Raw genomic sequence first — 56,692 nt, forward strand, 5'->3', positions numbered from 1 at the left:
GCAGCGCGTAGTTGGTGTGCGACCCCATGCCCATCGGGCCCGGGCGGTAGAGCGCGGAGACCGCGGTGATGTCGCCGAACTGGTCGGGCTTCATCTGGCGGAGCAGGGTGCGCATGCCGGAGCCGTCCAGCTGGAACACGCCGAGGGTGTCGCCGCGCTGCAGCAGCTCGTAGGTCTTCGCATCGTCGAACGGCAGGGTCTCGAGGTCCGGCGGGGTCTTCCCATTGCGGGTCATGTTCTCGACCGCGTCGGAGAGCACGGTGAGGTTCCGCAGCCCCAGGAAGTCCATCTTCAGCAGGCCGAGGGTCTCGCAGGTCGGGTACTCGAACTGCGTGATGATCTGGCCGTCGGAGGGGCGGCGCATCATCGGGATGATGTCGGTCAGCGGGTGGCTGGACATGATCACCGCGCAGGCGTGGACGCCCCAGCCGCGGGTCAGGCCCTCGACGCCCTTGGCGATGCCGACGACCTTCTGGATGTCCGGGTTCTCGTCGTGCAGGCGGCGGAACTCGGTGGCCTCCGCATAGCGCTTGTGCTCGGGGTCGAAGATCCCGTTGATCGGGATGTCCTTGCCCATGACCGCCGGGGGCAGGGCCTTGGTGATCTGGTCGCCCATCGAGAAGGGGTAGTCGAGGACGCGCGCGGCGTCCTTGAGGGAGTTCTTCGTCTTCATGACACCGTAGGTGACGACCTGCGCGACCTTGTCGTCGCCGTACTTCTGCTCGACGTAGTCGATCACCTCGCCGCGGCGGCGATCATCGAAGTCGACGTCGAAGTCGGGCATGGAGACGCGGTCGGGGTTCAGGAAGCGCTCGAAGAGCAGACCGTGCTCGATCGGGTCGAGGTCGGTGATGCGCATGGCGTAGGCGACCATCGAGCCGGCGCCTGAGCCACGGCCCGGTCCCACGCGGATCCCCTGCTCCTTGGCCCACTTGATGTAGTCGGAGACGACGAGGAAGTAGCCGGGGAAGCCCATCTGAAGGATGATCCCGACCTCGTAGTCGGCGCGCCGCTGGACCTCGTCGGGGATGCCGGAGGGGTAGCGGTAGTTCAGTCCGTCCTGCACCTGCTTGACGAACCAGGACTCCTCGTCCTCCCCGCCGGGGGTGGGGAAGTGGGGCATGTAGTTCGCGCCTTCGTTCGTGGTGGTGAACGAGACGTCGCACATCTCGGCGATGCGCAGGGTGTTGTCGCAGGCCTCGGGGAATTCTCGGAAGAGCTCCCGCATCTGCTGCGCGGACTTGAGGAAGTAGCCGGAACCGTCGAATTTGAAGCGGTCGGGGTCGTTCAGCTTCGAACCGGAGTTGATGCAGAGCAGCACATCCTGGATGGTGGCGTCCTGCTCGGTGACGTAGTGGAGGTCGTTGGTGGCGACCAGCGGCGCGCCGATCGCCGAGGCGACCTCGAGCAGACCCTTGGTGACCCGCTTCTCGATGGACAGGCCGTGGTCCATCAGCTCGATGAAGTAGTTCTCCTTGCCGAACATGTCCTGGAACTCGCCGGCGGCCTTCACGGCCTCGTCGAACTGGCCCAGGCGGAGCCGGGTCTGGACCTCGCCGGAGGGGCAACCGGTGGTGGCGATGAGGCCCGGCGCGTACTTCGCGAGAATCTCGCGGTCCATGCGGGGCCACTTGCCCATTTGCCCGTCGAGAGAGGCGGCCGACCCCAGGCGGAAGAGGTTGTGCATGCCCTCCGTCGACTTCGACAGCAGGGTCATGTGGGTGTAGGCGCCGCGCGCGGAGACGTCGTCACCCGCGGCCTGCTGCTCCTTGGTGCCCCACTGGACGCGGGTGCGGTCGTGGCGGCTCGTCCCGGGGGTCACATAGGCCTCGATGCCGATGATCGGCTTCACGCCCGCCTTGGTCGCCGCGGCGTAGAACTCGTAGGCGCCGAAGAGATAGCCGTGGTCCGTGATCGCGACCGCGCTCTGCCCGAGGTTCGCCGCCTCCGCGACCAGTTTGTCGATCTTCGCGGCCCCGTCCAGGAGCGAGTAGTCGGTGTGGACGTGGAGGTGGACGAAGTCATCGGTGCCCGCAGAAGCCATGCGCTCCAGGGTAGTCCGGACCGCCCCGCGGAGGGGTCGCCGAGAGGGGTCGGAGAGGTCACCTCGGCGCGTCCGGCGTGTCGGGGATCCGGGAACGCGGCGGGACGTTCCCCGGGGCGGCTCAGCGGGGGTCGGCGACCTCGGCGTGGGTGCGCAGGATGCCCTCGGTGGTGCCCTCCGGGGCGCGGCCGATGCCGCACTCGGTCGCGACCCCGAACTCACGTGCCAGCACCGTCTGCGCGGCGGCGATGCGGGCGCGGGCTCCTTCCGCGCCGTCCTCGCGGTGAACCAGGCCGAGGTACAGCTCGGGGACGTCCGCCAGCCCCGCGAGCGGCGCGAAGTACGCCTCGTCGTCGCGGGAGATCGGCACCGGCAGGTGGAGCCAGGACAGGTCGCGCCGGGCGGCGCCGAGCACCGCGTTCGCCACGCGCACGAGGTTCCCGGTGTCGGTGGGCTCGATGAAGTGCTTCTCCCCCGCGTCGCCGTAGCAGAGGTGCAGGCCGACCTCGACGTCGGCGGGGACGGCGTCGACGAGTGCCGCGAGGCGTCCGACGATCCCCTCGAGCACTCCCCCGGTCCACCATCCCTGCATCACCGCGCCGTATCCGGAGGCGCCTTCGAGGATCCCCATCTCGCTGGCCACGTCCCACTGGACCGCGAGGTCCGCGTGCGGGATCTCCTCGAGGATCTGCTCCAGCTCGCCCCGCAGCGCCTCGGCGTAGACCGGCTCGATCGCGATCCGGTCGTCCCCGGAGAAGAAGGAGGAGATCACCGCGACGGGCGTGGGCAGGGAGACCTGGAAGCGCATCCCGGCCGGGATCACGCCCTCCCCGCGCAGGCGGGAGAAGATCGCGTAGGACTCGCGGGCAGCGGCCGCGTAGCCGAGCGGCGGCAGCACGATCTCGGCGGCCGAGGCGCCGGCGGCGATCCGCAGCGGGCGCGCATCCAGACCCGCCCCGAAGGGGATCGGGTCCTCGCCCACGCGGTCGATACCGTCGGCCTGACCGAGCACGTCAGGCTGGAACATGATCCAGTGGAACCGTGCCCCGACCTCGCCGTCGGGGATCCGCGCGACATGCGCCCCGAGGATCTCGGCGACCGTGCGCAGGGTCTTCTCGGCGTCGTCGTAGTTCACGCTGCCCGTGAGGAGGGCGCCCCGTGGAGTCGTCATGGGATCAGCGTACGGGCGGTACGGTGCGACCATGACGGAGCCGACCGCTGGAGACGAGGACCTGGATCCCACCGTCAGCGACGCCTGGCACGAGGTTCGCGGCGGCGAGTCAGGCGCTCGGGTCCTCGTGCGAGCCGACGGGCTCCAGTACACCAAGCTCGTGACTCCCGATCGCACCGCAGAGCTCCTCGCCGAGCGTGACCGCTGCACGTGGGCCCGGGCCCACGGCATTCCGGGGCCTGTCGTGCTCGCATGGCGCGCGGACGAGTCGGGGGCTCGTCTCGTGACCGCTGCCGTCCCCGGCGTCCCGGCCGACAGCATCGACGCCGAGCGGGCGCTCCTGCTCTGGCCGCGCCTCGTCGACGCCGTTCGTGCGCTGCACCAGGCGGACGTGACCGACTGCCCGTTCGACCGCGGGACGGAGCGGATGCTCGCACTGGCTCGCGATGTCGTCGCCCGTGACGCGGTCGATCCATCGTTCCTCCGTCCCGAGCAGAGCACGCGGACCCCCCGTGAGCTCCTCAGAGATCTGGAGCGCGAGCATCCCCTGCGACGCGCTCAGGAGCAGGAGGATCGAGTGGTCTGCCACGGGGACCTGTGCCTGCCGAACATCCTGGTCGACCCGGACACCCTGGAGGTCCTCGGGTTCGTCGACCTCGGGCGGCTCGGGGTCGCCGACCGGCACGCGGATCTCTCGCTGCTGCTCGCCAATACCGGCGACACCTGGCCCGATCACGCTCATGCGCTCCGGGAGATGCTCCTGGCGCGATACGGACGAAGGGTCGAAATCGATCGTCTCGAGTTCCACCTCCACCTCGATCCGCTGACCTGGGGCTGACCCACCGCTGCCGATCTCTTCGTGAGCACTCCGAGGACTCGTTCCCCGCCACCTCCGCGCGCAGGCCCGCGCTGCGGTCCTCGATCAGGGCAGCCTGGCGCCCGAGGGCTCGGGGCGGCTCAGCCTCGAGCCCGCTCGATCACTGCCTGCAAGCCTGCCGGATCAGGCGTGAACGCCGGCTCCGTCGCAGCCCGCCAGGCACCGTGGAGCTCGTAGACCGCGAGGGCCGTCTGCGGGCCGAGCGGCTCCCCGATCGCCTCCAGCACCGCCGCGGCGTCGGCATCGAATCCCGTCGATTCGCGATGGTGGGTCGTCCCCGTCGCGCGGTCAGCCGCAACCATGCGGTGCACGAGGGCGTCGCGGAGGACGCCCAGCAGGAGATGGAGACCGATCAGGTGGCTCCCGCGCCCCAGCCGCACCGCCGAGAGCGCCGCATCGAAGCGGATGCTGTTGTCGGGCGGGGGCGGGGGAAGCGCCGCGCGCGGGCCGCGGATCCGGAGATCGACGCGACGGCCGTCGACCAGCACCGCCCTCAGGACCTGTCCCTCGGCATCGGTCGTCGACTGGAAAGCCCAGAGCCGCCCCTGCAGGACCTCTTCCACGTCGAACGCGGAGCGGCAGGTGATGGCCACGTCGAGATCGCTCCACCCGTCCATGGAGGACGGATGCGTCACCGAGCCATAGGGCTCGAGGTCGGCTCCGGGCAGGGCGAGTGCCAGGTCCGCCAGGAGGTCGGTCTGCCAGGTGGTCCGATCCGGACCGACAACCGGACCGACTCCGGGACCGCTCACGCCCCGTCCTCCTCCGCCTCGCGCTCGCGACGCATGTCGGCGAGGAGGCGGCCCATGTAGTCGTGGACGTCCTCGTAGCTCAGGGAGCGCTCGTCGCGGCGCGGCGGGATGCCGCCCACAAAGGCACCGCCGTGCCAGGCCAGCGAGTCGTCCGGGAAGGTCGGGTCCTCGTCGCGCCACAGGTCCAGGGGGATCGCGTGGGCGGCGAGGTCGGCGGCGATCTCCGCGGCGCGTGCCGGCTCGCCCGAGCGCTGCAGCACGGCGACGAGCAGGGACTGGGCGGCCCAGGCGAGGGCGTCGTCGTCCCGGTCCTCCCCCGGTTCGACGGACTCGAGGACCAGCGCGACGTAGCTCGCGGCGAGCTCGTCCGCCCCGTCCTCGTAGTGGTCGGTCGCGACGCGCAGAGCGACCCGCGGCACCAGCTCCCGCGCCTCCCACAGCACCGCGGCGCCGACGAGGGCCATCCCGACCCCGGTCGGGAAGTCGGGATCCAGCGCCAGGGCGGAGGCGGGCGCGCGGCCGGCCCGGCGCTCGTCGTCGGCCGCGAGGAACTCCTCCACCGAGCGGGCGATCGCCGCCCGCATCGCGTCATCGTCCCGCAGCGCCACCTCGGCCCCCGCGGGGTCCAGGCCCAGGCGGCGCGCGACACGGGCGACGGGGAAATCGGGGCGCGACAGGGCCGCGGAGCGGGTGGGGGTGAGGGCGCCGGGGAGCTGCTCGTCGGTCATGGTCCGACGGTATCGCCTGGACGCCGCCGCTCAGTGCTCGCGGAGCCGGTCGAGGGCCTGCTGCAGATCCGCCGGGTACTGCGAGGAGAAGGTGACGTGCGCTCCCGTGGCGGGGTGGGTGAAGCCGAGTTCCATCGCGTGCAGCCACTGCCGGATCAGTCCGACGCGTTCCGCGAGGGTCGGGTCCGCGCCGTACAGCGGATCGCCGACGAGAGGGTGCTTCAGCGCCGCCATGTGGACGCGGATCTGGTGGGTGCGGCCCGTCTCGAGCTTGACCCGCAGCAGGGTCGCGCCGCGCAGCGCCTCGAGGGTCGAGTAGTGGGTGACGGAGTGCTTGCCGTCGCTGCGCACCGCGAACTTGTAGTCGTGGTTCGGGGAGCGGCCGATGGGCGCCTCGATCGTGCCCTCGGGCTGGTCCGGGGTCCCCTGGCAGACCGCGTGGTAAACCTTGTCCACCTCGCGGGCGCGGAAGGCGTCCTTGAGCGTGGTGTACGCGAGCTCGGTGCGGGCGACGACCATGAGCCCGCTCGTGCCGACGTCGAGGCGGGAGACGATGCCCTGCCGATCGGGGTCGCCGCTGGTGCGGATCGACACTCCCGCCGCCGCGAGATGGCCGAGGACCGTCGGCCCTGACCAGCCGGCGCTGGGATGCGCGGCGACGCCGACGGGCTTGTCGATGACCACGATGTGCTCGTCCTGGTGGACGAGGCTCATGCCCTCGGCGATCTGCGGCCGCACCTGGGTCGCGGGGCGCTCGTCGGGGATCTCGACGCTCAGCAGGGCGCCCGGCTCGAGTCGCTGCGAGCGGGCCGGGACGCGGCCGTCGATCTGCACGTGCCCGGCGTCCACGAGATCGGCGACGCGGGTACGGGAGAGGCCCAGCAGGCGCGAGAGGCCCGCGTCGACCCGCTCCCCCGCGAGGCCGTCGGGGACCATCAGGGTGCGGTGGCCGTTCACGCCTTCCGCTCCTCCGGTGCTTCGGTCTCGGCCGTCGCGGGCTTCTCCGCCTCGGCCGCGGAGGGATCGGTGTGCAGGCCGATCACGCTGAGCAGCACCACGAGGATCGCGCCGCCGACCACGCCCATGTCGGCGATGTTGAACACCGGCCAGTTGGGCAGTTCGAGGAAGTCGACGACCTCCCCGCGGAACGGCGCGGGCGGCCGCAGCAGCCGATCATGGATGTTGCCGAGCGCGCCGCCGAGGATCATCCCGAGGGCCAGGGCGTACCAGGGCGAGCGCACCGTGGTGACGGCGAAGACCAGCACACCCACGACGATGAGCATCTGCAGGCAGGTCACGACCGGCGTGATCCCGGAACCCATGCCCCAGGCCGCCCCCGAGTTGTACAGCAGCGTCAGCTGCAGGAACTCGCCCAGGAAGGGCCGCGGCACGAGCTCCTCGAGGTTCGCCTCCGCCCAGTTCTTGGTGATCTGGTCGAGGACGAGCAGGATCGCGCCGAGCACGACCATGATGCCGAGGACTCCGGAGAGGGGCAGACGGCGACGAGCGCCGGACCCCTGGGGCCCGGCGCTCGTCGACGTGGTGGCGTGGCGGCTCACAGGCCGAAGTTCGCCTGCTTGTCCTGCGTCTCGCTGGTGTCGAGATCGCGGAGCTGGTTCTCGAGGTAGTTGCGCAGACGGTTGCGGTAGTCGCGCTCGAAGGTGCGCAGACCCTCGATGGTCTTGTCGAGCTCGGCCTTCTTCGACTCGAGCTCCGCGAGGGTCGTGCGGGACTTCTCCTCGGCCTCGCCGACGATCCGCTTGTGCTCTTCGTTCGCCTCGGCGATGAGGCGATCACGCTCGTCCTCGCCGTTCTTGACGTACTCGTCGTGCAGACGGTTCGCGAGGGCGATGATGCCCGCGGCGTCGGTCGGAGCCGGCGCAGCAGCGGCGGCAGGGGCAGCGGGCTCCTCGGCCGGGGTCTCGGGCTCGACGACGGCCTGCGGAGCCGTGGCGTCCGTCTCCGCGGCGGGCGCCTCGGCGAAGGACGCGGGGGCCGCGTCGATCACCTCGGCCTCGTCCTCGTCGGCCGGAGCCTGCTCGGCAGCGGCCGCAGCCGGGGCGGACTCCAGCTCCGCGATGCGGTTCTGGGCCTCCTCCAGCTCCTTGGTGAGGCGGTTGTTCTCGTCGATCAGCTCTTGGAGGCGCGGCAGGATGTCGTTGTCGAGGTAGTTGTCCACCTCGTCCATGTCATAGCCCTCGGAGAACCGAACCGGTGTGAACCGCTTGTGCAGCAGGTCATCGGGCATCAGAGCCATGGGTCACCTTCTCGTCAGTCTGGGGTGGTCTCTGCGCCGGGCGCAGTGCGGACAGCCTAGCGGATCCGGCGCGCTCACCGGACGTCCCGGCCGATCAGCCGATCAGCCGGACACCGGGGAGCCCATGCGAGCTCACCGGAGCTCACGCGACCGCGGAGAGCACCGCCATGAGCACCCAGCAGGCCACGAGCAGCAGCATCAGGCTGATGTCGAAGGCCACCGGACCCAGGCGGAACGGCGGGATGAGGCGGCGCAGGAACATCACCGGGGGGTCGGTCAGCGTGAACACGACCTCGAAGAGCACCAGCACGAGCCCCGTCGGCCGGAAGTCGCGGGCGTACCCGCGGATCCAGTCGATCACCAGCCGCGCGAGCAGCAGGAGCATGTACAGGAACACTGCGAGATACAGCACCCCGGCGACGAGCTGCACGGAACCTCAGCTCTGGTTGTAGAAGTTGCCCTCGTCGGCGGTGGTGTCCCCGTCGACCTGGACGAACTCGGGCGAGAGCAGGAACACCTTGGAGGTGACGCGCTCGATGCTGCCGCGCAGACCGAAGACGAGGCCGGCCGAGAAGTCGACCATGCGCTTGGCGTCGCCGTCCTGCATGTCGGAGAGGTTCACGATGACGGGGATGCCGTCCCGGAAGGACTCGCCGATCGCCTTGGCGTCGTTGTAGGAACGGGGGTGGATCGTGGTGATGCGGTGCATCGAGTCCTCCACTGCCGGGGCCATCGCCACGACGTTGGACCGCTGGCGGATGGGGGTCACCTGAGCCTCCCGTTCGAGAGCGGGCTCGGCGCCGCGCTCGGTGCGTCGGGCCGGAGCGGCAGGCTCGTCCTGACGGACCCGCTCGTCCTCGTAGTACTCGTCGTCGACCTCGTTGGCGAGGCCGAGAGCGACCATGGCGTTGCGCCAGTTGCCCATCGTGGATCTCCCGTGTGTTGTTCGCGCTGACCTGGGCTCCGGGGAAGCACGGGGAGTGCGTGGGAGCCCGTGCACCGAAAGTACCGCAGGGTCGCAGGGCGCCCCGGGAGGCGCCCGGCGTGTCGGTCGGCGTGTCGGACGGTGTGTCGGGCCACGTCAGGCCCTCCGGATCACCCCGGCGAAGCGGCCGGTCCGGGCGCTGCGGCGGTAGGAGAAGAAGGACTCGTCCTCGAGGGTGCAGGGATGGTCGGCGTCGATCGCCCCGGAGGGGATGCCGAGCCGGGCGAGGATCGCCGCCGCCCCGGCCCGGAGGTCGAGGGCGGGGGTGCCCCAGCTCGTGGTCGCGGCCGTCTCCGGCAGCTGCGCCGCCGCTCCCTCGCGCATCGCCGCCGGCACCTCGTAGCAGGCGCCGCAGATCCCGGGGCCGATCGAGGCGGTGAGGTCGGCGGGCTGCGCTCCGAGCGCCGTCATCGCCTCGACGGTCGCCTCGAGCACCCCGTCGAGCAGTCCGCGACGGCCCGCGTGCGCCGCGCCGATGACCCCCGCCACGGGATCCGAGAGCAGCACGGGCAGGCAGTCGGCCACCATGATCGCGAGCGCCGCGTCCCGCCGGTCCGTCACCAGCGCGTCGGCGGTCACCACCGGGGAGTCCCCCGCCGCCGGCAGCACGTGCACGACCGTGGAGTGGACCTGGTCGACGAAGACGGCGCGCACCCCCACCTCGGCGGCGAGGAGGTCCCGGTTCCGTGCGACCGCGGCGGGATCGTCGTCGACGTGCAGGGCGAGGTTCAGGCTCGCGTGGTCCCCGCTGCTGACCCCGCCGGAGCGCCCCGTGAACAGGGCACGGGCCCCGCGAAGCCGCGGAGCCCGTGCCGAGAGGGAGGTCGTCACTTGAGGAAGGACGGGAGGTCGAGATCGTCGTCGTCCGCCGGGGGCTCCTCGATGTGCGGCGGCCGCGCCGGCTGCTGCTGCTCGGGCGTGCGGGGAGCGGGACGCGGCGGCACCTGCTGGCCGACGGGGCGGGGGTCCTCGGCCTCGGCGGCGTCGAGCACCTCCGTCTCGGGCTCGGCGGCGCTGGGCCGCGAGGGCGAGAAGGCGGTCTGCGGCTGGCCCCAGGCACCGTTGGCGGCGGGAGCGGCGTTCGCCGAGGCACCGGACGCGGCCGGACGGCTCGCCGCCGGGCGCTCGGCCGGACGGGCCGCCGGCTCCGGGCGCGGCGCGGGGCGCGCGGCGAGATCGGTGCGGGGGGCGGGACCGCCGGACTCGAAGCCCGCGGCGATGACCGTGACGCGCACCTCGTCGCCGAGGGCGTCGTCGATGACCGAGCCGAAGATGATGTTCGCGTCGGGGTGCGCGGCCTCCTGCACCAGGCGCGCCGCCTCCGAGACCTCGTACAGGCCGAGGTCGCTGCCGCCCTGGATGGAGAGCAGCACGCCGTAGGCGCCGTCGATCGAGGCCTCGAGCAGCGGGCTGGAGACCGCGAGCTCGGCGGCCTGCAGCGCACGGTCCTCGCCGCGCGCCGAGCCGATGCCCATGAGGGCGCTGCCCGCGCCCTGCATGACCGACTTGACGTCGGCGAAGTCCAGGTTGATCAGGCCCGGGGTGGTGATCAGGTCGGTGATGCCCTGGACCCCGGAGAGGAGGACCTGGTCCGCGCTCTTGAAGGCGTCGAGCATCGAGACCTGCTTGTCCGCGATGGAGAGCAGGCGATCGTTGGGGATCACGATGAGGGTGTCGACCTCGGCCTGCAGGGCCGCGATGCCGGACTCCGCTTGGGTGGAGCGACGGCGCCCCTCGAAGGTGAAGGGTCGGGTCACGACGCCGATGGTGAGGGCGCCGAGGCTGCGGGCGATCTTGGCGACCACGGGCGCGCCGCCGGTGCCGGTGCCGCCGCCCTCGCCGGCGGTCACGAAGACCATGTCGGCCCCGCGCAGGACCTCCTCGATCTCCTCGGCGTGGTCCTCAGCGGCCTTCTTGCCGACCTCGGGATCGGCGCCGGCCCCCCCGAGACCGCGGGTGATCTCCTTGCCGACGTCGAGCTTGACGTCGGCGTCGGACATCAGGAGGGCCTGGGCGTCGGTGTTGATCGCGATGAACTCGACCCCCTTGAGGCCCGACTCGATCATGCGGTTGACAGCATTGACACCGCCGCCGCCGACACCGACGACCTTGATGACTGCGAGGGAGATCTGGGTTCCGGCCACGTTTGGTCCTTGCTCTTGTCGTTCACCTGCGGAGAGGGGCCGCCTCGGGCTGGTCCCGACACCCGGTCGAACTCTCAACCTCGACTTCAGGTTGTGACTTCGGGGCGCCTCTCCTTCCCCTCGACGCTAGGGACGAGGGCGCGCCCGTGCAAACACCGTCGGCGCGTGTCGGCCGTGAACCCGGGCGGATCGAGGGTCCGGGCCCGCTGCTCAGCGCGTGACCGGTGCGACCGGCGAGGAGACGTCGATGACGGTGCCGGGCTGGGAGATGAGGGCCTGCACCACCTCGGCCTTGAGGGCGCTGTCGGCCGCGCCGCCCCAGATGACCGTCTTCACGGTGCCGTCCTCGAGGGCGATCTCGAGGGTGACATCGCTCGCGGTCGTCGCGGTCACGGACCGGACCGAGCTCCGCAGCGGCTCGGGGATCGCGCTGACCACCTCGCTCATGGCGGCGGCGGCACCCTCCGGGTCGGAAGCGCCCGCGCCGACGGAGAGCGGCACCAGGGTCGCGCCCTCCGCCGCGGCGGCCGGCAGCTCCTCCCCCGCCGCGTCGAGCACGGCGGTGCTGCCGTCGGCGCGGGTGAGCACCGCGACAGGAGCGGTCTCGGTGACCGTCACGGAGACGCCGTCGGGCCAGGACCGCTCGACCTCGGCGCTCGCGACACCGGGCAGAGCCAGCAGCTCCTGCTGGATCCGGCCGGTGCGCAGCAGCAGCACGCTGTCGCCGTCGTGCTCCTCGACGACCGCGCGCACCTGGTCCTCCGCGAGATAGCCCAGGCCCGAGATCTCCACCCGGTCGACCTGGAGGGCGGGGAGGTAGATCGCGGTGCCGGCGGCGACGAGCAGCAGGGCCAGCACCCCGGCGAGGGAGGCGAGGATCGCGCGACGGCGGCGACGCCAGGGCCGTCCGACGACCAGCGCGCGGAAGCGGTCCGCGGCCTGGACGACCCGCCCCTCCCCCGCGGCGGGGGCGGGATTTTCCGCCGGAGCGGGGCGGCCGACGGCGCGGCGGGATCGTCCCGCCGCCGTCGTCGCGCGCGCGGGGGCGGGGGACGCGGAGGCGGCCGAGCGCGTGGACACAGCGGACACAGCGGACGCAGCGGTCACCTTTGAGCCGGCGGACGGCGCCGACGGAGCTGCCGACGCCGCTGACGCTCCCGACACTGCGGACCCCGCGGATCCTGCCGCGTCCGGCCTCGCCGCGGAGGAGGAGGACGTGGAGGTGCCGGCGCTCCGGCGAGAGGGGGCCGGGGCCGCGGAGCGGCGGGTCGTGGGGGCGGCCGACGGGGCGGCGGTGCGACACGGCGACGGGCGCGCGGTCTGCCCCGCGGAACTGGCGGAACTGGCGGAACTCGCCGACTCGCCGGAGCGGGGCCGGGGGCGCGGGGCGGCGGGGCGGCGGGTGGCCATCAGGCCCCCTCCCCCGTCCCGCCGAGCGCCGCGAGGATGCTCGGGGTGAGCTCGACGATGTCGCCGGCCCCCAGCATGAGCACGACGTCGCCGGGGCGCGCGGTCGAGGCGACGGCCGCGGCGAGCTCGCCCTCCGGCGCGTCATCGGCCACGGGGAGCACGCCGAGCGGGGCGTGGTCGGTGATGGTCGCGGCGGTGATCTGCGGGTCCGGGTCCTCGCGGGCCCCGTAGACGGGCAGCACCCAGGCCTGGTCGGCGGCGGTGAGCGCTGTCGCGAAGTCCTCGGCGAACAGCCGCGTGCGCGAATAGAGGTGGGGCTGGAAGACCACCAGCACGCGACCGCCGCGGTCCTGGGCCTCGACGATGCCGCGAGCGGCGGAGAGGGTCGCGGCGACCTCCCGGGGATGGTGCGCGTAGTCGTCCACGACCGTGACCCCGCCGGCCTCCCCGGCGACGTCGAAGCGGCGCGAGGCGCCGGTGAAGCGGGCGAGCCCGGTGGCGAGGGCCGCAGGGTCGGCCTCCGGCACGGCGCCGCGGACGGCCACGAGGGCACCGACGGCGTTGAGCACGTTGTGGTGCCCGGCAACGGCGAGGGAGAGATCCAGAGGCCCCTCGGGCGTGGCGAGACGCACGCGGGCACCGGTCGCGCCGCCGCGCTCCTCGAGCACCCGCCAGTCGGCCCCGGCCCCGACGCCGTAGCGGATCACCGGGAGCCCGCGCTCCGCGGCCCTGTCGCCGAGGGCGGCCGCCCCGGCGTCGTCAGCGCAGACCACGAGGGTGCCGCCGGGCACGAGACGTGCGGTGAGGGCGTCGAAGGCGGCGGTCAGCGTCTCCGCATCGCCGTGGAAGTCGAGATGATCGGGCTCGAGGTTCGTGACCACGAGCGAGCGCGGGGCGAAGGCGAGGAAGGAGCCGTCGGACTCGTCGGCCTCGACCACGGCGAGTCCCTCAGCCTGCGGGAGTGCGGGGGCGATGCTCGCGTCGTCGGCGGCACCCTCCACGGCACGCTCGTCGGCGGGGGCAGCCGCGAGGGGGTTCGTCGGATTCGCCGCGGCGAAGCCTGCGTTGCGCCCGAGGTCCGGGACGGCGGCGCCGAGCGCCCAGGCCGGGTCCAGGCCCGCGCCGCGCAGGGCCATGACGGCGAGGCCGGTGGTGGAGGTCTTGCCGTGGGTGCCGGCGACGGCGATCAGCGCGCGCCCGCCGAGCAGGCCCGCGAGCGCGGCCGCCCGGTGGATCACGGGGATGCCCCGCTCGCGAGCGGCGATCACCTCGGGGTTGTCGGCGCGGACGGCGGTGGAGACGACGAGCAGGTCGACGTCCTCGGCCAGCAGGTCCGCGTCGAAGCCGATGCCGATGCGCGCACCGGCCGCGCGCAGCGGCGCGATGAACTGCCCGTCTTGCGAGTCGCTGCCGCTCACGGTGAGTCCGGCCTCGAGCGCGAGCCGGGCGACGGCGGACATCCCGGCCCCGCCGATGCGGACCACGTGGAGCGAGCGGATCTCCGCCTCCGCGGGCCAGTCCGGGCGGGTGATCACCGCGCCGGGGCGCAGGATCGTGCGCGGCTCCGGCGCGGCGGACGGGGCGGAGGCAGCGGGCTGGGAGGTCATGGGGCCACGGTAGCCTCGGCGCGGAGCGCGTCGGGTCAGGCTCGGCGTGCGACGCCGATCACGACCTCCGCCATCACCTCGGCGGCATCGGTCACGCCCGCTGCGCGGGACGCCTCGGCCATCCGGGCGAGCGCCGCCGGGTCGGTGATCAGGGGCAGCACGTGGGCGCGCAGCCAGTCCGCGTCGAGGCGGGAGTCCTCGACCATCAGGGCGCCGCCGGCCGCGACGAGCTGCTCCCCGTTGAGGGCCTGCTCGCCGTTGCCGATCGGCAGCGGGACCAGCACGGCGGGCAGGCCCACGGCGCTCAGCTCGCAGACCGTCCCGGCTCCGGAGCGGGTCAGGGCGAGATCCGCGGCGGCGTAGGCGTCTTCCATCGCGGAGACGTACTCGAGCACGACGTGGCCGGGACGGGGGGTCACGCCCTCGTTCTTGCCGCGCCCGGTGACCTGGAGGATCTGCACCCCGGCCGCGAGCAGGTCCTCGGAGGCCGCGGCGACGGCGGCGTTGAGGCGCTGCGCCCCGAGGGAGCCGCCGGTGGTCAGCAGCACGGGGCGGGCCGGGTCCAGGCCGAAGCCGGCGATCGCCGCGTCGCGGCGCGCCGCGCGGTCAAGCTCGGCGACGGCGCGGCGCATGGGCATGCCGATGCGGCGGGCGCCGGGCAAGGTCGACCCCTCGAAGGCGGTGAGCACGGCGGCGGCGCGGCGGGCTCCGAGGCGGTTGGCGAGGCCCGGCCGCCGATTCGCCTCGTGCACCACGAAGGGCACCTTCGCCGAGGCCGCGGCGAGATAGGCGGGCGGGCAGACGTACCCGCCGTAGCCCGCGACCACGTCGATGCGGCGCTCCCGCAGCAGGGCCCGCACCTCGCGCAGGGTACCGGTGAAGCGCGCGGGGAAGCGCAGGGAGGCCCCGTCGGGCCGACGCGGGAAGGGGACCTTGTCGATCGTGACCAGCTCGAAGCCGGCGGCGGGCACGAGATCGGTCTCGAGGCCCTCGGGGGTGCCGAGCACGACGATCTCGGCGCCGGGCGCGAGGGTGCGGAGCCGGTCCGCGGTGGCCAGCAGCGGCGAGACGTGGCCCGCGCTGCCGCCGCCCGCGAGGAGGATTCGCGGCGGGGTGGTGGAGGTCATGTCATCCCTTCCGGGTGGTGCGGGAGGTGCGACCGGTGCGGCTGCGTGACCGACCCGAGCCCCGCGTCGGGGACGAGGACCGGCCGCGCTTCGGGGCGCCGGTCCTGCCCGCGGAGGCGTCACGAGGAGCGGGCAGCACGGTGATCGAGCGGCGGACAGCACCCATCCGGGCGCTGATCGCCTCGGCGGCCCCGGGCTCGCGCCGGGCGAAGGAGATGAGCACGCCGAGCGCCGTCATCGAGGCGAGCAGCGCGGAGCCTCCAGCGGAGATGAACGGCAGCGGGACGCCGATCACGGGCATCAGGCCGGTCACCACCATCATGTTCACGAAGGCCTGGCCGAGCAACCAGGCGCTCAGCCCCGCGATGGTGATCTGCATGAAGTGGTCGTCGATGCGGGTGATCATCCGGAACATCACCAGCGCGAGGCACGCGAACAGGGCGAGCACGCCGAGGGTGCCGATGAGCCCGAGCTCCTCGCCGATGATCGCGAAGATGTAGTCGTCCTCGGCCGCGGGGAGCCGGCCCCACTTCTGCCGGGACTCGCCGAGGCCGACGCCCCACCAGCCGCCCTCGGCGAGACCCATCAGGCCCTGGTCGGACTGGTAGCAGGAGTCGCCCACGCACGTGCCGTGGAGCCAGTTCTCGATGCGGGCCATGCGGTTCGAGCTCGTGACGGTCAGGGCGACGACGCCGGCGAGGCCCGCGGCGGCCGCGGCGGCGAACCAGCGGCGCGGCGCGCCGGAGACCCATACAGCGCCCGCGACGAGCATGCACATGACCAGTGTGGTGCCGAGGTCGTGGCCGAGGACCACGAGGCCCAGCGCGAGCCCGACCCCGGGGACGAGCGGGATGAACAGATGGAACGGGCGGTGAAGCAGCGGCCGCTTCGTGGCCAGCACCGCGCCGAGCCACACGGCGAGCGCGAGCTTGAGGAACTCGGAGGGCTGCAGCCGCTGCCTGCCGATCTCGATCCAGTTGCGGTTGCCCGCCACGTCCACACCGAGCGGCGTGTGGACGAGCAGCTGCAGCGCGATGCCCAATCCGAAGAGTGGCCACGCTGCTTTCCGGTAGAAGCCGGGAGGGAGGATCGCGGCGACCACCAGCAGGACGAGGCCCATCACGGCGAAGGTGCCCTGGCGGAAGAGACCGGCGAAGCCCGAATCGCCGCGGGCGATGTTCAGCACCGAGGACGAGGAGAGCACCATGACCAGTCCGACGCCGATCAGCAGGGTGCCCAGGACGATGAGGGCGTAGAAGTCCAGAGCTGGAGAGCGCAGCCAGGAGCCGACCCCGTCGCGGACGCGGCCGGAGATGTTGCCGAGCGGCTGCTCCTCGTCGGGGCGCACGACGTCGGTGGACCGACGGCGGGTCTCCTCCATGGTCATGCGCTCTCCCTGGTCATGCATTCGCTCCCGGCCGTCGGGTCACGGCCGCCGCGAACAGATCCCCCCGCTCCGCGTAGTCACGGAACTGGTCGATCGAGGCGGCGGCGGGTGCTAGCAACACCACGTCCCCCGCCGTGGCGAGGGAGCGGGCGGCCAGCACCGCGGCCTCCATCAGACGCGTTCGTCCGGCGGCATCGCCAGTGTCGCCCGGATCGATGCGCCGGACGGGGACCTCAGGTGCGTGTCGCGCCAGGGCCTCGGTGAAGGGCGTCGCATCCTCGCCGAGCAGCACGGCGCCGACGAGGCGCTCCCGGGAGGCGGCGACGAGCTCGCCGACGTCGGCGCCCTTGGTGTCGCCGCCGGCGATCCACACGATCCGCTCGGCGGCTCGCAGGGAGGCCGCGGCCGCCGCGGGATTGGTGGCCTTGGTGTCGTCGACGTAGGTGATGCCGTCGATCGTGGCGACCACCTGGGCTCGGTGGGCGCCCATCTCGTAGGCGCGCAGCCCGTCGCGGACCGCGTGGGCGGGTACGCCGTGGGCGCGGGCGAGGGCGGCCGCCGCGAGCGCGTCGAGCAGCACGTGCGGGCCGGCGCCGCGGGCGCCGAGGTGGGCGACGTCGTCGAGGCGGCCCAGCTCGGCGGCGGCGCGGTGCCGGTCCGGGTGGAAGGCGCGGTCGACGAGGATGTCCTCGACGAGGCCCAGCTCCGAGGGGCCCGGCGTGCCGAGCGTCAGGCCGACGGCCCGCGCGCCCTCGACGACGTCGGCCTCCTCGACGAGGCGGCGGGTGACCTCGTCGGCGGTGTTGTAGATACAGGCGGTGCGGACGCCCTCGAAGATCCGGCCCTTGGCGCGCGCGTACTCCTCGGCCCCTCCGTGCCAGTCGAGGTGGTCGGCGCTCACGTTGAGCACCGCCGCGGCCTCGCAGTCCAGGTGCTCGGTCCAGTGCAGCTGGAAGCTGGACAGCTCGAGCGCGAGCACGTCGTAGCCCTCCGGGTCGAGCGCCGCCTCGATCACGGGCAGCCCGACGTTCCCGCACGCGACGGCGCGCAGCCCGGCCGCCCGCAGGATGGACTCGAGCATGGTGACCGTGGTGGTCTTGCCGTTGGTGCCGGTGACGCCGAGCCACGCGGGCCCGTCGGCGGACTGCATGCGGCGCGCGAGCTCGACCTCGCTCCACACGGGGATGCCGGCCGCGGCCGCCTCGGCGAGGAGAGGCTGCGTGGGGCGCCATCCCGGGGAGGTGACGACGAGGTCGATCTCGCGGTCGGCGGGGAGGGCCGCGGTGTGCTCGGCGCCGAGGCGCACCTCGACCCCGAGCACCTCGAGGATCTGCGCCCGCTCACGCAGCTCGGGGGTGTCCTGCCCATCGACGACGAGCACACGAGCGCCGCGCTGCATGGTCTGGTCGGCCACCGCGTACCCGGAGACCCCGAAGCCGGTGACCAGGATGCGCACGCCCGTCACGTCGAGCCCGGGCCAGGGCCGCTGCTGGACCGGCAGGACCAGGTCCGCCGCGTCCGCGGAGGTCATGAGCTGAGCCTCGGGAGGGCGTCGAGGTAGAAGATCCCGAGGCCCACTCCGGCGAGGATCCCGGCGACGACCCAGAAGCGGACCACGATCGTCACCTCGTTCCAGCCCTTGAGCTCGAAGTGGTGCTGCAGGGGCGCCATCCGGAACACCCGCTTGCCGGTCAGCTTGAAACTCGTGACCTGGATGATCACGGACAGCGAGATGATCACGAAGAGGCCGCCGATGATCGCGCCGAGCACCTCGGTGCGGGAGATGATGGTCAGGCCCGCGATCGCCCCACCCAGGGCGAGCGATCCGGTGTCGCCCATGAAGATCTTCGCGGGCGAGGTGTTCCACCACAGGAAGCCGACGCAGGCGCCGATGATCGCCGCGCAGAGCACGGCGGTGTCGAGCGGGTCCCGCGAGGTGTAGCAGTGGACGACCCCGCCGGCGTCGAGGTCGACGCTGCACACCTGCCGCCACTGCCAGAAGGAGATGATCAGGTACGCGGTGGTGAAGATGATGGTCGCGCCGCTCGCAAGGCCGTCGAGGCCGTCGGTGAGGTTCACGCCGTTGGACCACGCGGCGACGAGGAAGTTCGCCCACAGGGCGAAGAGCACGAAGCCGAGCGCCGAGCCGATCACGGCGAGGTTCATCCCCGCCGCGGAGTGCAGCAGATTCGCGAGGAAGGAGAGGTCCAGCCACTCCACGTCCCGGACCACGGAGATCTTCGTGGACGCGGGGGTGTTGCCGTCGCTGTCCGGGAAGAGCAGCGCCAGCACCGCGAAGACCGTCGCGACGAGGAACTGACCGATCAGCTTCGCCCGCGGTCGCAGGCCCAGGCTGCGCTGCTGCGAGATCTTCAGGTAGTCGTCGAGGAAGCCGACCACGCCGAGCCCGACCATGAGGAAGAGCACCAGCAGCACCGAGACGCTCGGACTGGTCCACAGCACCAGATGGGTGAGGCCGTAGGCGAGGAGCGTGGCGAGGATGATCGCGACGCCGCCCATGGTGGGGGTGCCGCGCTTGGTCGCGTGCGAGGTGGGGCCGTCATCCCGGATGAACTGGCCGTACCCCTTCTTCACCAGGAGCTTGATGAACAGGGGCGTGCCGAGGATCGACAGAAGCAGCGCCGCGGCTCCCGCGATGATGATCGCGATCATGCGTGATCCCCTCCGTCCGCCCGCGGGTCGGGCTCTCCTGCTCGCTCGAGGTGAGTGACCAGCGGTCGGGCGATCCGCCGCAGTCCGGCGTCGCGCGATGACTTCAGGAGCACCACGTCGCCGGGCATCACCGTACGTTCTAGCACAGCGATCGCCTCCTCGACGGTGTCGACGAACTCGGACTCGCCGCCGAAGCTCCCCTCGAGGCTGGCCCCGTGGTGGATCGGCGCGGCGCCGTCGCCGACGACGATCAGGTGGTCGATGTTCAGGCGGACCACGAGGCGGCCGATCTCGTCGTGCAGGCGCACGGCATCGGCCCCGAGCTCGAGCATCTCGCCGAGGACGGCGATCGTGCGGTGGGTCCGGCCGAGATGGGCGAGGGTCTTGAGCGCGTGGCGCATCGAGTCCGGGTTGGCGTTGTAGGCGTCGTCGACGACGAGAGCCCCGCCCGCGCGGTGCACCTCCATGCGCTGCCCCGAGGCGAGGCGCGCGCCGTCGAGGGCGGCGGTCGCCGCGGCGGGGTCGACCCCGGCGGCGAGGGCGCCGGTGAGCGCAGCCAGGACGTTCGCGGCCTGGTGCTCTCCGAGGAGGTCGGGGCGCACCGGGAAGCGGCCGGCGGGGATCGGGGCGCCGCTGAGCGCCGTGAGGCCGTCCGGGACGACGAGGGTGAAGGAGAGCCGGGCGTCCTCGTCGAGGTCGAGGTCCTCGCCGCGAACGGCGCCGGACCAGAAGCCCCAGTCGAGGACGGGCGCGGAGGTGCGGGAGGCCATCGCGGCGACCCGGCGGTCCTCGGCGTTCAGCACGGCGCGCCCCTCGGGGGCGAGGGCCTCGACGAGCTCGCCCTTGGCGCGTGCGATGGCCTCGACGCCGCCGAACTCGCCGAGGTGCGCGCTGCCGACGTTGAGGACGAGGGAGACGTCGGGGCGGGCGATCGCCGTGAGGTGGGCGATGTGGCCGATGCCCCGGGCGCCCATCTCGAGGACCAGGAAGCGGGTGGTGGGCTGGAGACCCAGCACGGTCAGCGGCAGTCCCAGCTCGTTGTTGAGGCTGCCGACGGGGGCGATGGTCTCCCCCGCGGCGGAGAGCACGAGGCCGAGGAGGTCCTTGGTGCCGGTCTTGCCCGCGCTGCCGGTGACGGCGAGGACCACGAGATCGGGGTTCTCGGCCCGCGCGCGCTCGAGCTGGGCGCGGGCGAGGGCGGACAGTGCCTCGCGGACGTCCTCCACGAGCACGCCGGGGAGCCCGAGATCACGGGAGACGAGGACCGTCCCCGCGCCGTCCTCGAGGGCGCGGCCGACGAAGTCGTGACCGTCGGCGTGCTCACCGACGAAGGCCGCGAACAGGTCACCGGGGGTGACGGCACGCGAGTCGATGCGGGCGGCGCCCGTCACGATCTCCGCCCCGGTCGCACCTCCCACGAGGGAGCCGCCGGTGAGGTCGGCGATCTCCCGGGCCGTGGTCTGCAGCATCCTCAGCGTCCTCCGTCGGTCGGGTCGGGGTGCGGGCGGTCCGCGGCTGCCAGGGCCTCGCGCAGCTGCTCGCGATCGTCGAACGGATGGACGATACCGCCGATCGTCTGTCCGGTCTCGGCTCCCTTGCCCGCTACCAGGATGGTGTCCGCCACGTCGGCGATCCGGGCGGCCAGGGCGATCGCCGCGGCCCGGCCGTCGACCTCGTGGACCTGCGCCGATGTGCCCGCGGGGATGCCGGAGCGGACCTCGCGCCGGATCGCGGCGGGGTCCTCGGAGCGCGGGTTGTCGTCCGTGACGATCACCACGTCCGCGAGGCGCGCGGCGACCTCGCCCATCGCCGGGCGCTTGGTCCGGTCCCGGTCGCCGCCCGCGCCCATCACCGCGATCAGGCGACGGGTGCCGGGCACGCCGCGCAGCGTGACGAGCGCCTGCTCGAGGGCGTCGGCGGTGTGGGAGTAGTCGACGACGCCGCGCACGGGGGCCTCGGCGACGAGCTCCATCCGCCCGGGGACGGTCCCGGCCTCGGCCAGGGCGGCGCGCACGGCGGGGCCGCGATGTCCGAGACGGTCGAGGATCAGCTCGGCGGCGAGGGTGTTGGCCACGTAGTGCCGCCCGGGCAGCGCGGCGTGGAGAGTGCGCTCCCCCTCGGGGCCGTCGACGGTGAAGGTCGTGCCGTAGCCGTCGGCGCGCAGGTCGCGGGCCCGATGGTCGGCATCGACGCCCTCGCGCGTGGCATAGGTGATCACCGGGACGCTCGCCTCAGCGGCGAGCCGGCGCCCCCAGGCATCGTCCACGCAGATCACGCCCGCCGCGGAGTGCTCCGGGGTGAACAGCCGGGCCTTCGCCGCGAAGTAGGCCTCCATGGTGCCGTGGAAGTCCAGGTGGTCCTGGGTGAGGTTGGTGAAGCAGGCGACGTCGACGACCACCTCGTCGGCCCGGTGCAGCACGAGGGCGTGACTCGAGATCTCCATCGCGGCGACCTCCGTGCCGTCTTCGACCATGCGGGCGAGGATGCCGTGCAGCTCAGGCGACTCGGGGGTGGTGCGGACCGTCGCGATGCGGTGCGGGGTCCCGTCGGCCCCCGTGTAGCTGGTGCCGGAGGTGCCGATGACGCCGGTGGATCGGCCCAGGGCGGCCAGCGCGGCGGTGACCACGGTGGTGATCGAGGTCTTGCCGTTGGTGCCGGTCACGCCGACGGTCGCGAGGCGGCGCGCCGGATGCCCGTAGACCGCGGCAGCGGCGAGGGCCGTCGCGGCGCGGGAATCCTCGACCACGAGGGCCGGCAGTCCGGCCGTCCGGCAGCGCTCCTCCCCCGCGGCATCGGTGAGGGCGAGCACGGCTCCGCGACCGGCGGCCTGCGGGGCGAAGTCCGCGCCATGGGCGTTCGCGCCGGGCAGCGCGCACCACAGGTCGCCGGGAGCGACGCCGCGCGAGTCCAGGGTGACGCCCTCCGCGCGCACCCGCTCCGCGCCCTCGGGGAGGGGGGCTCCGAGGGCGCGGGCGAGGTCCGCCGCGTCCGCGCCGAGGGGGCGACGCGGGCGGGCCGGCTCGGGGGTGATCTCCGCGGGAGGGTCCGCGAGGGGGCCGGCGCCGCTCACTCCTGGCCCCACTCGTTCTCGAGCTCACGGCCGGGAACGCCCGTCGGGGCGATGCCCTGGTTCTGCAGCGTGTAGGTGGTCAGCTCGGAGAAGGCCGGTGCTGCGGCGCGGCCGCCGGAGATGAAGGTGTCCAGGCCGAAGATGAAGACGCCGGTGACGATCTCCGGGTCGTCCGCCGGGGCGAAGCCGATGAACGAGGCGGTGTACTGGCCGTCGGCCGTCTGGGCGGTGCCCGTCTTGCCCGCGACCGCGTAGCCGGTCACGGCCGCGCCGGACGTCTCGTCGTCCACGTCGTTGTCCATCAGCTGCAGCATCGTCGCGGCAGTCTCCGAGGAGATGACGCGGGTCTGCTCGGGCTCGCCGAGCGGGCTGATCGTGCCGTCCGCCTCCTGCACCCCGGCGATCAGTGTGGGCTGGACCCGTACCCCGTCGTTCGCGAAGGTGCCGATCGCGGCGACCATCTGCAGCGCGTTGACGCTGTAGCCCTGGCCGAAGGAGGTCGTGTAGCGGGTGCGCCCGTTCCAGTCCTCGGCAGGGTGGAGCACGCCCGCCGACTCGCCCGGCAGCTCGATGCCCGTGGGCTGGCCGATGCCGAAGGCGCGCAGGTAGTCGTAGCGCACCTCGGGGTCGAGCTCCTCGGAGATCTGCACCGTGCCGACGTTCGAGCTGTTCTTGAGCACCCCGGCGAGGGTCAGCTGCTGATCGGGGTGGACGTGGGAGTCCTTGATGCGGTGCCCGTCGAAGTACATCTCGTAGGGGATCTCGAACTGGTCGTCCACCGAGACCGTGCCCTCCTCGAGGGCGGCAGCGACGGTGAACAGCTTCCCGGTGGAGCCCGGCTCGAAGACGTTCGAGATCGACCGGTTCCCCAGATCCTCGGGATCGGTGTTCGCGAAATCGTTGGGGTCGTAGGTCGGGTACTCGGCCAGGGCCAGCACCTCGCCGGTGCGCGCGTTGTAGGTGATCGCGCTGCCGCCCTCGGCACCCCACTGCTCGACTGCCGCGGCGATCACCTGCTGGGACTTCCACTGCAGGTCGCGATCGAGGGTGAGGACCACGTCCTGCCCGTCGACCGCGGCGGTGGTCTCCTGCTTGCCGGTGGGGATGATCTGGCCGGCGGCGCCGCGCTCGTAGGTGGTCGACCCGTCGGCGCCGCTGAGCTCCTCGTCGAAGGAGAGCTCGACGCCGGCGAGCGCCGTGCCCTCGCCGCCCACGAAGCCGAGGACGTTGCCGCCGACGGAGCCCGCCGGGTAGATGCGGTCCGCGACGGCGTCGGAGCCGACGCCGGGGATCTTCAGCGCGAGCGCCGCGTCACGGACCTTCGGCTCGACGTTCTTGACCAGGTACTTGAAGCCCTTGTCCCCGGTCAGCGCCTCCTCGGTCTCCTCGACGGTCCAGCCGAACACCGGCGCGAGATCCCGGGCGGCGGCCTCGACGCCCTTGACGTCGGCGGACTTCGAGTTCTTGAGGTACTCGTCGACCTGGCGCTGGTCGACCCACAGGTCGTAGCGCTGGACCGAGCTCGCCAGCGCGGTGCCGTTGCGGTCGAGGATGTCGCCGCGCAGGGCGGGGATCGTGCGGGTGACGGTGCGCTGCTCGACCGCCTCCTGGGCGCGGGCGCTCGCGTCGAGTCCCTGCACCCAGATCAGGCGACCGGACAGCGTCAGCACCGCCACCATGATCATGCAGAGCAGCAGGCGGTGGCGGACGGCGGGGGCGCCGACGCGGGCGCGGGGGACGCGGGGGGCGCCGCCCCGGGCGGGGCGGCGGGTGCGCGTGGTGCGGGACCGCGCCATGGTCAGGCTCCCTCGTTGCCCATGCCGTGGTAGGTCGTGGGCTCTTCGTAGATCTGCGCCGGCGGCACGGCCACCTCTGCGGGGACCGCCGCCAGCTCCGGGTTGGCCTCAGTCTGCGCCGCCGGCGCCGTCTGGCCGATGACCTCGCCCGTGTCGAGGTCGATGTATGCGGGATCCGTGACGGGCACCATGCCGATCTCGCGGGCCTGGCGCTCGAGCTCCTGCGGGGTGCCGAGGCGCTCGTCGGTCTCGGCGAGGGCCTGCTGCTCCTCGGTGAGCCGCTGGGACTGGTTCTGCAGTCGGGTGATCTCGTAGCTGGCCCCGGACATCTGGATGTTCAGGTACAGGAGGGCGGCGAGGGTCGCGACCACGATCAGCGTGCACAGAAGGGTGAACGGCATCGGGCCGCGGGCGGTGCGCGGGGACGCGACGACCGTCAGTCGGGGACGGGGGGCGGCGTTCCGCTTCCCCCGGGCGGGACGGACCGCGGGCGCGTGAACGGCGGAGGTGCTGGCCATCTCAGTGAGCTCTCTTCGCGGGTCGGGTACGGGTCAGGGCACGGAGTCGGACGGAGGCGGCGCGGGGATTGCCCTCCCGCTCGGCCTCATCGGCCTGGAGGGCCCCGCGCACGAGCGGGGCGAAGTTGGGTCTGTGCTCCTCCAGCTCGACGGGCAGCCCGGGCGGGGCCGAGGAGCGGGTGCGGCGCGCGAAGGCGGTCTTCACCAGGCGGTCCTCGCCGGAGTGATAGGACTCCACGAGGATCCGCCCGTCCACCAGCAGGGCGTCGAGGGCGGATTCGAGCGCCGAGGCGAGGATCTCGAGCTCCTCGTTGACGGCGATCCGCAACGCCTGGAAGGTGCGCTTGGCGGGATGCCCGCCGCTCGCCTTGGAGGCCGCGGGGATCGCCCGGTTCAGCAGCTCGACCAGCTCGCCGCTGCGGGTGAGCGGGGCGATCTCGCGCTGTTCGACGATGCGTCGCGCGATCCGCCGGGAGAAGCGCTCGTCCCCCAGCTCGTGGAGGATGCGGGCGATCTCGGACTCGGGCAGGTCGCGCAGGAGGTCCGCGGCGGAGGGAGCGTCCGAGGAGGGGTCCATACGCATGTCCAGCGGCGCGTCGACCGAGTAGGAGAAGCCGCGCTCGGAGGTGTCGATCTGGAAGCTGGAGAGCCCCAGGTCCATCATCACGCCGTGGACGCCGGGGAGGTCGAGCTCCTCGAGCACCTCGGGGATCCGGTCATAGGTCGCGTGGACCAGGGTGGCGCGGTCGCCGACGCCGGCGCGGTCCAGCCGCTGCCGGGCGAGCTCGAGGGCCTGGGGGTCGCGGTCGATGCCGACCAGGCGGGCCTGCGGGGCGGCCTGCAGGACGGCGGCGGCGTGGCCGCCCATGCCGAGGGTCGCATCCAGGTACACCGAGCCAGGCTCCTGGAGCGCGGGGACGAGGAGGTCGACGGAGGTGGCCAGGAGCACCGGCAGGTGCCGCTCCTCGGCGGGCCTGGCGTCGGTCGTCTCGTCCATGTCACCCCTCCCCTGGGTCCGTGCGTTCTCCGTGTGGTGTCGGCTGTCGTCGTGCGCGGCTCCGGGTGCGCCCTGGGCGCGGTCCCGTCCTGCCAGATTCCCCGTCGTTCCCGACCCGCCGCCGGGGAAGGTGCCTCGGGGCGGGAACGACGAGAGGTCTCACAGGACGGAGGTCCGGGGAACCGAGCTCAGAAGAGGCCGGGGACCACCTCTTCGGAGGTCTCCGCGAAGCCCTCCTCCTTCTGCTCGAGGTAGGTCTCCCACGCAGGGAGGGACCAGATCTCGAGCCGGTCGAGCGCGCCGATGACGGCGCATTCCCGGTCCAGGCCCGCGTAGGTGCGCAGGTGGCCCGGGATGGTGATGCGGCCCTGCTTGTCCGGGATGACGTCCTCCGCGCCGGACAGCAGCACACGCAGGTAGTCGCGAGTGCGCCGTTCGGTGGTGGGCGCCCGACGAGCCTCCTCGAGCTTCTGGCGGAACTCTCCGAGCGGGTACACGGCGATGCAGTGCTCCTGCCCACGAGTCATGACCAGTCCCGAGGCGAGCTCGTCGCGGAACTTCGCCGGGAAGATCAGGCGGCCCTTCTCGTCGAGCTTGGGCGTGAAGGTGCCGAGGAACATCTCGACCTCCTTCGCTCACCACGACTCGCGATCCGGACTCCATCTCCTCCCAACACACTCCACTTTACCCCACTACTCCCCACGATCACCCTCAGAATGCGCCAGGTCACCCCCTGGTTGTTGCGAGTCCGCAGGTCACAGGGGTGGTGTGAGGTGGAGGGAAATCTGCGTCCCGGGAGCGACATCGGGCGCGCCGCAGCGCCCCGGCACCGGTGCTGCTCTCCCCTCCCCCACGCCCGAACGAAGGAACCCGCAGGTCATAGCGGGATCGAGGCGACGGCAGGGCCGACGGGGAGGGCGGTGGAGGACGAGGGAGGGCGCCGGTGGAGCGATGTGGGGGATGCCCGGGGAGCGATGTGGGGGACGGCCCGCGAGCGGAGTGGCGGATCGGGGGAACGCCCGGGAGCGCAGCGGAGGAGATCCGGGGAGCGCAGCGGTGGAGTCCGGACATGACGAAGCCCCGGCTCACGGGAGCCGGGGCATCAGGTCAGAGGTGCGGAACGGGGCCCGGACCGGGAGGGATCAGACCCGGGGGTCGTCCCCCGAGCGCCGTTCCCAGCGCTCCTCCATCTTGCGCAGGAAGTCGTCGCCGCCACCGCGCGGCGCGCTCGGTCGGGAGCCGCCGCCACCGTCACCGTCACCGGGGACCGCGCCGCCGGGGTCGACCGAGGAGCGGGGTCCGGTGATCGCGAAAAGGGCACCGCCGAGCATCCCGAGGAAGGCGATGACTCCCAGCCAGATCAGGTTGAGCGAGACGGCGAGGACGAGCACGCCGAGTCCGAGGACGACTCCGGCGAGACCGATCAGGATGCGGCGGCCGCTGCGTCGCGGACCGCGCGAGGGTGCGAATGCCCGGGCGAGTCGCGGATCGTCCGCGAAGAGCTGGCGCTCCATCTCGTCGAGCATCTTCTGTTCGTGTTCAGACAGCGGCATGATCCCGCTCCTTGTCCCCGTCCTCACGCGCCGTCGGGCGCACTGTCGCCGATCTCGGATCCGGAGAGGATCCCGGCCATCGTCGGCGGTCAGCACAGTCTAGATCCCCGCGCTGAGTGTTGTGAACAGTCTGGGCCACGCCTCACCACAGACCCGGGGCGACCGCGGGGCCGGAGTCCTCGGGCGACTCGTCGGGGGTTCGCGGGGACGACCCGGCCGCGGCCGCTCCGGGAGCTGCCGACGACCCCGGGGCGAGGGTCGACCCGCGGCGGAGCGAGTCGACCCCGAACCGGGCGGAGGCGCGATCCATGGCGGCCTCGAGGTCCTGCCATCCGGCGGTCCGCCCCACGAGCTCGTGCTGTGCGGGGCCGCCGCGGGCGGGCTGCATCTGCGTGACGCGCACGCCGGCGAGCCGCACGCGGGGCATCCGCGGGCGCTCCCTCTCCCACAGCGCCACGACGTGCTCGCGGATCCGCTCGCCCGAGTCGGTGGGCAGGTCGAGGGTCGAGGAGCGTGTGAGGGTGGTGCCGTCCGGCGCCCGGAGCTTGAGCACGACGGTGCGTGCCGTGAAACCGCTGCCGCGCAGCTGCCGGGCGACGTCGTCAGCCATCTGGGTGATCCGGCGGCGCACTTCGTCGGGATCGGTGAGGTCCTCGTCCCAGGTGCGCTCGGTTCCGAGGGAGCGGTCGCGGGTGCGGTGGCCGAGACCCGTGCGGTCGGTTCCGTCGGCGAGGCGGGTGATCTCGGCGGCCCGCGGGCCGAGCACCCGGGCGAGCACCGACGGAGGGAGCTCGCGCAGGCTGCCGATGGTGTCGACCCCGAGCTTCTCGAGCGCGGCGACCGCCTTGGGTCCGATGCCCGAGATGGCTCCGACGGGGATGGGCGCGAGGAAGGCCGCCGTCTCCGCGGCGGGGACGATGAGCATCCCGTCGGGCTTCGCCCGCGCCGAGGCGATCTTCGCGACCGGCCGGGAGACGGAGCCGCCGACCGAACAGGGCAGATCCAGCTCCTCCCGGATCAGGAGCCGCAGCCGGGAGGCGATCTGCGCGGGTTCGCCGAACAGACGCCGGGCCGGGCGGGCATCGAGGAAGGCCTCGTCGACGCTGATCTGCTCGATGTCCGCGACCACGGTGCCCAGCAGCTCCATCACCCGGGCGGACACGCGCCGGTAGTGGTCGATGCGGGGCGGGACGATCACGAGGTCGGGCGCCAGGCGCCGGGCGGTGGACATGGGCATCGCCGAGCGGATCCCCCGGCTGCGGGCGGGATAGCTCGCAGCGGCGACCACGCCCCGCGCTCCGGCTCCGCCGACCACCACGGGCAGCCCCCGGAGCGAGGGATCATCGCGGATCTCCACCGAGGCGAAGAAGGCATCCATGTCGAGGTGGAGGATCCCGGAGACCTCGTCCCCCGCCACCTGCTCTCGGATCACGCGACACCTCCTCCGTGGCGGAACTGTACCGGTCGCGTGCTGCGGCGCGGCCGGCCCGGCTCCGCGCAGAATTCAGCCCGCGAGCGCGGTCAGGTGCGGCGGCAGATCGTCGAGCAGGGCCGCGGCGACGAGATCCAGATGTGCGGCGGTCCCGTCGAGATGCTGCTCCAGGAGTCCCGGATCCGGCTGGGCGCCGAGGTCGCGATCGAGTCGCGCGCGCTCGGCGACGAGCGGGGCGAGCGCCGCCGCGCGGTCCCGGCCGTCCGGTCCGAGCCGGTCGAGCGCCGCCCAGACGTTCAGCGGCAGCTTCCGCTTGCGCTCCCGGTTCGCCCGGGCGACGAGGATCCCCGCACCGCGGAGAGCGGAGCGATGGGCCAGTTCGAAGGCCTCGCGCGGAGCGAGCGGCGCGGCGATCCGCGCCTGGGCCAGGAGCTCCCGGGCCCGCTCGAGATCCGCCTGGTCCTGATCGAGCAGCGCCAGACGGCGTCGCAGCGTGAGCGCACCGGAGGCGGCGGGGAATGCCCTCGCGCCTCGTCCGGTCCTGGTCGTCATCATGTCCCTCCTCCGTGCCTCGCCGCCGCGCGGTGCGCCGCGGTGCTGTCGTGCTGTCGTGCTGTGGTGATCCCACGCTAGGGAGGGGGTCCGACGGATGACGCCGGTGCCGGTGCGCTGGGGACGAGGACGCCCTGGGGAGGAACGATCGGACGAGTCTTCTAGAGTGGCCCGATGGCCCGCCGCGCGCGAGAGCGCTCCCGCTCCCTCCCCTTCGAGCACCTTCCCGCCCTCGATGTCCCGCTCCCCATCTCGACCGGGAGCGCCCGGCTGAGCCGGGAGAACGACGGGTCGGTGCTTCTCGAGGTCAACGGGGTGCCGTCCTCGCACCTGCACCCCGACCCAGAGCACCTGGTGTTCGAGTACATGCGGTGGATGCAGCTCGTGATCGACCTCCACCTGGCCGAGCGCGGGACGGACGCCCCCGCGCCGCAGCTCGCGCACCTCGGGGGCGGGGGCTGCTCCCTGCCGCGCGCCGTGGCCTCCGCCCACCCCGGCTCCCGCCAGATCGTGGTCGAGCTCGACGAGCTGCTCGCCGACGGGGTCCGGACCTGGTTCGACCTCCCCCGGTCCCCCCAGCTGCGACTGCGCATCGGCGATGCCCGAGAGGCGCTGGACTCCTGGCGGGAGGACCGCTTCGACGTGGTGATCCGCGACGTCTTCGCCGGAGTCGTCACGCCGCGGGCCCTCACCGACGCCGCGGCCGTGGGCCACGTCGATCGGGTCCTCCGGGAGGACGGCCTCTATCTGGCCAACTGCGCCGCTCCCCCCGGCACGAGCCTGCTCGCGGACGAGGTCGCGACTCTCGCAGCGACCTTCGCCCACGTCGGCGTCATCGCCGAGCCGTCCCATCTGAGCGGGAAGCGCCGCGGCAACTGCGTGCTGGTCGCCTCGCAACGACCACTGCCCGAGGGCGTCGACCGGGCGCTGCGCTCGGACGCCGTCTCGGTGCGGCTCGCCCCGGAGGACCGGGTCCGTGCCCTCGCCCGTACCGGCAGCGTGATCGTCCCGCGCTGAGCGGCCGCTCGACGCCGTCGGCTCATCCCGTGCGGACCGGCGCCCTGGCTCGTCCGGATCCCGTACTCCCCGCCGCGCGCGGGACGCGCCCTGCCGCCCCGCGGTGGCGCACGAACGACGGACCGGGCAGGAGCCTCAGCTCCTGCCCGGTCCGTGAGATCTCGGGGTGCCCGACGATCAGAGGGGACGAACCTGCTCGGCCTGCGGCCCCTTGTCGCCCTGGCTGACCTCGAACTCCACGCGCTGACCCTCGTCGAGGGCGCGGTAGCCGTCCATGTCGATCTTGCTGTGATGCACGAAGACGTCTGCGCCGCCTCCGTCGATCTCGATGAATCCATAGCCCTTTTCGGCGTTGAACCACTTGACCGAGCCCTGTGCCATTCCTGTCACCTTCTGTGTCGTCCATCAACGGTCGCGGAACGCGACCGCGGTGCCGCGTGTGCCGTCCCCCGCCGGAGCGGGTGGCGTCAGGTGCAAGCCGTATCGCTGTGCCGAGGCACCTTCGACGGACTGTCCTGCTGGACCTGCATCACCGCAACGACCCCATGATGACACGAGCGTGGCCCGCTTCACACGGACTTCGTCCCCGGCCGGTCACGAAGACATAACGAACCGGGCGTCCCGGGCGCTCAGCCGTCGCCCCGGCGACCGCCTCAGCGGTCCGCGGTCCCGTTCCCGTCTCCGTCACCCTGATCGGCGAGGAACCGCTCGAAGTGGTCCCCGAGCTCCTCGGCGGTGGGCAGGTCCATGGTGGTCGCGATCGGGGACCCCTCGTCGTTCTCGGCGAGGGAGTCGTACTGCTCCTCGAGCGCGGCGACGATCTGGCGCACCTCGGCGTTCTGCGCGAGCGTCCCCTCGAGGACCGTCGTCGCGGCATCGGTGAGATCGCCGAGGTTGACGAGCGGGAGGTCGAGACCGGCCGCCTCGCTCACGCGGCGCAGCAGAGCCAGGGCCCCGGCTGGGAAGTCGGTGCGGGTGAGGTAGTGCGGGATCTGGGCGGCGTACCCCATCGCCGGATGATCGGCCTTGCCCAGCCGGAGCTCGAGGAGCGCCCCGAAGCTCGCGGGCACCACGATCTCGGTCCCCTCCTCGCCGGAGGGATCGGTGCCCGGAGCCGGGATCGCACGCGTCCCCGGATCACCCAGGAGCGCGGGATCGTTGGCATGGGTGAACAGTCCGATGGGTCGGGTGTGCGGGACGGCCATGGGCACCGCCTGCATCCCCACCACCCGCTCGACCTCGAAGAACTCCACGAGGTCGATCAGCGCCTCGGCGAAGCGGTTCCACTGCAGATCCGGCTCGGGGCCGTCGAGCAGCAGGAACGGCCGGTCGGACTCGTCGTACAGGAGGGAGAGCGTCACCTCGGGGATCTCGACCCGCGTATAGGAGGTGCCGTCGAACACGGCCTGCGGTCGCGAGCCGCGGAAGTCCAGCAGCTCGTCGGCGTCGAAGGTGACCAGCGGCAGATGCCGCAGCTCATCGCGCAGGTAGGTGGCGGCGATGCGGCAGGCGTTGCCGGCGTCGACCAGGCCCGGCAGCGCGGTGACGAGGGTCAGTCCGTCCCGGGGGACGGCGGCCAGCACGTCGGCGGACTCGAACCGGTAGAGGTCCCGCGGGTCTCGCATCGCCGTCTCCTCCCTCGCGACCGCCCGGATGGAGTGCGCATCCAGGCCCGTCCACCATAATGGACCACCGCGTCGGAGAGGTCCCGGGTCCGCTCGGCACGGCGCGGTGTCCGGTCAACCGTCAGGGGGAGCAGGTCCGTGGACGATTCTGAGAAGAAGCTCGCTCAGGAAGTCGCCCGGGAGCAGAGCTACGCCGACAGGCTCTACGCCCGTCTCGACGAGCTCATCGCCCAGGTCGAACGCAACCTCGACGAGATCCAGGGCTCGCAGCACGCCTCGACCCACCAGAACCGCTCCGAGCGCGACGCCTTCCTGGCGCTGTACGAGGACCGGCTCGCGCTGCTGCGCTCCGTCGCCCGCAGCGTCGTATTCGGCCGGCTCGACACCGACGACCACGCTCGCCACTACATCGGCCGCATCGGACTGTTCACCGCGGAACGCGAGCAGCTCCTGGTCGACTGGCGCGCCCCGGCGGCCGCCGCCTTCTACCAGGCCACCAGCACCGACCGCCAGGGGGTGCGCCTGCGCCGGCACCTGATCAGCCGGGGCCGGACGTTGGTCGGCCTCGAGGACGACGTCCTCGACCAGAGCGTCCTCGAGGAGTCCGGCGAGGACGTCGTCCTCCACGGCGAGGGGGCGCTGCTGGCCGCCGTCTCCGGGCAGCGCACCGGACGCATGGGCGACATCGTCGCGACCATCCAGTCGGAGCAGGACCGCATTATCCGTTCGGACAACCGCGGTGTGCTCGTCGTCCAGGGCGGGCCCGGCACCGGGAAGACGGCGGTCGCCCTGCACCGCGCCGCCTACCTCCTCTACACGCACCGCCGGCGCCTCGAGCACACCGGCGTGCTGATCATGGCCCCGACCCCCGGCTTCCTGCGGTACATCGAGCGGGTGCTCCCGAGCCTCGGCGAGTCCGGCGTGGTGATGCTGACCCCCGGCGAGATGTTCCCGGGCGTGGAGACCTTCGTGCACGACGACGACGAGACCTCCCGGGTCAAGGGCGACATCGCCATGGCCGAGCTGCTCGCGCGCGCCGTCAAGCAGCGCCAGGTGGTGCCGGAGAAGGACGTCCGCTTCCGGATCGACGGCACCCCGATCACCCTCACCCGGGACGCCATCCGGTCCGCCCGCCGCGAGGCCCGCGCCACGCACAAGCCGCACAACGCCGCGCGCTCGGTCTTCGTGCGGGCCGCGATGGACCGACTCGTGGAGAGCTACGAGAAGGCGCTGCGAGCCCGGGGGCAGACGATCGTCCCCGAGGATCGGCCCGATCTGCTGGCCGATCTGCGTCACGACCCCGATGTCCGGCGCGCCCTGAACCTCGCCTGGTTGCCGTACACCCCCGAGGGGTTCCTGCGGATCCTGCTGTCGCGCGAGGATCGTCTCCGCAGCGCCGCACCGCGGCCGCTCGCCGACCGGCTGCATCTCCTGGTCCGCCCCAAGGACGCGCCGTGGACTGTCGAGGACGTGCCGCTGCTCGACGAGGTCGCTGAGCTGCTCGGCGAGGACTCCGCGCCCGCCGAGGCCCGCGCCCAGGAGGCCGCGCGCCGACGGGAGGCCGACGTCGACTACGCCCAAAAGGTCATCGAGAACTTCGACACCTCGGGCATCGTCCGGGCCGAGGACCTCGCCGATCAGGTGACCCGGATCCGCGACGGGCGCACCCTCGCCGAGCGCGCCTCCTCGGAGCGGGGCTGGACCTACGGCCACGTGGTGGTGGACGAGGCGCAGGAGCACTCGGCGATGAGCTGGCGCGCCCTCATGCGCCGCGCCCCTACCAAGTCCTTCACCGTAGTGGGCGACGTCGCGCAGACCTCCTCCGCGGGCGGCTCCTCCTCGTGGGAGCAGGCGCTCTCCCCCTACGTGCAGGATCGCCTGCAGATCGAGCACCTCTCGGTGAACTACCGCACCCCGGCGCGGATCATGGACCGCGCGCTCGCGATGGCGCGCGCCCATGACCTCCCCGTCACCCCGGTGACCTCCGTGCGCGAGGGCGACCGCGATCCGCTCGTGGAGCGGGTCGACGCTTCCGCGCTCGAGGAGCGCGTCGCGGCGTCGGTCGCCGCTCTCCACGCCGAAGGGATCGGGCGCGTTGCCGTCATCACGAGCTCGTCCCGCAGCGACGCCGTCATCGCGAGCCTGCGCACCGTCGATGCCCTGCCGACGATCGGTGCGGGCTCCTCCGGCGTGGACGACGAGATCGCGGTGATGACCGCGCAGGATGCCAAGGGCCTGGAGTTCGACGGTGTGGTAATCCTCGAGCCGGCCGAGGTGCTCGCGGAGCACGGTGCCGGCGATCTGTACGTGGCGATGACCCGCACCACCCGCCACCTGGGCGTGGTCCACGCGGCCCCGCTGCCGGCGGGGATCGCCCCGGAGTCCTGAGGAGAGGCGCGGAGAAAGGGATCGGCGGCCGCGGCTTCCCCTCCGCGACCGCCGATCGGCGTGCACCCTCGCGGGGCACGAGGGACATCCTATGCACAGTCGGAGCGTGTTTCCGACCATGTTCACCGAACGCCCAGGCACCACCCAGGTGTCCAGCTCGCGTGGAGCAGGTGCCGAGCCCGTCGGAGCCCCGCGCAGACCCCCGAAGGAGAGTCAGCCGACGGCGCCGGCCTCGGTGCGCAGTCGCTCGATCGCGGCCTCGAAGTCCTCAAGGGACTCGAAGTCCTGGTACACGCTCGCGAAGCGCAGATAGGCGACGACGTCGAGCTCCTGCAGGGGCTGCAGGATCGCGAGCCCGACCTGGTGGGCGTCGATCTCGGCGACGCCGCTCGAGCGGATGTCCTCCTCGACGCGCTGGGCGAGCATGGCCAGCTGATCGTCGGTGACGGGACGGCCCTGGCAGGCCTTCCGCACCCCGGAGATCACCTTCCCGCGGCTGAACGGCTCGCTCACCCCGGAGCGTTTCTGCACCGAGAGCGAGGCGGTCTCGGAGGTGGAGAAGCGCCGCGAGCAGTGGGGGCACTGGCGTCGACGCCGGATGGTCGAGCCGTCGTCGGAGGTGCGCGAGTCCACGACACGCGAGTCGGGATGTCGGCAGAACGGGCAGTGCATCCGCCCAGGATACCGATCCCGCCGGAGGTCAGCGATCGAGCGGTGCTTCCGCCGAGCCCGCGACGGGCAGCACGATCTCCTGGCCCGCGGTGAGGCGGCCGGTGGGCAGCGAGTTCAGCGTGCGCACCTCCGCGATGTACGCCTCTGGCGAGGCGCCCTCGGGGGCATACTCCTCGGCGTACTCCCAGAGGGTGTCCCCCGCCTCGACGGTGACCGTGACCCGATCCTGCGGATCGGCGCCCGCGAGCGCCGCCGGCACATCGAGGACGAGGAGGGCGATGCCGGCCACGAGCAGGCCGAGGAGGAAGGCGAGGGCGACGGCGAGGCGGCGGCCGCGCCGGGTCGCCTCGAGTCGAACGCCCGCTCGAGCAGGGGCCGTGCGCGTGGTGCGCTCGGCCTGCGTGGTCGGGCGGAGGGGAAGGATCGTGGCCGACTGGGTGCTCATATCCGAACTCCTGTTCGATCGAATGTCTGTGCGACTGTAGCCCGATCCGGCCGCGACACGCAAGAGGAATCTCGAACACCTGTTTGGAATCCGCTGCGTGCCCGCCTACTGTGGGCTGCGAGGACTACGGAACCGCGAGGGTCCGACAGACGACGCGAGCCAGGAGGCCCGAGAGATGATCCCGACCGCCGATCAGCCCATCCCCTCGCGCGGCGACGCCGCGGGCGACGAGGCCACGGCGGGCCTGACCCGTCGCCAGCGGCTCGTGCTCGAGACGATCCAGTCCGCGATCGCCGCGCACGGATACCCGCCCACCATGCGCGAGATCGGCGACGCCGTCGGGCTGACCTCCTCGTCCTCGGTCTCGCATCAGCTGCAGGCTCTCGAGCGCAAGGGCTTCCTGCGCCGGGACCCGAAGCGCCCCCGCGCGATGGAGGTGGTGATGCCGCAGGAGGACGACTCCCCCGCGCCCGCCTCTGCCCCGGAGATCGGCTCCGCCTCGGTCTCGGTCCCGCTCGTGGGGCGTATCGCCGCGGGCATCCCCATCACCGCGGAGGAGCAGGTCGAGGACGTCTTCACGCTGCCGGAGCGGCTCGTGGGCGGCGGTGAGCTGTTCCTGCTGCAGGTGGTCGGCGACTCGATGGTGGACGCCGCGATCTGCGATGGCGACTGGGTGGTCGTGCGCAGTCAGCAGTCCGCCGAGAAGGGCGAGATCGTCGCCGCCATGATCGACGGCGAGGCGACGGTCAAGACCCTCGTCATGCGGGACGACCACGTCTGGCTCATGCCGCACAACCCGGCCTTCGCCCCGATCCTCGGCGACCATGCCGAGATCCTCGGCAAGGTCGTCGCGGTGCTCCGCGCGGTCTGAGCCTCCCCCGCTCTCCGCGTCGGCACGCCCGGGCGAGGGGACATCGGGGCGCCAGAGCCCTCGGAGGGGTGAGCCCTCATCGCGCCTCGGCGAGCCGCCGCAGTGCCCCGAGGGCCACCTGGGGATCGGTCGTCGGCCAGAGCGGGGGCATCGCCTCCCGCAGGAACCCGCCGTAGCGCGCCGTGGACAGGCGGGGATCGAGCACCGCGACCATTCCCCGGTCCTCCACCGTGCGGATCAGTCGGCCGGCACCCTGAGCCAGCAGCAGTGCCGCGTGCTGGGCGGAGACCGCCATGAAGCCGTTCCCGCCGCGCTGGGCGATGCGCTCCTGCCGGGCCGAGGCGAGCGGATCGTCGGGCCGCGGGAAGGGGATGCGGTCGATGGTGACCAGTCGCAGCGAGCGCCCCGTCACGTCGACGCCCTGCCAGAGCGTGAGGGTCCCGAAGAGCGAGGAGTCCTCGTCCTCGCGGAAGTGGCGCACGAGGTTCGCCATCGAGTCCTCCCCCTGCACCTCGATCCGCAGGTCCAGACGGGCGCGGACGTGCTCGGCAGCGAGCTCCGCGCCCCGTCGCGAGGAGAACAGGCACAGTGCCCCGCCGCGGGAGGCCTCCACCAGCTCGGTGAGGTGGTCGAGCATCGCGGCCTGGGGCCCCTCCCGCCCGGGGGGCGGAAGATGGCGGGCGGTGTACAGGATCCCCTGGCGCGGGTAGTCGAAGGGGCTGCCGACATCGAGCGCCGCCCACGCCCCGGCGTCGCGCGCCGGGGGGATCGCGGCGGGGTCCAGACGGGCCGCGCGCGCGAGGCCCACCTCTCCGGCGGGTGGCTCGAAGCGGCCGCCGAGGGCGAGGGTCGCCGAGGCCAGGATCGCGGTGCGATCCTCGAGGATCGCCGAGCGCATCGCGAGCGCAACGCTGAGCGGGGCGACCTGGAGGCTGGATCGCCCCGTCACCGGGGAGTGCGAGACGGAGACGACATCGTCCTCGCCGGGCGAGCCGAGCCGCTCGCACACGTCGATGATCTCCTGCAGGGTCGCCCGCACCGTCTTGCGCGTGCCCGCTGTGCTGGCCCCGGCCTCCTCTCCCGCATCCTTCGCGTCGGAGTGCGCGGTGCGCGCTTCGATGCGCACCTGGGTCACGGCGTCGCCGAGCCGCTCGGGCAGGTCGCCGATCACCCTCCCGTCGGACACGAGGGCGAGCGCCTCGCGGAGCTCCTCTCCCGCATCGTCGAGGGCGGTCGCCGCGACGCCGAGCGAGCGCAGATCGCGCACGGTGCCGCGCACCATGCCCGGAGTGAGCACCTCGGTGACCGCCCCGGTGACGCGGCTGGTCAGCTCATGGGCCTCGTCGAACACGACCACGTCGTGCTCGGGGATGATCCCGTGACGGTCGAAGGCGTCGATCGCGAGCAGCGCGTGGTTGGTGACGACCACGTCGACCTCGCGGGCGATCTCGCGGCTGCGCTCGGCGAAGCAGGAGGTGACCACCGGGCAGGTCTGCCCCAGGCACTGGTTGCCGAGCACCGAGACCTGTCGCCAGGCCCGGTCGGAGACCGCGGAGTCGAGGCTGTCGCGATCCCCGGTCTCCGTCTCCTCCGCCCAGGCGCGCAGTCGGCGCACCTGGTCGCCGAGACGCTCCGAGCCACCGGTGGCGGAGTCCCCGCCCGCCGCGGCCCCGGAGAAGAGGGCCCCCGGATCCTCGACCGGATAACCGCCGTCGATCTTGTGTCGGCACAGGTAGTTCCCGCGCCCCTTGAGGAGCGCGAAGGTCGGGGTGCGCGGGAGATGCGGCGCGAGGGCCTCGACCAGACGGGGCAGGTCCTTGCGCACGATCTGGGTCTGCAGCGCGATGGTCGCTGTCGAGATGACCACCGGCCGACCGCTCACGAGCGCATGGCGCAGCGCCGGGACCAGGTAGGCGAGGGACTTGCCGGTGCCGGTCCCGGCCTGGACCAGGAGGTGGCGACCGCCGGACATGGCGGTGTCCACCGCCTCGGCCATCGCCTGCTGACCCGGCCTGGGGGACCCGCCGATCGCGCCGACCGCCGCGTCCAGGAGGGTGGACAGGTCGATCCCGGCGGCTCCGGGAGCGGCCTCGGGGTGGGTGGCGGTGGTCATCGGATCAGGGTATCCGCGCGGCCACCGCCGCCCCGTCAGGCCGCGCCGTGGAGCTCTGCGGCGAGCGCCTCATCGACCCGCGCGTGGAGCCGGGTGCCGTCCATCAGGTGCTCCTCGGCGAGGACCTCGCCGGTGGAGTGGACCCGCGAGACCAGGTCGCCCCGGGAATAGGGCACGACCAGGTCGACCTCGACGGCCGGGCGGGGCAGTCGCTCGGCGATCAGCTCGCGCAGCTCCTCGAGGCCCATGCCGGTGCGGGCGGACACCACTGCCGAGTCACCCACCTGGCTGCGCAGGCGGGCGATCGTCTCGGGCTCGGCGATGTCCGCCTTGTTGAGCACGATCACCTCGGGGACGTCGAAGCCGTCGATCTCCCCGAGCACGGTGCGGACCGCGCGGATCTGCCCTTCCGGGTCCGGATGGGAGGCGTCGACGACATGCAGCAGCAGGTCCGCGTCGGCGACCTCCTCGAGCGTCGAGCGGAACGCCTCGACCAGCTGCGTGGGCAGATGGCGCACGAAGCCGACGGTGTCCGCGTAGGTGAACTCGCGGCCGTCCGGGGTGGTGGCCCGGCGCACCGTCGGGTCGAGGGTCGCGAAGAGAGCGTTCTCGACCAGCACACCGGCGCTCGTGAGGCGGTTCAGGAGCGAGGACTTCCCGGCGTTGGTGTATCCGGCGATCGCGACCGACGGCACCTGATGACGCTTGCGATCCGCGCGCTGGGCGTCGCGCCCCGGCGTCATCGCCTTGATCTCGCGGCGCAGCTTGGCCATGCGGTCGCGGATCCGTCGACGGTCCAGCTCGATCTTGGTCTCACCGGGACCGCGCGAGCCCATGCCCGCACCGCCCGCGGCGACACGGCCGCCGGCCTGACGGGACATCGACTCGCCCCAGCCGCGCAGCCGCGGCAGGAGGTACTCGAGCTGCGCCAGCTCGACCTGGGCCTTGCCCTCGCGGGACTTCGCGTGCTGCGCGAAGATGTCGAGGATCAGGGCGGTGCGATCGACGACCTTGACCTTGACGATGTCCTCGAGGGCACGCCGCTGGCTGGGCCCGAGCTCGCCGTCGGCGATCACGGTGTCGGCGCCGGTCTCGGCGACGATGTCCGCGAGCTCGGCGGCCTTGCCCTTGCCGAGGAAGGTCGCCGGGTCGGGATGGGCACGGCGCTGGAGGACGCCGTCGAGCACCTCGGAGCCGGCGGTCTCGGCGAGGGCGGCGAGCTCGCGCAGGCTGACTTCGGCCTCCTCGATGTTGCCGCTCGTGTAGAGGCCGGCGAGGACCACGCGCTCGAGGCGCAGCTGGCGGTACTCGACCTCGGTGATGTCCTCGAGCTCGGTGGAGAGGCCGGCCACGCGGCGCAGGGCCTGGCGGTCGGCGAGGTCGAGCTGGTCGCCGTCGGACTCCGAGGCGTAGGTGACCGAGGAGACGGAGGCGTCGCCGCGGGCGAGGATCCGCTCGGTGAGCGGATCGCGGCGCCGAGCGGGAGCGGAGGGCTCGACGGTCTCGGGGGTCTCGGGGGTCTCTGCACCGGAATGCTGCGCCTGGTCGGGGCTCGCTCCGTGCTCGTCCCGGGCGGGTGCGGCGGTGCCGGCCTCTCCCGTGTCGGCTCCCTCGACGGCGGCGTCGGCAGGGTCGGGATGGAAGGCGATGGGCACGATCGGCGAACTCCTCGGGAGCGGGGGCTGTGGTCGCCCGGCGGCGGGAGGTCCCGGCCGCGGGATCGTCCCAGAATCCCACGCCGATGGGAGGGGGTCGAGGGATTTTGCCCTCGGCGCATCCCGGATCACGCGGAGGATCCGTATCCTGCCCGGGTGACCGAGCATTACTTCTCCGCCTCGACCGGGACCTCCGACCGCCGTTTCCCGCTGCGCGTGCGGCTCGCGGGCCAGGACCTGGACCTCGTCTCGAGCGCCTCGGTGTTCTCGGGGCACGGGCTGGACAAGGCCACGGCGGTGCTGCTGGACCGGCTGGACGAGATCGCCGAGCCGCCGGCGGGGGCGCGGATCCTCGACCTCGGCTGCGGCTGGGGTCCGATCGCCCTGACCGCCGCGCTGCGGGATCCCTCGGCCGAGGTGTGGGCGATCGACGTCAGCGAGCGCGCCCGGGAGCTGACGGCGGAGAATGCCCGCCGCAGCGGCGCCGCGAACCTCGTCGTCGCAGCGCCCGAGGACGTCCCCGAAGAGCTGCGCTTCGACGCGATCTGGTCCAACCCCCCGATCCGCATCGGCAAGGAGGCGCTGCACGCCCTGCTGCTGCAGTGGACGGCTCGGCTCTCGCCGGAGGGCACCGCGGCGCTCGTGGTCGGGAAGAACCTCGGCGCCGACCCGCTCGCCCGCTGGCTCGGCGAGCAGCTCCCCGAGCGGGAGGTCCGGAAGGTCGCGAGCGCGAAGGGTTTCCGGGTGCTCGAGGTGGGCCCCTCCGTCTGAGCTGGCTCAGGTACCTGAGCTGCGTGAGATCAGGGCCTCGGCAGCAGCGACCCGTCGGCGACGAGCTCGGCCGCCCCGGTGAGCAGCACCTCGCCGTCGACCCCCCAGCTCACTTCGAGGCGTCCCCCGGGGACGTCGACGATCCACGGTCGGGCGTCGGTGTCCCCCGCGCGCAGAGCGCTCGCGACGGCGACCGCCGCGACGCCGGTTCCGCATGAGCGGGTCTCCCCCACTCCGCGCTCGTGGACACGCATCGCCACGTGGTGATCGCCGCGCTCGGCGACCAGCTCGATGTTCGCCCCGTCAGCCGGTTCGGGATCGAGCGCCGGGCGGCGGGTGAGGTCGAGGTCCTCGAGCGCGAGACCCGCGGGGAGGAAGGCGACGGCGTGGGGGTTGCCCATGTCGACGTCGAGCACGTCGAGACGGTGCCCGGCGATCTCGACGGTGCGTCCGCTGCTCTCGCTGCGGCTGCGCCCCATGCCGACGCGGACCCTCCACACGGCGGGGTCGCCGGCCGCGGGACGGGAGAGCACCTCGATGGTGCGCACCCCGGCGCGGGTCCAGATCGGGAAGGAGTCCTCCTGCACGTGCCCGGCGCGCTGCAGGTGCGCGGCGAAGACCCGCACTCCGTTGCCGCACATCTCGGCGAGGGAGCCGTCGCCGTTGCGGTAGTCCATGAACCACTCGGGGGCGTCGGCGGGGGCGTCGATCCCCGCGTACCGGGTCCGCACCGCGCGGATCACGCCGTCCCCGCCGATGCCCGCCCGGCGATCGGCCAGCGCGGCGACCGCGGCGGCGTCGAGCGCGAGCTTCCCGTCCGGGTCGTCGAGGATCACGAAGTCGTTCTCGGTGCCGTGTCCCTTGGTGAAGCGCAGCGGTTCGGTCATGGGCGAAGCCTAAGCCGCGGGGCCCTCCGGCGCCGTGACCGGGGTCGCGAGGACCCGGAGCGCCTGCTCGAGGACGGAGCCGCTGCCGCCGGCCGGATCCGCGTCGATCCAGCGCACCCGCGTATCGCGACGGAACCAGGTGTCCTGCTTGCGGACCAGCCGTCGGGTCCCGACCACCGTCGCCTCGATCGCCTCGGCGCAGCTGAGCGTGCCGTCGAGCACGGCGAGCCCTTGCTCGTAGCCGATGGCCCGGCGCGCGGTGAGGCCGCGATCCAGTCCCTGCTCGCGCAGGGCGCGGATCTCCTCGAGCAGACCGGCCTCGACCATGCGCCCGACGCGCCGGGCGATGCGGTCGTGGAGGGTGGCGCGCTCGGTGCGCAGCCCGATCTGCACCGTCTCCGGTACGGCGTAGTCGGGTCGGGGCAGGAAGGCGCTGAACGGGCGGCCGGTGAGCCGCCCCACTTCGAGGGCGCGGACGATCCGCCGCGCATCGCCGGGTCCGATCATCGCCGCCGCCTCGGGGTCGGTGGCCAGGAGCTCCGCGTGCAGGGCGGCGGCGCCCTCGGCCGCCGCGCGCGCCTCCAGGGCGGCGCGCACCGCGGGGTCCGTCGGGGGGAACTCGATCCGGTCCAGCACCGCGCGCACGTACAGCCCCGAGCCGCCGACGAGGATCGGGACGCGGCCGCGGTCCCGGATCGCGGCGATCTCGGCGCGCGCGGCCTCCCGGTACACGGAGACGCTCGCCTCCTCGGTGACGTCGAGGACGTCGAGGAGGTGGTGGGGCACGCGGCGCCGCTCGGCGGGGGTCACCTTGGCGGTGCCGATGTCCATACCGCGGTAGAGCTGCAGCGCATCGGCGTTGACCACCTCTCCGTCGAGATGCTCCGCGAGCGCGATCGCGAGATCGGACTTCCCGGTCGCCGTCGCGCCGACCACCGCGAGCAGCGGGGCGACGGGGGCGGGTTCGGGCATGCCCGCACTGTACTCGGGGACCCCGTCCGGAGCCGGGCCGGCCGCACCGGGCCGGGCCGGGCCGGGCTGCCCGAGCCCGTGCGCCGCGGGGTCAGCGGAGGCGTCGGGGTCAGCGGGATCACCCTCGGCTCCCCTGGCATTCTCATGGCGCGGGAGTATGGTGAGGGCCGGCCCGACCGCCTGGTCGGCGCCCTCGACTCCCGCGACATCCCGAGGTTGGACGTGACCGCACCGAACGAGTCCCCCACGACGACGGACTCGGCCGACGCACTGGCCCCCCTGTCCCTGCAACGGATCGGCGAGCGCCTCTCCCTGCAGGGGTACGCCTTCGTCGAGGACGAGGAGCACCCCGACATCCTGCGGGCCCGCTTCGACGACTACCGCTTCCAGTTCATGCTCTCCGGCGAGGACCACGGCATCCTCCAGACCCGCGGCCGCTGGAGCCACTCGGTGGACATCTCCCGCAAGGTGGGGATGATCAAGCTCTGCAACGAGTGGAACATGAACCGCATCTGGCCGAAGGTGTACGTGCGCCGCGAGTCCGAGGGCCTGCTCGGCGTGTACGGCGAGCTCGCCGCGGACTTCCGCGCCGGAGCCCTCGATTCCCAGATCGACAACGCGATCCGCTGCGGCCTCTCGACCGTGATCGCCTTCTTCCACAGCCTCGAGGAGCGGCTCGGCGCCGAGCTCGAGGAGCTCGACTGCTGAGCTCCCCGCGAGCCGGTCCCGAGGGGACCACGTCCACCAGGACCATCGACGGGCCCGTCCTCCGCTGTGGAGTGCGGGCCCGTCGGCGTCCGGCGGGACGGCCGGCGGCTCAGCGCCGACGCAGGCTTGGCATCCCCAGGGTGACGGGCCCGGAGACGGCCGGGGCGCCCGTGCCGCAGGAGGAGCCGGCATCGAGACCGGTCACCCCCGCCTCCCAGGCGTCGCCGGAGCCGGTCCGGCGAATCGAGAACCGCTCGGGGGCGAGGCCGGCGAGCGGGGCCTCCCGGGCGCTGTCGGCCAGCAGGTAGTGCGGTGCCGCGTGGGTGACGGTCGCGGTGACCAGATCGCCCGGACGGGGCCTCGCGGACTCCTCGAGGTCGCCCGGCAGCGAGAAATGCACGAGACGGTGATCGCGGGAGCGGCCGGAGAGGCGGTGCGTCTCGGCGTCGCGATCGCCCTCCCCCTCGGCGACCAGGATCTCGACGGTGCGACCGGCGAGCTTCTGGTTCTCCTCGTGGGTGATGCGGTCCTGGAGGGCGACGAGACGCTCGAAGCGCTCCTGCACGACCTCCTTGGGGATCTGATCCTCCATCGTCGCGGCGGGGGTACCGGGGCGGATCGAGTACTGGAAGGTGAAGGCGCTCGCGAAGCGGGAGGCCTCGACCACCTCGAGGGTGCGCTGGAAGTCGTCCTCGGTCTCGCCCGGGAAGCCGACGATGATGTCGGTGGTGATCGCGGCCTCGGGGATGCGGTCCCGCACCCGGTCGAGGATGCCGAGGAACTTCTTCCCCCGGTAGGAGCGCTTCATGCGTCGCAGCACGTCATCGGAGCCGGACTGCAGCGGCATGTGCAGCTGCGGCATGACGTTCGCGGTCTCCGCCATCGCGTCGATGACGTCGTCGGTGAACATCGCGGGGTGCGGCGAGGTGAAACGCACCCGCTCGAGCCCGTCGATGTCGCCGCACGCGCGCAGGAGCTTGGCGAAGGCGCCGCGGTCACCGAACTCGACGCCGTAGGAGTTCACGTTCTGCCCCAGCAGGGTCACCTCGATCGCTCCCTGGTCGACCACGTCGCGGATCTCCGCGAGGATGTCGCCGGGGCGGCGGTCCTTCTCCTTGCCGCGCAGCGCCGGGACGATGCAGAAGGTGCAGGTGTTGTTGCAGCCCACCGAGATCGACACCCACGCCGCATAGGACGACTCGCGGCGGGTGGGCAGGGTCGAGGGGAAGACGTCGAGCGACTCGAGGATCTCGACCTGCGCCTCGGCGTTGTGCCGGGCGCGGTCCAGCAGCACGGGCAGCGAGCCGATGTTGTGGGTGCCGAAGACGACGTCGACCCAGGGGGCGCGCTCGACGATCGTCGAGCGGTCCTTCTGCGCGAGGCAGCCGCCGACGGCGATCTGCATGCCGGGGTTCGCGTCCTTCGCGGGACGCAGCGCCCCGAGGTTGCCGTACAGCTTGTTGTCCGCGTTCTCCCGCACGGCACAGGTGTTGAAGACGACCACGTCGACCTCGCCGTGGCGGGCATCGGCGTCGGCGGGGGCGGCGGTGAAGCCGGCCTCCTCGAGCAGGCCGGTGAGGCGCTCGGAGTCGTGGACGTTCATCTGGCAGCCGAAGGTGCGCACCTGATAGGTACCTCGGGCGCTGGGAGCGGCGGGGTCGAGGTGGTCGGCAGGGGACGCGGCGGCAGCGGGGGACGTGGTGGCGGCGGGGGACGTGGTGGCGGCGGGGGACGTGGTGGCGGCGGGGGTCGTCATGGTGCCTCCAGGGTACGGCGCGGGGTGCCGACGGGAGGGGCCGGGGCACGCCGCCGCGGACGGATCGGCGGCATCTCACGTCGCGGCGGCGAGGTCACGCTTGGGTGACGGTCCGCTGTTCAGCCCGCGGCTCCGGGCGACGTGGCCTACCTTTCCCCTATGACCCAGACCACTTCTGCTCGTCCGCCTGCCGACGGGCCGGCCTCGCAGCCCCTCGTCCAGCTCACCGGGGTGCAGAAGCACTTCGGGGACCTGCACGTGCTCGCGGACATCGAGCTCGAGGTCGCGCCGGGCGAGGTGGTGGTGGTGCTCGGTCCCTCCGGCTCGGGCAAGTCCACGCTGTGCCGCACGATCAACCGCCTCGAGACGATCGACGAGGGCGAGATCCGGATCGACGGCGAGCTGCTGCCGACCTCCGGTGCGGGCCTGGCCCGACTGCGGTCCGAGGTGGGCATGGTGTTCCAGTCCTTCAACCTCTTCGCCCACAAGACGGTGCTGCAGAACGTGACCGTCGCCCCGATCAAGGTCAAGGGCGTCCCCCGCCGGCAGGCCGAGGAGGAGGGCATGGCCCTGCTCGAGCGCGTCGGCGTGGCGAACCAGGCCGACAAGCTGCCCGCGCAGCTCTCGGGCGGGCAGCAGCAGCGCGTCGCGATCGCCCGCTCGCTGGCCATGAAGCCCAAGGTGATGCTCTTCGACGAGCCGACCTCCGCCCTCGACCCCGAGATGATCAGCGAGGTCATCGAGGTGATGACCGACCTGGCGAAGGACGGCATGACCATGATCGTGGTCACCCACGAGATGGGCTTCGCCCGCCGCACCGCGGACCGCGTGGTGTTCATGGACTCCGGCCGCATCGTCGAGGTGCGGGCCCCGGAGGACTTCTTCTCCGCCCCCGAGACCGATCGCGCCAAGGACTTCCTCGGCAAGATCCTCCACCACTGACCCCGCTCCACCCGACTCCCCAGGAGAGCATGATGACCAGCCCGCTGAACCGCCGCCTCTTCCTCACCGCCTCGCTCGGCACCGCCGCCGCAGCCACCCTCGCCGCCTGTGGCGGGGGCGGCGGCGATGAGCCCGAGGTCGCCGAGGTCGACACCGCCGACTTCCCCGAGGGCTCCACCATGGCGGCCCTCGCCGAGGCCGGAGCGATCACCATCGGCACCAAGTTCGACCAGCCCTTGTTCGGCCAGGCCGGCCCCGACGGCGACCCCGTCGGCTTCGACGTCGAGATCGGCAAGATCGTCGCCGGCGCCCTCGGCATCTCCCCCGACAACATCACCTGGACGGAGACCGTCTCCGCCAACCGCGAGCCCTTCATCGAGAACGGCCAGGTCGACATCGTCGTCGCGACCTACACCATCAACGACACCCGCAAGGAGGTCATCGACTTCGCGGGCCCGTACTACATCGCGGGACAGGCGCTGATGGTGCTGAAGGACAACGAGGACATCACCGGCGAGGACTCCCTGGCCGGCAAGAAGGTCGCCTCGGTCGAGGGCTCCACCCCTGCGCAGTACATCCTCGACAACCACCCCGATGCCGAGCTGCAGACCTTCGACACCTACTCGAACTGCGTCACGGCCCTCATCAACGGCCAGGTCGACGTGGTCACCACCGACAACGTAATCCTCGCGGGCTTCGTCGCCGCGGACGAGGAGAACCTGAAGCTCGTGGGCGACGGCGAGACCTTCACCGAGGAGCCCTACGGCATCGGCCTCGCCAAGGGCGACGACGACTTCCGCACCTTCATCAACGACACCCTCGAGGCGGCCTACGAGGACGGCGCCTGGGCGGAGGCCTGGGAGGCCACGGCCGGGACCGTGCTGCCCACCCCGGAGCCGCCGGCCGTGGACCGCTACTGATCCGCTGATCCGTCCTCCCCCGTCGGGCCGGCTCCAGGAGTCGGCCCGACGCCCTGCCTGGAGCCGCCATGGACACCTTCCTCATCGAGCGCGACATGCTGTGGAACGCCTTCAGCACCACGCTCACGCTCGCCGCGCTCTCCGGCGTGATCGCCCTCGTGCTGGGCACGCTCATCGCGGCGTTGCGGGTCTCCCCGTACCTGCCGCTGCGCTCCGTCGCCACGGCGTACACCGAGTTCCTGCGCAACACCCCGCTGACGATCGTGTTCTTCTTCTACGTGTTCGTCACGCCGTCGATCGGGTTCACGTTCAGCTACCGCGTCGCGGCGGTGATCGCGCTGAGCTGCTACACCTCCGCCTTCGTGGCGGAGGCGGTGCGCTCGGGCATCAACTCGGTCGCCGTGGGGCAGGCCGAGGCGGCGAGGTCGCTGGGAATGTCCTTCCGGCAGAACCTGTTCATCGTGGTCCTCCCCCAGGCTTTCCGCACCGCGATCCCCCCGCTGATCAGCGTGTTCATCGCTCTCGTGAAGAACACCTCGGTGGCCGGCGCCTTCAGCGTCTTCGAGCTGTTCGCCATGTCGCGGCGACTCACGAACGTCTACTCGGCGGACGTCATCGCGATCCTCATCGGGGTGGCGCTGTGCTATCTGATCATCTGCATCCCGCTCGGCCAGCTCGCCGGGCATCTCGAGCGGAAGGTGGCGTTCGCCCGATGAGCAGCGGACCTGTCCTCTACGACGTCGCCGGCCCCGAGGAGAAGCGGCGGGAACGGCTGATCTCCTTCGTGCTCGGCGGCGTGCTCCTCGCGGCAGCGGCGACGGTGGCCGTGCTGCTCGCCCGCAACGGCGCGTTCAACGACCGCTGGCTGGTGCTGGTGGACGTGCCCATGAACTTCGCGGGCTACGAGACCCGTCACGTGTGGCTCGCCGTGGCCCGCGGCCTCGGCAACACGCTCCTGGCCGCGGTGATCGCCCTGCCCCTGGCGGCGCTGCTGGCCGTGCTGCTGGTGTCCCTGCGCTCTTCACCGATCGCTCCGGTGCGCTGGCTGGTCACCGGGGTGATCGAGGTGTTCCGCGGTCTCCCGGTGGTGCTGGTGATGTTCTTCGGCATCCTCGTGCTCCCCGGGGCGACCCAGCTCTTCGCGGTCGTGTTCGGGCTGGTGCTCTACAACGCGGCGGTGTTCGCCGAAATCCTGCGCGCCGGGATCACGGCGCTCCCGAAGGGCCAGACGGAGGCGGCCGAGTCCCTGGGCATGGGCCCCTTCCTCACGTACCGCGACGTGCAGCTGCCGCAGGCGGTGCGCATGATGCTCCCCTCGCTGATCGCGCAGGGCGTCGTGCTGGTGAAGGACTCCTCGCTCGGGTACATCGTCGGCTACGCGGAATTGCTGCGCAGCGTCTCCCGCGTCGCCGATGCCCTGACCAACGCCGAGTACCTGCTGCCGCTGCTGACCGTCGGCGCCGCCGTCTACATCACGCTGAACATCTCGCTGTCCCGGCTGGCGGTGTGGGTGCAGCGTCGCAGCAGCTTCGCGCGACGGGCCCCGGCCCGGGTCGCGGGCGCCCCGCCGCTCCCCTGAGCGCGGCACCGACCGGCTCCTCGCCGCTCAGGAGCGCGCGGCCTCTCGCAGCTCGGAGGAGATGACCTGCACCGCGAGGTCGCCCGGATAGCCCTTGCGGGTAAGGAGCGCATCGAGACGGCGGGCGAGCCGTCGGCGGTGCGCGCCGTCCCGCTCCGCGCGCAGCTGCCGACGGTCGGCCTCGGCGATGCGGGAGCGCACCAAGTCGCGGCACCGCTCCTCCTCATCATCCGCACCGGCGGCGAGGGCCGCCTCGGTGTGCGCCGGGCAGACCAGCTTGCGCTCGAGCTCGCGGCGCAGTGCCTCGTCGCCGAGGGCGCGCAGCTCGCGCCGCTGCCGCACCCACTCCGCGGCGAAGGCCGCATCGTCGAGCAGCCCGGCACGGTCGATGCGCGCGATCACCTCATGGGCGAGGGCGCCAGGCACCTCCCGCTCCGCGAGCCGCTGCCGCATCTCCCCCTCGGACCGGCGGCGCGTCGAGAGCAGGCGCAGGAGATAGCGGCACTCGCGGACCACGACCTTCTCCTGTTCGGCCCGCTCCGGGTCGGGTTCCGCGCGGGGGCGCTCGAGGATGTCCCGGGTGCGGGCCTCGAGGCGAGCGCGGAGACGACTGTCCGGGTCGGATGCGGTGACGCCGACGCCCGTGCGGGCGCCGGCGTCACCGGGGACCTGCTGCACCACGATCAGATGGTCGCGGGGACGTCCTCGTCGAGGAACTCGTCCTCGCCGAGCGCCTCGGGCGCTGCCTCCGCCTCCGGGGCTGCCTGCTCCGCGGCGTACTTGCCGACGCCGAGGGTGCGCAGGATCTTCTCCTCGATCTCCGCGGCGAGGTCCACGTTGTCCTTGAGGAACTGGCGGGCGTTCTCCTTGCCCTGGCCCAGCTGATCCCCCTCGTAGGTGAACCAGGCACCGGACTTGCGCACCACGCCGTGCTCGACGCCGAGGTCGATCAGACCGCCCTCGCGCGAGATGCCCTCGCCGTAGAGGATGTCGAACTCGGCCTGCTTGAAGGGCGGGGCCATCTTGTTCTTGACGACCTTGACCCGGGTGCGGTTGCCCACCGCGTCCGTACCGGTCTTGAGCGTCTCGATGCGGCGGATGTCCATGCGCACCGAGGCGTAGAACTTCAGTGCCTTGCCGCCGGTGGTGGTCTCCGGGCTGCCGAAGAACACGCCGATCTTCTCGCGCAGCTGGTTGATGAAGATCGCGGTGGTGCCGGAGGCGGAGAGCGCACCGGTGAGCTTGCGCAGCGCCTGCGACATGAGGCGGGCCTGGAGGCCGACATGGGAGTCGCCCATCTCGCCCTCGATCTCGGCCTTGGGCACGAGCGCGGCGACGGAGTCGATGACCACGATGTCCAGGGCACCCGAGCGGATCAGCATGTCCGCGATCTCGAGGGCCTGCTCACCGGTGTCCGGCTGGGAGACGAGGAGGGCGTCGGTGTCCACGCCGAGCTTCTTGGCGTACTCCGGGTCCAGGGCGTGCTCGGCGTCGATGAAGGCGGCGATGCCGCCGTTGCGCTGGGCGCTGGCCACCGCGTGCAGGGCGACGGTGGTCTTGCCGGAGGACTCCGGGCCGTAGATCTCGACGATGCGGCCGCGGGGCAGACCGCCGATGCCGAGCGCGGCGTCCAGCGCGACGGACCCCGTCGGGATGACCTCGACCGGCGGGCGGGTGTCATCCCCGAGCCGCATGATCGATCCCTTGCCGAACTGGCGGTCGATCTGGGCGAGGGCGTTCTCGAGAGAGGAGCCGCGATCCTTCGCGGCGGACTTCGGTGCGGGCATGAGCTGCGTTCCTTCCAGGGGGCCGGGGGTGCCGACGTCTTGACCTTGCGGCCACACTAGGCGCGGCCCCCGACACGCGAGTCCCTCCCGCGACCGCTGTGGATGGCGCGGCGTTGGGGAGGAACGGCGGAATCGGTCGGTGGTGCCGGGGAGACCGTCGAGACCGAGTGTACCGAACAGACGTTCGAACGCGGAACTCCGGCACGGCGTGTCTCGACGTCTCTCAGTGCACCGCTCAGCGGCGGCGCTGCGCGTCCGGGATCTCCCAGCGACGGGACTCGGGCACGTCCATCGCATCGCACAGCGCGGTCCACACCGCACGCACGGCGACCCCGCGCTCGAGGGCCTGCTCGGCGGTCAGGCCGCCGGCCGCCTCGAGCACGAGGTCGCGGGTGTAGGTGCTCGCGAGAGCCGGTCCGAAGACATGCTCGGCGAGCTCCGTGAACTCGCTGCGGCGCACCTCAGCGCGCGCCGACCAGCGGGCCGGTGCCGTCGACGAGCCCCTCGGGCACGGTGTCGGGGATCGTCACGTGCTCCTGCACGGCGATGCGGTCGGACACCTCGCGCAGGACGAAGGACAGCGGGAGACCGAGGGCGTCGGTCACGGAGACCAGCAGCTCGCTCGACGCTTCCTTCTGGCCTCGCTCGATCTCGCTGAGGTACCCCAGGGACACACGGGCGTCGGAGGACACCTGCCGCAGCGTGCGCCCCTGAGAGCGACGGGCGTCGCGCAGGACGTCGCCGAGCTCCTGGCGGAACAGGACCATGGCCTTGCCTCCCTTCCTCTGGTTGAACGGGTGGTGCACCTCGGAGGTGCGGTGCGGAGTCATCATCACGGACAGCACAACGCACCGGGGGGCCGAAGTGTTCCCCAGAGTGTAGTGGCCGGTGCCGACACACGCCTGTGAGATGTGCATCGCGAGAAGAGACCCCCGGGAACAGCACCGGACCCGGTCCCGGAGGACGCTCAGGAGACCGACGAGAAGACGGACCGGGACCCTGCCCGTCGCCCGCCCTCGATCACCCGCCCTCAGTCTCGGGGGACGTCGAGCGCCGCGGCGAGCTCGGCGATCGCCGCGTCGACGGTCGCAGCGCGGAGGGCGACACGATCGCCCTCGAGGTGCAGGACCCGGGTGCGGGTGGGCAGGCCGCGCCGGGCGAGGCCGAGGACGACCGTGCCGGCGGGGACGCCCCGTGCATCCGGGCCCGGTCCCGCGACCCCGGTGGTGGAGACGGCGAGGTCCGCGTCATAGAGGGCCAGGGCTCCGTCGGCCATCGCCGCGGCGACCTCCTCGGTGACCGCCCCGGTCCGCTCGAGCAGGTCCCGGTCCACGCCCAGCACTCGCTGCTTCGCGGTGTACGAGTAGCAGGCGGCGCCCCCGGCAACCGCGGCGGAGGCACCCGGGACGTCCACGAGGCGGGCCACCACGGCCCCCGCGGTGAGCGACTCGGCGGTCGCGAGCATCAGCCCCGCGGCGCGCGCGGCGTCGATGACGACCCGGGGATCGATCGGCGCCGACCCGGTCACCGCGCGCCGCCGGCGAGGGCCTCGCGGCGCAGGCGCAGTCCGTCCTTGAGGTTGACGAGCCCGGACCACACGGTGAGCACCACGGCGAGCAGCACGAGCGACCAGCCGATCCAGCGGGCCGGGGACCACCACAGCTCGAAGGGCAGCAGGCAGAAGGTGATCGCGATGGTCTGCACCATCGTCTTCGCCTTGCCGGCCAGGTTCGCCGGTAGGGCCCCGTACTTGAGGATCGTGAAGCGCATGATCGTGATGCCGAACTCACGCACCAGGATCAGGATCGTCATCCACCACGGGATGTACTCCCACACCGAGAGCATCACGAAGGCCGCGCCGGTCATCGCCTTGTCGGCGATCGGGTCCACGATCTTGCCGAAGTCGGTGATCAGGTTCCGGCTGCGGGCGAGGTACCCGTCGAGAAAGTCGGTGATCATCGCGAGGACGAACACCGCAGTGATCACCAGGCGCCCGCCGACGGACTCCGCGTAGAGCACCGCGAGCACGACGAACAGGGGCACCATCGCGCAACGCACCATGGTGAGGATGTTCGCGATGTTCCACAGCGGGACGGGGTCCGTGCGGTCGGTGGTCATGGCTGCTCCGGGATCTGCGAGTCGGGCGGTGGGGTGGAGCCGGGACGGCTCGGGGACGGGGACGCTCAGCGGCCGGTGAGGCTCCAGGCGTCCTCGCTGTCGGCGTCCTCGACGTCGTCGTCGTAGTAATCGACGGCGGGCTCGGAGCCGTCGTCCTCGAGCAGATCGGAGCCGTAGCGGTCCTCTCCCCCGTCGGGCGCGGCGGGGGCGGCCGCCGGGGCCGGCGGCTCCTCCCCGCGGATGCGCGCGATCGCCTCCCCGAGATCGTCGGGGTGGACGAGCACATCGCGAGCCTTGGACCCCTCGGACGGCCCGACGATCTCGCGGGACTCGAGCAGGTCCATGAGGCGACCGGCCTTCGCGAAGCCGACGCGCAGCTTGCGCTGCAGCATGGACGTGGAGCCGAACTGGGTGGTGACCACCAGCTCCGCGGCCTGCAGCAGCACCTCGAGGTCGTCGCCGATGTCGTCGTCGATCTGCTTGGCGGCGGCGACGACCGCGACGTCCTCGCGGTAGTTGGGCTTCATCTGCGTCTTCACGTGGTCGACGACCTTGTGGATCTCCGACTCGTTGACCCACGCCACCTGGACGCGCAGCGGCTTCGCCTTGCCCATCGGGTGGAACAGGGCGTCGCCCTGACCGATCAGTTTCTCGGCGCCCGGGGAGTCCAGGATGACGCGGGAGTCCTGCAGCGAGGAGGTCGCGAAGGCGAGACGGCTGGGCACGTTCGCCTTAATGATTCCGGTGACCACGTCCACCGAGGGCCGCTGCGTCGCCAGGATCAGATGGATGCCGGCGGCGCGGGCGAGCTGCGTGATGCGCTGGATCGAGGCCTCGACGTCGCGGGGGGCGACCATCATCAGGTCGGCCAGCTCGTCGACGACCACCAGCAGGTAGGGATACGGGGCGAGGCGGCGCTCGCTGCCTGCGGGTACCTCGACCTCCCCGGCCCGGACGGCCTTGTTGAAGTCGTCGATGTGCTTGAACCCGAAGGCGGCGAGGTCGTCGTAGCGGGCGTCCATCTCCTTGACGACCCACTCGAGCGCCTCGGCGGCCTTCTTGGGGTTGGTGATGATCGGGGTGATCAGGTGCGGGATGCCCTCGTAGATGGTGAGCTCGACGCGCTTGGGGTCGACCAGCACCATGCGCACCTCCTCGGGGGTGGCGCGCATGAGGATCGAGGTGATCATCGCGTTGACCAGGCTCGACTTGCCGGAACCGGTGGCGCCCGCGACCAGCATGTGCGGCATCTTGGCGAGGTTCGCGACGACGTACCCGCCCTCCACGTCCTTGCCCACGCCCATGACCATCGGGTGCTCGTTGCGGCGGGCCACCTGGCTGCGCAGCACGTCGCCGAGCGCGACGGTCTCACGGTCCGCGTTCGGGATCTCGATGCCGATGGCCTTCTTGCCCGGGATGGGCGAGAGGATGCGCACGTCCGAGCTGGCCACGGCATAGGAGATGTTCTTGTCCAGGGCCGTGACCTTCTCGACCTTGGTACCGGGCGCCAGCTCGACCTCGTACCGGGTGACCGTCGGCCCGCGGGTGAAGCCGACGACCTCCGCATTGACGTTGAACTGCTCGAAGACCTCCTCGAGCGCGTGGACCACGCGGTCGTTGGCCTCGGAGCGCGTGCGGTGCGGCGGACCCTCCAGCAGGAACGAGGACTCGGGGAGGGTGTAGACGATGTCGCCGGCGAGCTCGAGCTGCTCGCCCGCGCGGGGCAGGTCGCCCATCGGCGGGTGCACCAGCTCCGGCTCCTCCTCCGCCGCGGCAGCGGCAGCGGCGGCGGCACGGGAGGCGGCCGCCGGGGACTTCTCGGCGCGGGTGGGCGCCGGCTTCGCGGCGGCCGACGGCAGCGCCGCGGTCGCGTCCTCCGCACCGCGGGCACCGCCCGCGGGGAAGGACTTCGCCCGCTGGTTCTCGTCCTCGATCACGTCGAAGACCTCGTCGGCATCGGCGGGGGCGCCGCGGCGGGCGCTTCCGCGACGGGCCTTCTTCCCGCCGGCGGCGGCCTCGGGGGCGCCCTCCTCGGAGATCCCCTGCTCGAAAGCCTCGTCCCCGACGTAGCCGAAGGCCTCATGGTCCCTCGCGGCGGCCTCCTCGGCGGCCTTCTCCTTGCGGGTGCGGCGGCGGGACCTGGCCGTGGGCTGGACCGTCGTGTCCTGCTCGTGGACGGCCGGATCGACGCGGCGGGGGCGCAGCCCGAAGGCGGCCCGCTCGGCCTCCTCCTCATCGCTGCGGCCTACGAGCACGTCGTAGACGCCCCGCAGACGGGCGGGGATCGACTCGATCGGGGTCGCGGTGAGGACCAGCACGCCGAAGGCGATGAGCGCCGCGTGGATGACCACCACGGCGACCGGCGGCAGCAAGGCGGCCAGCGGCGCCGCGGCGAGATAGCCGAGCACGCCGCCCCCGCGGGCGAGGGCGTCGATCCCGTCGGCCGGGGCGGGGAAGCGCGCCGAGACCGTCGCGATCGCGGAGATCGCCACCAGCAGGATGGTGATCGCGAAGGCGATGCGGGTATTGGCGCGCACCTGGTCCGGGCGGCGGAACATGCGCAGCGACCAGCCGGCGGCCAGCAACGGGATCACCATCGAGGAGATGCCGAAGGTGCCGGCGACCACGGTGTGCACGGCCCCGAGGACGGGCCCGGCGGACTGCCACCACTCGACCACGGCGACGAGCACCGCGACGAGCATCAGCAGCAGGGCGTAGCCGTCACGCCGCTGCTCGGGAGCCACCTCCCAGCGGGCCACGCCGATCGAGCGGACCAGGCCACCGACCATGCGGGCGATCGCGAGATAGCCGGAGCGCACAGCGCGCACCGGCAGCGGGAGCGTCGACGGGTCGTGGGCCGTGGCCGCGACGGTCCGCGAGGAACCGCCGGACGAGGTCCGGGACGAGCCTTTCGACGCACGTGCGGGGGAAGACGTACGTGTCGCCATGCCTGACAGGGTACCGCCGGACCCCTCCCGGACCGGGGAGGCGCGGGCGGGCGGTGATCACACGCCGTGGATCAGGCCTCGATGACCACCGGGATAATCATCGGCCGACGGCGCAGGCGCTGGGAGACGTAGCGGCCGATCACGCGGCGCATGACCTGCTGCAGCTGATGGGTGTCCCGACGGTTGGACTGGTCGGCGACGGCCTGCTCGAGGGCCTTGATGATCTCGGGGCGGATCCTCTCGAACACCTCGTCGTCCTCGGCCACGCCCCGGGCGTGGATCTCGGGTCCGGCGATGAGGGCGCCGGTCTCGGAGTTCACCACCGCGAAGAGGGAGATGAAGCCCTCGTCCCCGAGGATCCGACGGTCCTTGAGGTCCGCCTCGGAGATCTCGCCGACGCTCGAGCCGTCCACGTACACGTAACCGTTGGGGACCTCTCCGACGACCGTCGCGACGCCGTCCTTCAGGTCGACGACATCGCCGTCCTTGGCGAGGATGATCCGCTCGCGCGGCACGCCGGTCGCCTCGGCGATGCGCCCGTTGGCGATGAGGTGGCGGACCTCCCCGTGGATCGGCATGACGTTCTTCGGCCGGACGATGTTGTAGCAGTAGAGCAGCTCGCCGGCGCTCGCGTGCCCCGAGGTGTGGACCTTGGCGGTGCCCTTGTGGACCACCTCGGCGCCGAGCGCCATCAGCCCGTTGACCACGCGGAAGACCGCGTTCTCGTTGCCGGGGATGAGGGAGGAGGCGAGGATGACGACGTCGCCGGGCCCCACGCTCACACGGTGGTCACGGTTCGCGATGCGGCCCAGCGCCGCCATCGGCTCGCCCTGGCTGCCGGTGCACATCAGCACCACCTGGTCATCCGGCAGGCTGTCGATCCGCTTGACGTCGATGAGGGTGTTCGCGGGGACGTCGAGATAGCCCATGTCCGCGGCGATCCCCATGTTGCGCACCATCGAGCGCCCCACGAAGGCGACCCGGCGGCCGTGCGCGGCGGCGGCGTCGAGCACCTGCTGGACGCGGTGGACGTGGCTGGAGAAGGAGGCGACGACGATCTTCTGCCGTGCCTTCGCGAAGAGGGCGTCGAGGACCGGGCCGATCTCCTGCTCGCCGACGGTGAACCCGGGGACCTCGGCGTTGGTGGAGTCGGTCATGAACAGGTCCACGCCGGCCTCGCCGAGGCGGGCGAAGGCGCGCAGGTCGGTGATGCGGCCGTCGAGCGGCAGCTGGTCCATCTTGAAGTCGCCGGTGTGCAGCGCGGTGCCGGCCGGGGTGGCCACGTGCACGGCGAGCGCGTCCGGGATCGAGTGGTTCACGGCCACGAACTCGCAGTCGAAGGGGCCGAAGGACTCCTTCTGGCCCTCCTTCACGGCGAGCGTGTAGGGCGTGATGCGGTGCTCGCGGAGCTTCGCCTCGATGAAGGCGAGGGTCAGCT

General features: G+C 72.4%; 53 protein-coding genes (2 of these 53 running past the window's edge). 10 read left to right on the forward strand and 43 right to left on the reverse strand.

Annotated features, from left to right (window positions below):
• Both dnaE and ACZCAH_RS11740 read right to left on the reverse strand, forming a co-directional pair.
• Positions 1-2,044 carry the 5' portion of a DNA polymerase III subunit alpha gene (dnaE, locus tag ACZCAH_RS11735; RefSeq protein WP_464341248.1) on the reverse strand. It extends 1,529 nt beyond the left edge of the window, so the window shows 2,044 of its 3,573 coding nt (coding positions 1-2,044); it begins with the start codon at positions 2,042-2,044; its stop codon lies beyond the left edge, outside the window.
• Positions 2,045-2,165: 121 nt separating this feature from the next.
• Entirely contained in the window at positions 2,166-3,215 is a 1,050-nt protein-coding gene (locus tag ACZCAH_RS11740) for a hypothetical protein (RefSeq protein ID WP_464341249.1), read from the reverse strand.
• Between the two features lie 31 nt (positions 3,216-3,246).
• Here ACZCAH_RS11740 and ACZCAH_RS11745 point away from each other — a divergent pair, with 31 nt between their 5' ends.
• Entirely contained in the window at positions 3,247-4,053 is an 807-nt protein-coding gene (locus ACZCAH_RS11745) for a phosphotransferase (protein ID WP_464341250.1), read from the forward strand.
• Between the two features lie 119 nt (positions 4,054-4,172).
• Here the strand turns inward: ACZCAH_RS11745 and ACZCAH_RS11750 are convergent, their stop codons facing one another.
• The 24 genes from ACZCAH_RS11750 to ACZCAH_RS11865 form a co-directional block, all read right to left on the reverse strand.
• Complete coding sequence (locus ACZCAH_RS11750) at positions 4,173-4,844, reverse strand: hypothetical protein (RefSeq protein WP_464341251.1); 672 nt, start codon at positions 4,842-4,844, stop codon at positions 4,173-4,175.
• The gene (locus ACZCAH_RS11755; protein WP_464341252.1) at positions 4,841-5,572 is read right to left on the reverse strand and encodes a hypothetical protein; all 732 of its coding nucleotides are present in this window, start codon (positions 5,570-5,572) and stop codon (positions 4,841-4,843) included. The genes ACZCAH_RS11750 and ACZCAH_RS11755 overlap by 4 nt, the downstream gene beginning before the upstream one ends.
• 30 nt (positions 5,573-5,602) lie before the next feature.
• Positions 5,603-6,529 carry an RluA family pseudouridine synthase gene (locus tag ACZCAH_RS11760; RefSeq protein ID WP_464341253.1) on the reverse strand — a complete coding sequence of 309 codons (927 nt, stop codon included), beginning with the start codon at positions 6,527-6,529 and terminating at the stop codon, positions 5,603-5,605.
• Positions 6,526-7,131, reverse strand: coding sequence for a signal peptidase II (gene lspA, locus ACZCAH_RS11765; RefSeq protein ID WP_464341254.1), 606 nt, complete (start codon positions 7,129-7,131; stop codon positions 6,526-6,528). The genes ACZCAH_RS11760 and lspA overlap by 4 nt, the downstream gene beginning before the upstream one ends.
• A complete protein-coding gene (locus tag ACZCAH_RS11770; protein WP_464341255.1) occupies positions 7,128-7,829 on the reverse strand; it encodes a DivIVA domain-containing protein in 702 nt (233 codons plus the stop codon). The genes lspA and ACZCAH_RS11770 overlap by 4 nt, the downstream gene beginning before the upstream one ends.
• A gap of 142 nt (positions 7,830-7,971) precedes the next feature.
• Entirely contained in the window at positions 7,972-8,259 is a 288-nt protein-coding gene (locus ACZCAH_RS11775) for a YggT family protein (protein WP_464341256.1), read from the reverse strand.
• A gap of 6 nt (positions 8,260-8,265) precedes the next feature.
• The gene (locus ACZCAH_RS11780) at positions 8,266-8,754 is read right to left on the reverse strand and encodes a cell division protein SepF (RefSeq protein ID WP_464341257.1); all 489 of its coding nucleotides are present in this window, start codon (positions 8,752-8,754) and stop codon (positions 8,266-8,268) included.
• A 156-nt stretch (positions 8,755-8,910) separates the two neighbouring features.
• Positions 8,911-9,645, reverse strand: a complete 735-nt coding sequence (gene pgeF, locus ACZCAH_RS11785; protein ID WP_464341258.1) for a peptidoglycan editing factor PgeF — start codon at positions 9,643-9,645, stop codon at positions 8,911-8,913.
• On the reverse strand, positions 9,642-10,958 hold the full coding sequence (ftsZ, locus tag ACZCAH_RS11790; protein ID WP_464341259.1) for a cell division protein FtsZ: 1,317 nt from the start codon (positions 10,956-10,958) through the stop codon (positions 9,642-9,644). Before ftsZ ends, pgeF begins: the two co-directional genes overlap by 4 nt.
• A 210-nt stretch (positions 10,959-11,168) precedes the next feature.
• Complete coding sequence (locus ACZCAH_RS11795) at positions 11,169-12,038, reverse strand: cell division protein FtsQ/DivIB (protein ID WP_464341260.1); 870 nt, start codon at positions 12,036-12,038, stop codon at positions 11,169-11,171.
• Between the two features lie 329 nt (positions 12,039-12,367).
• Entirely contained in the window at positions 12,368-13,975 is a 1,608-nt protein-coding gene (locus ACZCAH_RS11800; RefSeq protein ID WP_464341261.1) for a UDP-N-acetylmuramate--L-alanine ligase, read from the reverse strand.
• A gap of 35 nt (positions 13,976-14,010) precedes the next feature.
• A complete protein-coding gene (locus tag ACZCAH_RS11805; RefSeq protein ID WP_464341262.1) occupies positions 14,011-15,102 on the reverse strand; it encodes a UDP-N-acetylglucosamine--N-acetylmuramyl-(pentapeptide) pyrophosphoryl-undecaprenol N-acetylglucosamine transferase in 1,092 nt (363 codons plus the stop codon).
• Position 15,103: 1 nt separating this feature from the next.
• Positions 15,104-16,489, reverse strand: a complete 1,386-nt coding sequence (ftsW, locus tag ACZCAH_RS11810) for a putative lipid II flippase FtsW (RefSeq protein ID WP_464341263.1) — start codon at positions 16,487-16,489, stop codon at positions 15,104-15,106.
• A gap of 13 nt (positions 16,490-16,502) precedes the next feature.
• On the reverse strand, positions 16,503-18,020 hold the full coding sequence (murD, locus tag ACZCAH_RS11815) for a UDP-N-acetylmuramoyl-L-alanine--D-glutamate ligase (RefSeq protein ID WP_464341264.1): 1,518 nt from the start codon (positions 18,018-18,020) through the stop codon (positions 16,503-16,505).
• Entirely contained in the window at positions 18,017-19,162 is a 1,146-nt protein-coding gene (gene mraY / locus ACZCAH_RS11820) for a phospho-N-acetylmuramoyl-pentapeptide-transferase (RefSeq protein WP_464341265.1), read from the reverse strand. Before mraY ends, murD begins: the two co-directional genes overlap by 4 nt.
• Positions 19,159-20,631, reverse strand: coding sequence for a UDP-N-acetylmuramoyl-tripeptide--D-alanyl-D-alanine ligase (locus ACZCAH_RS11825; RefSeq protein WP_464341266.1), 1,473 nt, complete (start codon positions 20,629-20,631; stop codon positions 19,159-19,161). Before ACZCAH_RS11825 ends, mraY begins: the two co-directional genes overlap by 4 nt.
• 2 nt (positions 20,632-20,633) lie before the next feature.
• Positions 20,634-22,232: a UDP-N-acetylmuramoyl-L-alanyl-D-glutamate--2,6-diaminopimelate ligase gene (locus tag ACZCAH_RS11830; RefSeq protein WP_464341267.1), complete on the reverse strand. Its 1,599-nt coding sequence runs from the start codon at positions 22,230-22,232 to the stop codon at positions 20,634-20,636.
• Positions 22,229-24,028: a peptidoglycan D,D-transpeptidase FtsI family protein gene (locus ACZCAH_RS11835; protein ID WP_464341268.1), complete on the reverse strand. Its 1,800-nt coding sequence runs from the start codon at positions 24,026-24,028 to the stop codon at positions 22,229-22,231. Before ACZCAH_RS11835 ends, ACZCAH_RS11830 begins: the two co-directional genes overlap by 4 nt.
• 2 nt (positions 24,029-24,030) lie before the next feature.
• Positions 24,031-24,546: a cell division protein FtsL gene (gene ftsL, locus ACZCAH_RS11840; RefSeq protein WP_329744795.1), complete on the reverse strand. Its 516-nt coding sequence runs from the start codon at positions 24,544-24,546 to the stop codon at positions 24,031-24,033.
• Between the two features lies 1 nt (position 24,547).
• On the reverse strand, positions 24,548-25,543 hold the full coding sequence (gene rsmH, locus ACZCAH_RS11845; RefSeq protein ID WP_464341269.1) for a 16S rRNA (cytosine(1402)-N(4))-methyltransferase RsmH: 996 nt from the start codon (positions 25,541-25,543) through the stop codon (positions 24,548-24,550).
• Positions 25,544-25,731: 188 nt separating this feature from the next.
• Positions 25,732-26,163: a division/cell wall cluster transcriptional repressor MraZ gene (gene mraZ / locus ACZCAH_RS11850; RefSeq protein WP_464341270.1), complete on the reverse strand. Its 432-nt coding sequence runs from the start codon at positions 26,161-26,163 to the stop codon at positions 25,732-25,734.
• 522 nt (positions 26,164-26,685) lie between these two features.
• On the reverse strand, positions 26,686-27,096 hold the full coding sequence (locus ACZCAH_RS11855) for a DUF3040 domain-containing protein (protein ID WP_464341271.1): 411 nt from the start codon (positions 27,094-27,096) through the stop codon (positions 26,686-26,688).
• Between the two features lie 142 nt (positions 27,097-27,238).
• On the reverse strand, positions 27,239-28,528 hold the full coding sequence (gene dinB / locus ACZCAH_RS11860) for a DNA polymerase IV (RefSeq protein WP_464341272.1): 1,290 nt from the start codon (positions 28,526-28,528) through the stop codon (positions 27,239-27,241).
• Positions 28,529-28,600: 72 nt separating this feature from the next.
• Positions 28,601-29,080, reverse strand: coding sequence for an SAV_6107 family HEPN domain-containing protein (locus tag ACZCAH_RS11865; RefSeq protein WP_464341273.1), 480 nt, complete (start codon positions 29,078-29,080; stop codon positions 28,601-28,603).
• 174 nt (positions 29,081-29,254) lie between these two features.
• Between ACZCAH_RS11865 and ACZCAH_RS11870 the strand changes: the two genes are divergently transcribed.
• Positions 29,255-30,097: a spermidine synthase gene (locus tag ACZCAH_RS11870; RefSeq protein WP_464341274.1), complete on the forward strand. Its 843-nt coding sequence runs from the start codon at positions 29,255-29,257 to the stop codon at positions 30,095-30,097.
• A 177-nt stretch (positions 30,098-30,274) separates the two neighbouring features.
• Here ACZCAH_RS11870 and ACZCAH_RS11875 read toward each other — a convergent pair whose 3' ends face one another.
• Together ACZCAH_RS11875 and ACZCAH_RS11880 are read right to left on the reverse strand one after the other, a co-directional pair.
• Positions 30,275-30,478, reverse strand: a complete 204-nt coding sequence (locus tag ACZCAH_RS11875; RefSeq protein WP_010551414.1) for a cold-shock protein — start codon at positions 30,476-30,478, stop codon at positions 30,275-30,277.
• Between the two features lie 272 nt (positions 30,479-30,750).
• Positions 30,751-31,722: a proteasome assembly chaperone family protein gene (locus ACZCAH_RS11880; protein WP_464341275.1), complete on the reverse strand. Its 972-nt coding sequence runs from the start codon at positions 31,720-31,722 to the stop codon at positions 30,751-30,753.
• A gap of 138 nt (positions 31,723-31,860) precedes the next feature.
• On the opposite strand from ACZCAH_RS11880, the gene ACZCAH_RS11885 reads away from it, so the two are divergent.
• Positions 31,861-34,110: a HelD family protein gene (locus ACZCAH_RS11885; RefSeq protein ID WP_464341276.1), complete on the forward strand. Its 2,250-nt coding sequence runs from the start codon at positions 31,861-31,863 to the stop codon at positions 34,108-34,110.
• 213 nt (positions 34,111-34,323) lie between these two features.
• Here the strand turns inward: ACZCAH_RS11885 and nrdR are convergent, their stop codons facing one another.
• Both nrdR and ACZCAH_RS11895 read right to left on the reverse strand, forming a co-directional pair.
• Positions 34,324-34,782, reverse strand: coding sequence for a transcriptional regulator NrdR (gene nrdR, locus ACZCAH_RS11890; protein WP_464341277.1), 459 nt, complete (start codon positions 34,780-34,782; stop codon positions 34,324-34,326).
• Positions 34,783-34,810: 28 nt separating this feature from the next.
• Positions 34,811-35,227: a peptidoglycan-binding protein LysM gene (locus ACZCAH_RS11895; RefSeq protein ID WP_464341278.1), complete on the reverse strand. Its 417-nt coding sequence runs from the start codon at positions 35,225-35,227 to the stop codon at positions 34,811-34,813.
• Between the two features lie 175 nt (positions 35,228-35,402).
• Here ACZCAH_RS11895 and lexA point away from each other — a divergent pair, with 175 nt between their 5' ends.
• The gene (gene lexA / locus ACZCAH_RS11900) at positions 35,403-36,098 is read left to right on the forward strand and encodes a transcriptional repressor LexA (RefSeq protein ID WP_464341279.1); all 696 of its coding nucleotides are present in this window, start codon (positions 35,403-35,405) and stop codon (positions 36,096-36,098) included.
• 76 nt (positions 36,099-36,174) lie between these two features.
• On the opposite strand, the gene ACZCAH_RS11905 is transcribed toward lexA, so the two are convergent.
• Together ACZCAH_RS11905 and hflX are read right to left on the reverse strand one after the other, a co-directional pair.
• Positions 36,175-38,211 carry an ATP-dependent DNA helicase gene (locus ACZCAH_RS11905; protein ID WP_464341280.1) on the reverse strand — a complete coding sequence of 679 codons (2,037 nt, stop codon included), beginning with the start codon at positions 38,209-38,211 and terminating at the stop codon, positions 36,175-36,177.
• Between the two features lie 35 nt (positions 38,212-38,246).
• Positions 38,247-39,866: a GTPase HflX gene (gene hflX / locus ACZCAH_RS11910; RefSeq protein WP_464341281.1), complete on the reverse strand. Its 1,620-nt coding sequence runs from the start codon at positions 39,864-39,866 to the stop codon at positions 38,247-38,249.
• Positions 39,867-40,022: 156 nt separating this feature from the next.
• Here hflX and ACZCAH_RS11915 point away from each other — a divergent pair, with 156 nt between their 5' ends.
• Entirely contained in the window at positions 40,023-40,637 is a 615-nt protein-coding gene (locus tag ACZCAH_RS11915; RefSeq protein ID WP_329749595.1) for a class I SAM-dependent methyltransferase, read from the forward strand.
• 29 nt (positions 40,638-40,666) lie between these two features.
• On the opposite strand, the gene dapF is transcribed toward ACZCAH_RS11915, so the two are convergent.
• Entirely contained in the window at positions 40,667-41,524 is an 858-nt protein-coding gene (gene dapF, locus ACZCAH_RS11920; protein WP_464341282.1) for a diaminopimelate epimerase, read from the reverse strand.
• Positions 41,525-41,533: 9 nt separating this feature from the next.
• Positions 41,534-42,496 (reverse strand): tRNA (adenosine(37)-N6)-dimethylallyltransferase MiaA, encoded by a 963-nt coding sequence (gene miaA, locus ACZCAH_RS11925; protein ID WP_464341283.1) that lies wholly within the window; start codon positions 42,494-42,496, stop codon positions 41,534-41,536.
• 222 nt (positions 42,497-42,718) lie between these two features.
• On the opposite strand from miaA, the gene ACZCAH_RS11930 reads away from it, so the two are divergent.
• Positions 42,719-43,204 (forward strand): YbjN domain-containing protein, encoded by a 486-nt coding sequence (locus tag ACZCAH_RS11930; RefSeq protein WP_329744778.1) that lies wholly within the window; start codon positions 42,719-42,721, stop codon positions 43,202-43,204.
• Between the two features lie 109 nt (positions 43,205-43,313).
• Here the strand turns inward: ACZCAH_RS11930 and miaB are convergent, their stop codons facing one another.
• Positions 43,314-44,960, reverse strand: a complete 1,647-nt coding sequence (miaB, locus tag ACZCAH_RS11935) for a tRNA (N6-isopentenyl adenosine(37)-C2)-methylthiotransferase MiaB (protein ID WP_464341284.1) — start codon at positions 44,958-44,960, stop codon at positions 43,314-43,316.
• Between the two features lie 159 nt (positions 44,961-45,119).
• On the opposite strand from miaB, the gene ACZCAH_RS11940 reads away from it, so the two are divergent.
• From ACZCAH_RS11940 to ACZCAH_RS11955, 4 genes are all read left to right on the forward strand, one after another.
• Positions 45,120-45,902: an amino acid ABC transporter ATP-binding protein gene (locus ACZCAH_RS11940; protein WP_464341285.1), complete on the forward strand. Its 783-nt coding sequence runs from the start codon at positions 45,120-45,122 to the stop codon at positions 45,900-45,902.
• A 32-nt stretch (positions 45,903-45,934) separates the two neighbouring features.
• A complete protein-coding gene (locus tag ACZCAH_RS11945) occupies positions 45,935-46,822 on the forward strand; it encodes a glutamate ABC transporter substrate-binding protein (RefSeq protein WP_464341286.1) in 888 nt (295 codons plus the stop codon).
• A gap of 68 nt (positions 46,823-46,890) precedes the next feature.
• Positions 46,891-47,538, forward strand: a complete 648-nt coding sequence (locus ACZCAH_RS11950; protein ID WP_464341287.1) for an amino acid ABC transporter permease — start codon at positions 46,891-46,893, stop codon at positions 47,536-47,538.
• A complete protein-coding gene (locus ACZCAH_RS11955; RefSeq protein WP_464341288.1) occupies positions 47,535-48,401 on the forward strand; it encodes an amino acid ABC transporter permease in 867 nt (288 codons plus the stop codon). The genes ACZCAH_RS11950 and ACZCAH_RS11955 overlap by 4 nt, the downstream gene beginning before the upstream one ends.
• 27 nt (positions 48,402-48,428) lie before the next feature.
• Here the strand turns inward: ACZCAH_RS11955 and ACZCAH_RS11960 are convergent, their stop codons facing one another.
• The 8 genes from ACZCAH_RS11960 to ACZCAH_RS11995 form a co-directional block, all read right to left on the reverse strand.
• Positions 48,429-49,082 carry a regulatory protein RecX gene (locus ACZCAH_RS11960; RefSeq protein ID WP_464341289.1) on the reverse strand — a complete coding sequence of 218 codons (654 nt, stop codon included), beginning with the start codon at positions 49,080-49,082 and terminating at the stop codon, positions 48,429-48,431.
• A gap of 2 nt (positions 49,083-49,084) precedes the next feature.
• Positions 49,085-50,188, reverse strand: a complete 1,104-nt coding sequence (recA, locus tag ACZCAH_RS11965; protein WP_464341290.1) for a recombinase RecA — start codon at positions 50,186-50,188, stop codon at positions 49,085-49,087.
• Positions 50,189-50,423: 235 nt separating this feature from the next.
• Positions 50,424-50,648, reverse strand: coding sequence for a DUF3046 domain-containing protein (locus tag ACZCAH_RS11970; protein ID WP_329749608.1), 225 nt, complete (start codon positions 50,646-50,648; stop codon positions 50,424-50,426).
• 1 nt (position 50,649) lies between these two features.
• Positions 50,650-50,955, reverse strand: a complete 306-nt coding sequence (locus ACZCAH_RS11975) for a helix-turn-helix domain-containing protein (RefSeq protein ID WP_329745082.1) — start codon at positions 50,953-50,955, stop codon at positions 50,650-50,652.
• A 263-nt stretch (positions 50,956-51,218) separates the two neighbouring features.
• Positions 51,219-51,716: a CinA family protein gene (locus ACZCAH_RS11980; RefSeq protein WP_464341291.1), complete on the reverse strand. Its 498-nt coding sequence runs from the start codon at positions 51,714-51,716 to the stop codon at positions 51,219-51,221.
• The gene (gene pgsA / locus ACZCAH_RS11985) at positions 51,713-52,306 is read right to left on the reverse strand and encodes a CDP-diacylglycerol--glycerol-3-phosphate 3-phosphatidyltransferase (protein WP_464341292.1); all 594 of its coding nucleotides are present in this window, start codon (positions 52,304-52,306) and stop codon (positions 51,713-51,715) included. The genes ACZCAH_RS11980 and pgsA overlap by 4 nt, the downstream gene beginning before the upstream one ends.
• A 65-nt stretch (positions 52,307-52,371) precedes the next feature.
• Positions 52,372-55,254, reverse strand: a complete 2,883-nt coding sequence (locus ACZCAH_RS11990) for an FtsK/SpoIIIE family DNA translocase (RefSeq protein WP_464341293.1) — start codon at positions 55,252-55,254, stop codon at positions 52,372-52,374.
• A 71-nt stretch (positions 55,255-55,325) separates the two neighbouring features.
• On the reverse strand, positions 55,326-56,692 hold the 3' portion of the coding sequence (locus tag ACZCAH_RS11995) for a ribonuclease J (protein WP_464341294.1). Its footprint extends 334 nt past the window's final position; the window shows 1,367 of its 1,701 coding nt (coding positions 335-1,701); its start codon lies off the right edge, out of view; the stop codon is at positions 55,326-55,328.

This window comes from Brachybacterium sp. B718/18, from assembly GCF_055454375.1.

Bases quoted from the DNA above. Each gene is read 5' to 3' on its own strand.
- ACZCAH_RS11740 (WP_464341249.1), bottom strand. From the start codon at position 3,215: ATGACGACTCCACGGGGCGCCCTCCTCACGGGCAGCGTGAACTACGAC.
- ACZCAH_RS11745 (WP_464341250.1), top strand. From the start codon at position 3,247: ATGACGGAGCCGACCGCTGGAGACGAGGACCTGGATCCCACCGTCAGC.
- ACZCAH_RS11755 (WP_464341252.1), bottom strand. From the start codon at position 5,572: ATGACCGACGAGCAGCTCCCCGGCGCCCTCACCCCCACCCGCTCCGCG.
- ACZCAH_RS11770 (WP_464341255.1), bottom strand. From the start codon at position 7,829: ATGGCTCTGATGCCCGATGACCTGCTGCACAAGCGGTTCACACCGGTT.
- ACZCAH_RS11780 (WP_464341257.1), bottom strand. From the start codon at position 8,754: ATGGGCAACTGGCGCAACGCCATGGTCGCTCTCGGCCTCGCCAACGAG.
- ACZCAH_RS11800 (WP_464341261.1), bottom strand. From the start codon at position 13,975: ATGACCTCCCAGCCCGCTGCCTCCGCCCCGTCCGCCGCGCCGGAGCCG.
- ACZCAH_RS11805 (WP_464341262.1), bottom strand. From the start codon at position 15,102: ATGACCTCCACCACCCCGCCGCGAATCCTCCTCGCGGGCGGCGGCAGC.
- ftsW (WP_464341263.1), bottom strand. From the start codon at position 16,489: ATGACCATGGAGGAGACCCGCCGTCGGTCCACCGACGTCGTGCGCCCC.
- murD (WP_464341264.1), bottom strand. From the start codon at position 18,020: ATGACCTCCGCGGACGCGGCGGACCTGGTCCTGCCGGTCCAGCAGCGG.
- mraY (WP_464341265.1), bottom strand. From the start codon at position 19,162: ATGATCGCGATCATCATCGCGGGAGCCGCGGCGCTGCTTCTGTCGATC.
- ACZCAH_RS11825 (WP_464341266.1), bottom strand. From the start codon at position 20,631: ATGCTGCAGACCACGGCCCGGGAGATCGCCGACCTCACCGGCGGCTCC.
- ACZCAH_RS11835 (WP_464341268.1), bottom strand. From the start codon at position 24,028: ATGGCGCGGTCCCGCACCACGCGCACCCGCCGCCCCGCCCGGGGCGGC.
- ftsL (WP_329744795.1), bottom strand. From the start codon at position 24,546: ATGGCCAGCACCTCCGCCGTTCACGCGCCCGCGGTCCGTCCCGCCCGG.
- rsmH (WP_464341269.1), bottom strand. From the start codon at position 25,543: ATGGACGAGACGACCGACGCCAGGCCCGCCGAGGAGCGGCACCTGCCG.
- mraZ (WP_464341270.1), bottom strand. From the start codon at position 26,163: ATGTTCCTCGGCACCTTCACGCCCAAGCTCGACGAGAAGGGCCGCCTG.
- ACZCAH_RS11855 (WP_464341271.1), bottom strand. From the start codon at position 27,096: ATGCCGCTGTCTGAACACGAACAGAAGATGCTCGACGAGATGGAGCGC.
- ACZCAH_RS11865 (WP_464341273.1), bottom strand. From the start codon at position 29,080: ATGACGACCAGGACCGGACGAGGCGCGAGGGCATTCCCCGCCGCCTCC.
- ACZCAH_RS11870 (WP_464341274.1), top strand. From the start codon at position 29,255: ATGGCCCGCCGCGCGCGAGAGCGCTCCCGCTCCCTCCCCTTCGAGCAC.
- ACZCAH_RS11875 (WP_010551414.1), bottom strand. From the start codon at position 30,478: ATGGCACAGGGCTCGGTCAAGTGGTTCAACGCCGAAAAGGGCTATGGA.
- ACZCAH_RS11880 (WP_464341275.1), bottom strand. From the start codon at position 31,722: ATGCGAGACCCGCGGGACCTCTACCGGTTCGAGTCCGCCGACGTGCTG.
- nrdR (WP_464341277.1), bottom strand. From the start codon at position 34,782: ATGCACTGCCCGTTCTGCCGACATCCCGACTCGCGTGTCGTGGACTCG.
- ACZCAH_RS11895 (WP_464341278.1), bottom strand. From the start codon at position 35,227: ATGAGCACCCAGTCGGCCACGATCCTTCCCCTCCGCCCGACCACGCAG.
- lexA (WP_464341279.1), top strand. From the start codon at position 35,403: ATGATCCCGACCGCCGATCAGCCCATCCCCTCGCGCGGCGACGCCGCG.
- ACZCAH_RS11905 (WP_464341280.1), bottom strand. From the start codon at position 38,211: ATGACCACCGCCACCCACCCCGAGGCCGCTCCCGGAGCCGCCGGGATC.
- dapF (WP_464341282.1), bottom strand. From the start codon at position 41,524: ATGACCGAACCGCTGCGCTTCACCAAGGGACACGGCACCGAGAACGAC.
- miaA (WP_464341283.1), bottom strand. From the start codon at position 42,496: ATGCCCGAACCCGCCCCCGTCGCCCCGCTGCTCGCGGTGGTCGGCGCG.
- miaB (WP_464341284.1), bottom strand. From the start codon at position 44,960: ATGACGACCCCCGCCGCCACCACGTCCCCCGCCGCCACCACGTCCCCC.
- ACZCAH_RS11940 (WP_464341285.1), top strand. From the start codon at position 45,120: ATGACCCAGACCACTTCTGCTCGTCCGCCTGCCGACGGGCCGGCCTCG.
- ACZCAH_RS11945 (WP_464341286.1), top strand. From the start codon at position 45,935: ATGACCAGCCCGCTGAACCGCCGCCTCTTCCTCACCGCCTCGCTCGGC.
- ACZCAH_RS11950 (WP_464341287.1), top strand. From the start codon at position 46,891: ATGGACACCTTCCTCATCGAGCGCGACATGCTGTGGAACGCCTTCAGC.
- ACZCAH_RS11955 (WP_464341288.1), top strand. From the start codon at position 47,535: ATGAGCAGCGGACCTGTCCTCTACGACGTCGCCGGCCCCGAGGAGAAG.
- recA (WP_464341290.1), bottom strand. From the start codon at position 50,188: ATGCCCGCACCGAAGTCCGCCGCGAAGGATCGCGGCTCCTCTCTCGAG.
- ACZCAH_RS11975 (WP_329745082.1), bottom strand. From the start codon at position 50,955: ATGGTCCTGTTCCGCCAGGAGCTCGGCGACGTCCTGCGCGACGCCCGT.
- pgsA (WP_464341292.1), bottom strand. From the start codon at position 52,306: ATGACCACCGACCGCACGGACCCCGTCCCGCTGTGGAACATCGCGAAC.
- ACZCAH_RS11990 (WP_464341293.1), bottom strand. From the start codon at position 55,254: ATGGCGACACGTACGTCTTCCCCCGCACGTGCGTCGAAAGGCTCGTCC.